Origin of the sequence: Galbibacter marinus (assembly GCF_000300875.1) — a bacterium.
Lineage (GTDB): Bacteria > Bacteroidota > Bacteroidia > Flavobacteriales > Flavobacteriaceae > Galbibacter > Galbibacter marinus.
On the sequence record NZ_AMSG01000004.1, the window covers coordinates 1 to 57,671 of the forward strand.

Here is a 57,671-nt window from a genome sequence, read left to right on the forward strand (position 1 = left end):
AGAAACAAAAAATTTAGAACCAAACTTGGACAATGGTCTTTTGGACAACTTCGCTCCTTTTTGGAGTACAAAGGATTGCTTATGGGCGTCCCTGTAGTAGTTGTTAATCCTCGATACACTAGTCAGATCTGTAATGTATGTAAATATATTGGTAAACGAACTAACAAGCACTTTAAGGGCCAAAACTGTGGAAGCCATATGGATGCTGATGTGAACGCATCTATCAATATAGCTACCCTTGGACGCGCCATAAACCGTGTCGGAAAATCGAATGATATGTGTTGCACTATTGCTCATGTTCATTCAGGTTTAAAACCCAATCCATCGCTATGCGTTGTTGGGTAGTTTATAGTTAAAGCTACCGTTTTAGGGTAAGAATGACAAAATATAACCGCTTGTGTTTTAAAGCATGAACCTGCTATTTATTTTTGCCAATTTGATTGCTGACCCAGCTTAGGAATTGGTTTTTAAAATCAGTTGTGCTCCATTGTTTATCATTGGCAACATCACTGGCTTGTTCTACTACAGCATTGGAAACCGTTTTTTGGTAATTTATACTGATCTTATTATTAGCATGGCTACTCCAATAGGTTTCTCTAAAAGCTATTCCTTTTCCATCTGCAAGCATATTAACAATGCGTACACTGTAATCGTCTGCCCCTATTTTAGCGGTGTAGATGGCTAGTTTATGATCCTTATCTAATAGGATATATGGCGCAAGGGAAGGCCCTGTGAGCGTATCATTTTTAAGATATGTTTTTAGTTGTGGGTCATAAATGTAGGCCGCATGAGTGGCATTTCTGTTAAGGTCATAACCATCCGGGAAACTCAAATCATTATAACCGTCAAAATTGATATCAAAATCCCTAGGATTAAATTCATGCTGAGATAACTGCGCTATGGCAGAAGGTTTTTTAATCGGGGCTAAAGGAGCTTCAAAGACAACACTACTATCGGCTAATCGTATAAGCTCTCTACTAGAGATAGATACTTCAATTGGATTTGGATTGGTGTTAGTCTTTCTGGTATAGCGCACCGAATAACGCCATAATAGCTTTTCATTATTCATCTCAAAGTCCTTACTATAGGTATAGAAGGTACTATCGATTAGATTTGGATAATACTGCGGGTAATTTTCATACCTCTGGAAGGAGTCAATGCTCTTTAGGGTGAATTCAAATTCTTTATTGTACTGGTAATTTTTTATAACAGAATCGATGGTGTAACTAACTAGGTGTTTTGAATCTTTCTGCAAACGTTCAGCTAGCTCGGTTTGTTGAAAACTTTGGTCATCTTTAAAAATACTGCTAATACTCACCTTTTCTTTAGGGTTGTTAATTTGGCCACTTAAGGTCATCTGATCACCAAGTCCTTTAGTGCTATGAACAATTAATTTTTCTAAAACACTATTTTCTAAAACATAATAATAGGTATCTATCTTAAGGTTTTGCCCAATTCGAAGTAATTCTTGATCCGTATATACGAGAGCTCCATAACTAATAGAATCCAATATGGGATTATCAGTGATTCGTTGATCTTTTTTGGAATTAAAATACTTTTGAATGTTATCAATATCAAACTTAAATTCTTTTTTAGGGAGTAGATCATAATAGAAATTACCAGTCTGAAGACTACGTTTTATGCTGACTGGTTCTTTGTCAAAATCGATATCATAGGCTACAAATCTATCGAGGTCTGATTCATAGGTGTATATCTTATAAACCTCGTCTTTTAACTGATCAATTCTAAAGACACTTCCTTGGATGTCAGAAGTGACTGTTTGTTGGTTCTTTAGGATCGCGGTTTGTTTAAATTCCTTTAACTTGTTTTCCTGTTTTGTTTTTCCGTACAAGTTAAGGGCGGTAAAACTGGAGTCAGAAGGTCTTTTAATCACTCCTCTATAATACACGCTGTCTGATCCATTTAGCCCGCTGTTTTTTATTCGTAGTAATTTTGAGACTAGTTCATCATCACTAAGACGTATAGGCTCTTTTTGTTGTAATGCTAATGAATCCGTAGCGCTGTGACTATTGGCCTTTTTATGGTCATTATCACATGCAAGAATACTTAAGGCAATACTGATGATAAATACTATTTTTTTCAAAATGGTGTGTATATAGATTTGGGGATAAATTTAAAAAACTTTTGGAGATTTGACTTAATTGATTACTAATGCTTGCTCAACCAAGGAGATTCCGTCATCGATTAGGTGGCCCACTTCAGGTTGACGCTCTTTGATGCCTTCAAGATGCTGAACAATTTCTTGGGCGAATTGTTTGTCAGCGGAAGTTTTAGCGAGTTCATACAACTCTATCGTTAATAACCACTGATCAGGGAAACTGTTTTGAATTTGTTCAAATACCTTATGTCTGGAGATGGTTTTATTTTTGCCTTCTCTAAAATCACGAACTTGTTGGTACAAGGCCTCTAATTGTTTTTGATAGTCACTTTTAGGTTTTGCAACGGGATTAGGAGAACTTTGATGGGTGATTAAGTCAAAGCCCTTCACATCTGCGACACCATTATAAGCGGAGATGGCTTCTTTACCAATGGCCAATTGATATATTCCTTGGTTAGGAGAAAATAAAATCCGCCCCTTATGTTTAACGGTACAGTTTTCCAGGCTGATAAGAATAATTTTACCCATTAAGTTTCGGGTTCCTGTAATAATTTTACCACTTATATAAATATCCCCTTCAAATTCAAGCTGAACATTATGTCCTTCATAGATATTGTAAGCCTTTAAATCACGTGGACTCATATCTTCTATAGCAAGGTTGATTCCTTTGAGTTTACCAATGGTACTTCCAAAACCTTTTGGGTAGCGATCGGTGCCATGTCCTACGAGTTCCTTATCTCTATAGGCTAGAGCTGTTTTTCCTTTGGTTTGAAAATATATAGCCGACTTGTGATGTTCAATTACCTCAGAGAATACCCCTGAAATTTGAATTCCTGTACTGAGTTCAAGGGTTCCTAATGCATTGGAGGCAATGAGTTTTTTTATACCAGATAAACCACCACGCCTAATTGCCATGGTATTGGCAAATTCTTCTAATACTTGGCTCAGGTGTGCAAAATCTGGTGTGACGTATAATTGGGGTTGAGGTTTTGTGATATCAAAACCTTGTTCAGCCGCCTCTATGCTATAGGGTATCTTTTGAACTTTATCGGTCATACACCATTTACTTTCTCCGATTGAGGAAAGTAGACCTGCTCCATATATTTTGGGATCAGTAATATTACCTATAAGTCCGTATTCTACGGTCCACCAGTGTAAATTTCGAATGCGTGCCATCTCACTGAGCTGAGTAGTTGTTTCTTGCAGTTGATTTACTTTTGCTTCTGCCTCTTCAATTGCTTTAGAATCTGGGTTTTCCGCTTCTTTTAAAATGGACAGCGTGCGAACAGCATGGTATATTTGATGATCCTGCTCATTTGAAATGGCCTTGGCACCAATCTCTCCAAACCTCCTTAAATATTCTGCGTACTCTGGATTGGCTATAATAGGGGCGTGGCCAGCTCCCTCGTGAATAATATCTGGAGCAGGAGTGTATTGTATATGATCAAGTTGTCTTATTTCACTGGCAATAACTAGCACGTTATGTGCCTGGAATTCCATAAAGGCATTTGGGGGTATAAAACCATCGACAGCTACTGCTGCCCATCCTATATCCTTTAGAATACGATTCATACCATACATACTTGGAATATGGTCAATGTCAATTCCTGTTTTCTTTAGACCATCGGTATATGAATGATGAGCTACTTTTTTTAAGTAATCCACATTTTTTCGCATCACATACCTCCAAGTGGCTTGGTTTATGGCAGAGTAATGCTCATAATTTTGTGGTTTGATGTACTGTTTAAGATGCGCTGGTAAGCGATCTATTAAAGGATTGCTTTGATAATTTGAGTCCATTTCCACTTTTTTGTCTTTCTAAAGTTACAAAAGCTTATCATAATCTGCTAAAATTCAATTCAAAAGCTTTTAAAGTCCCATTCTTCGATGGGTGCATAGTGAAATAGAGTATGTCGGTTATGTTATAGTGGTAGTATTTGATAGCCTAGGATGAGAAATCGAACTTGTATAAAATTATTCGTATGTATGATAAGATAGGGTCTTAATGTCTGAGAATTTTAAGTACTATTCCAAGTTAGCAGACAAAAAAACCACGCGAACAAGGCGTGGTTTGTACTTAGATATATTAACTTAACTATTACTCTGAAACCCCGGCTACTTGAGAGGTTGGTTGTACTGGTGGGAACTTCTCTAGAATTTCTTGAACAAATTCTCTTATACGCTGCTCCTTTTTGGCTAGATCACCATTTGTAATTAAAGAGCCTGTTCCTTTACCTTGCCATACGAGTTCCTTTCTATCAGCATCTATTAAATCGATGTATAAAGAACCTTCTGTATCTCTGGAAATTGTATTATAACCCATACCTGCATAGGGATAACCATACCAACCCCATCCCCAACCAACATTGTTGTAAACACTTACGCGATCTACTTCTTTGGTAAAGATACTCACCAAAATATCAGGGTTCTCCGAAAGCTGATACCCTCTAGATTGTAATTCATATTGGATGGATCTCAAAATTCGCTTAATATCTAAATCAGAAATTTCTGCTTTATCTATCCCAGGTTTGTAAAACGCAAAGGTCTTGTATTTATTAAAATCGACTTGTCTATCGTAGTCGGTGGCTACCTGAATGGTACTACAAGCTCCCATTAGGAGTGCAATAACTAGTATTCCAGAAAATAGTTTAATGGCTTTCATCGGTACTTATTTATTTATTGTTTTTATATTATTGTATCCAGTAAATCTTCATCTACGTGGTTTGGAAGATAAACCTTTAAATTGGGTTCTGCTTCCATAGCTCGTTTTATTGCAAATTCAGCCCCTTTATTTCGGGCCCAACTTCTTCTAGCAATGCCGTTGTTTACATCCCAGAATAACATGGATTGTAAGCGATTGCTAGACTCCTTAGTACCATCAAGAACCATGCCGAAGCCTCCATTTATCACCTCCCCCCAGCCAACGCCTCCACCATTGTGAATGCTTACCCAAGTGGCGCCCCTGAAGCTGTCTCCTATCACGTTTTGTATAGCCATATCTGCTGTAAAACGTGAACCATCATAAATGTTTGAGGTTTCTCGATAAGGAGAATCCGTTCCACTGACATCGTGATGATCTCTACCTAAAATTACAAAACCTATTTCATTTTTTGAAATAGCTTTGTTAAAAGCTTCAGCAATTTTTATTCTCCCAAGAGCATCTGCGTATAAAATTCTTGCTTGCGAGCCTACTACCAGCCGGTTTTCCTCTGCTGATTTGATCCAATGAATGTTGTCTTGTAGTTGTTGTTGAATTTCTTCTGGCGCATCTTTTTTAAGGTCTTCTAACACTTTGATGGCCAGATCGTCTGTTTTACGTAAATCTTCTTCCTTTCCACTGGCACATACCCAACGAAATGGACCAAAGCCAAAATCAAAGCACATAGGACCCATAATGTCTTGCACATAACTGGGGTATCGGAAGGTACTTCCATCTTCACTCATAATATCAGCGCCTGCTCTAGAGGCTTCTAGTAGAAAGGCGTTTCCATAATCGAAAAAGTAAGTGCCTTTAGCGGTGTGTTTGTTTATAGCATCAGCGTGTCTACGCAAACTTTGTTGTACCAAAACTTTAAACTGATCACTGTCTTTAGCCATGAGTTCTTGAGCTTTCTCAAAAGTTATCCCTACTGGGTAGTATCCACCTGCCCATGGGTTGTGAAGCGAGGTCTGATCCGATCCTAAATCAATTTTTATTTCTTGAGAATCAAATTTTTCCCATACCTCTACGATATTTCCTTGGTAAGCTATTGAAACCACTTCCTTGTTTTGAATTGCCTTTTTAACTCTATTGGCTAATTCATCTAAATCTTTAATTACAATATCTACCCACCCTTGGGAATGACGTGTTTCTATGGCTTTTGGATTAACCTCAGCGCATACGGTAATACATCCTGCGATGTTTCCAGCCTTTGGTTGAGCGCCGCTCATTCCTCCTAGGCCCGAAGTGACAAAGAGTCCTCCTTTTGGACTACGTCCTAGTTTTCTAAATCCATTTAAAACCGTTATGGTGGTTCCATGTACAATTCCCTGCGGCCCAATATACATATAACTTCCGGCGGTCATTTGACCGTATTGACTAACACCTAGAGCATTGAATTTTTCCCAATGATCCGCACTAGAATAATTTGGAATCATCATACCGTTAGTCACCACCACTCTTGGCGCATTTTTATGTGATGGAAACAGTCCCATAGGATGTCCACTATACATCACCAAGGTCTGCTCATCAGTCATCTCTGCTAAGAATTGCAATGTAAGACGGTATTGTGCCCAGTTTTGAAATACGGCCCCGTTGCCGCCATAGGTGATGAGCTCATCGGGATGTTGGGCTACGTTAGGATCTAAATTATTCATTATCATCAGCATAATAGCTGCTGCTTGTTTACTTTTCGCAGGATACTGATCAATTCCGCGAGCAAAGATCCGATAACTCGGTTTAAAACGATACATATAGATGCGACCAAAGCGCTCGAGTTCTTCCTTTAGCTCAGGGAGTAGTTGGGGGTGTACTTCTTTATCGAAATAACGCAGGGCGTTTTTCAGGGCTAGTTTCTTCTCCTGTGGGTTTAAAATATCTTTGCGCTTGGGGGCGTGATTGACTTTACTGTTATATGGTTTTGGCTCGGGAAGTTGTTTTGGTATGCCTTGAAGTATTTCTTCTTGAAATGTCATCGTTGTTTGATTTAATACATTATTAACTTACTTAGCCCAAGGTGGATCCCTTAATCCTTGTTTTTGTCGTATCCATAGGGGCAGTGTCTACAGCCACTTTTACAACAATACCCTCTTCTTAGGTGGTATTGTTCTGTGAAAACCCTATAACCCTCTGGAGATAGGTAAAAATCTCCCTCTTGGTCTGGAATAATTTTTTTCATAAAAAAGCTGTAAATTAGATTATGCTATCTTTACAAAGATAACTGAAATGGAAAAATACAAATAAGCGGTTACTTAAACCAAATTTTAATTTGATTCTAGTCTTTAAATACATATTGCCAAAACGTTATGATGGTCTTACATTATGGCCACTGATCATTCTTAAAGAAAACAAACTAAAGTTTGATGCTGTATTAATCAACCACGAGCGCATCCATCTTCGGCAGCAACTTGAGCTTTTGATTGTCTTGTTCTACCTTTGGTATTTAATGGAGTGGTTTATAGGTTTACTGCGCTATAGAAATTCTGTGAAAGCGTATAGAAACATTAGTTTTGAAAAGGAAGCATATGCTTATGAATCTGATCTCAATTACCTAGATAAACGTCCCTTTTTCAGTTTTTTAAAGTACCTTTTTTAGGACTTCTGTCATTTTTCTTTGGCTTGGGATTGTTGTATCTTTGCCAACTTAAAAAAGGAGCGTTTGTACAATCAGCATGTCAATTTACCGTTACTGAAAAACAATGCAATTGAGTTGTTTGTAAAAAGGGAAGACCAGATACATCCGTTTGTTTCAGGGAATAAATTTCGTAAACTGAAATATAATCTTTCTGTAGCTAAAACTAAATGCTATGATTCGCTGCTTACCTTTGGTGGCGCGTTTTCAAATCACATTGCTGCTACTGCATATGCTGGGTTTGAGCAAGGCTTTAGTACCATTGGTGTTATCCGAGGGGAAGAACTTCGCCTAAAAGAAAATAATTCAACTTTGGCTTTTGCAAAATCCCATGGAATGGAACTTGATTTTGTGGATAGAGAGAAATACCGTGAGAAGGATTCTGAAAGCTTTATTAAGGAGCTGCGAAAGAAATTTGGAAACTTCTATTTAATCCCAGAAGGAGGAACTAATGATTATGCAGTTCGAGGATGTGAGGAGATTTTACAGGATCAAGATGAGGATTTTGATTACATCTGTGTAGCGGTTGGCACTGGGGGAACGATCAGTGGTTTAATCAATAGTGTTCAAGCTAATCAACAAGTTTTGGGATTTCCAGCCTTAAGAGGAGATTTTTTACAAGCAGAAATCCGTAAGTTTGCTACCGGCAGTAAGTGGAAATTGATTCGTGATTATCATTTTGGGGGCTATGGGAAAATAAATCTTCAACTTGTCGAGTTTATCAATCAATTCAAACGCGACACTGGTATACCTCTTGATCCAGTTTATACAGGAAAAATGATGTATGGAATTTTGGATCTTGTGGAAAAAGGGTATTTTAAAAGTCCCTGTAAAATTTTAGCAATACACACTGGGGGACTACAGGGCATAGAAGGTATGAATCAAGTTTTAAAACGAAAAAAATTACCATTATTAGCATGATGATAAAAAAGATTTTTGTGGTTTTCGTGTTAGTTTTATTAGCCAGTTGCGGTAGTAAAAAGAAGGCTTCTCAGTCCAAAAGATATCCTGAAAAGGAAGTGGTTAAAGAGACAAGTGATCGAACAGGAGATAGAGAACGAGAAACTCAAACTTTGGAGTCAACCTCTAGAACAACGGTCTATACAGAAACTGTAGAAGATTATATCCGTGTCTATAGTCCAATTGCTGTGCGTCAGATGCGTGAATTTGGTGTTCCGGCAAGTATAACGCTCTCCCAAGGAATTTTAGAAAGTGGAGCAGGAAAAGGTGAACTAGTTCGTAAGGCCAACAATCACTTTGGGATTAAATGTCACACAGGATGGCAGGGTGATAGGGCTTATCACGATGATGACGCCAAGGGTGAATGTTTTCGAAAATACGATTATGCTGAATTATCTTTTGCAGACCATTCCAGGTTTTTAACCACCAGAAGTAGGTATGCTTTTTTGTTTGATTTAAAAGCAGACGATTATAAAGGCTGGGCGCGAGGACTTCGAAAGGCGGGCTATGCTACTGATAGACGTTATCCAGAAAAATTGATTTCACTTATTGAGCGCTACCGTCTTTATGAATATGATGACCAAGGCCTGGGTAAAAAATCTCGAAAGCGAACCAATACTTCGGGCAGACAACATGTTGTTTCAAAAGGGGATACGTTATATTCAATTTCTAGGCGACATAATATATCGGTAGATGAATTAAAAAGAAAAAACGACTTGAGAGATAATACCATTCATGTCGGACAAATATTATATTTAAATTAAAAAAAAGAGAACAATGCTTTATAAAAGAAGTAGTGCCCTTTTTGCTGAGGCCAAAAAATATATTCCAGGTGGCGTAAACTCACCAGTTAGAGCTTTTAATTCGGTTGGTGGTGAGCCTATATTTGTAAAACAAGCTAAAGGTGCGTATATCTATGATGAAGATGATCGTACTTATATTGATTATATAGCCTCATGGGGTCCTATGATTCTAGGACATGCTTTCGAGCCTGTTGTCAACAGCGTAATTGAAAAGGCGGCCCTGGGAACTTCTTTTGGAATTCCGACCAAGATAGAGACTGATATTGCCAAATTAGCAATATCCATGGTGCCGAATATTGATAAAATAAGGTTTGTAAACAGTGGGACGGAAGCTTGTATGAGCGCTGTTCGTTTAGCAAGAGGTTTTACCTCAAAGGATAAAATTATAAAATTCGCAGGATGTTACCACGGTCATTCTGATTCCTTTTTAATACAAGCCGGTAGTGGAGCGGTTACCTTCGGTAGCCCAAATAGTCCTGGCGTTACTCAAGGAACAGCGAAGGATACTTTGCTAGCCAATTATAATGATTTGGAAAGTGTCAAGCAACTCATAGATGCTAATGCAGGTGAGATAGCAGCAATAATATTAGAACCTGTAGCTGGGAATATGGGATGTGTTATTCCACAAGAAGGCTTTTTAAAAGGCTTACGGGGGCTATGTGATCAGCATGAAATTCTACTGATTTTCGATGAGGTCATGACAGGCTTTAGGCTAGCTAAGGGTGGTGCTCAGGAATTTTTAGGAATCGACGCTGATATTGTAACTTTTGGAAAAGTGATCGGAGGAGGGCTTCCAGTGGGTGCCTTTGCGGCAAGAGATGAAATTATGAGCTTTCTAGCTCCATTAGGTCCAGTTTATCAAGCTGGTACCCTTAGCGGGAATCCATTAGCGATGGCTGCTGGTTTTGCGATGTTAAATCATTTGTCACAGAATCCGGAAGTATTTCAAAGCCTTACTGATAAAACCGCCTACCTACACAAAGGATTACAACAGGCATTGTCTAAGACCCAAGTACCGAACACTATCAATACCATAGGTTCCATGATATCGGTTCATTTTACAGAGGAGGTTGTTGATTTTAAGACAGCTGCCAATGGTAATAATGAGTATTTTAAGAAGTTTTTCCACGGTATGCTTCGAGAAGGGATTTATCTTCCACCGAGTGCATTTGAAAGCTGGTTCCTTAATGATGCACTAAGTTACCAGGATTTAGATCGCACCATTGAAGCTGCCTCTAAAGTGGTTAATAGCTTTTAAGAGTAGGTCTTTTTATTTGATTCAAAGCGCTAATAAGGTAATTCTATTCCAAAGGGATGTATAACAATTTTGTTTATACTTTTCTTTGGATAGAAACTGTGGTGTTTTGTTCCAACTAATTTAAGTTTAGAAACCCACTGATATTATTTATCATCAAAAGTAAATCCCTCTTTTAGTTTATAAGCGTATAAAAGTTGTGGATACAAAACCAAATTTATTTTTAAATGAAATAAAAATTAAGATTGATAGTAACTAATTAATACTGCCAATCTTAGGTGTTCTATAAAAGCCGAAGTTTTCAAAGTGGGATACCGTAGTTTGACGTCTTTTCTTTTTGGAAAATAAAGATGGATATGCCGTTTTTTCTTCAATTGGTTTAAAATGTGCTTTTTGACAAGGTTTTTTTCCGTTGAACGATTGTGTCATAGGAAAAACACCCTTTTAAAACCAAGCTTTTACCTCTGTTTTCCCCTATAGTGATTCTATAGATTTGTTGTATAACAAACCAACTTAATACTTAGAATCATGACTGCATTAAATTTCAAAATCGAACGGACTAACATTGACACCGAACCAAAAGATATTCTTTGGAATGGAAATAAGATTCCGATTAAAGGAACGATGATTAGTAGTGGAATGTCGTATCGTTTTATGGTTTATTTTGTGGATCGTCAATACTGTAATATTCCCTCTACTTATATGGAACATCAGCGACTTGTAGTGAAATTTGTTCCCGTAGATGAAATCTTTAACTATTATACTGTTGCAGAATGCAGAAATAAAGCAGTCTATGGATATTTCAACGTGGAATGTCCTGAACTGAATTGTATATCAGTAAATCAGCCAGTTCGCGAATTGTGCTACTAATTTACTGCTGAACTAGTACTTTGTTTATTGCTAGCCTCTGGCTAGAGTTTTGAGATGTTATTTGGCGATCCTGTTTAATTTGTTTTAAATAGCAGGGTCGTCAGATATTTTTATGCTTTTTACTTTTTAAGGTAGACCTCTCTAACTTTTTTAAATAAATCAGAAGAGTATACAAAGTCTGTAACTGTTTTGTTGTCTGTCCTGAATATTTCTTCATTAGTGCCTTCCCAGGCCTTTAAACCATCTTTTAGAAATAGGATTTTTTCGCCTATTTCCATTACAGAGTTCATATCGTGTGTATTGATCACTGTTGTGATGTCGTATTCTTTAGTGATTTCCTGGATGAGGTTGTCGATTACAATAGCTGTTTTTGGATCTAGTCCTGAATTGGGTTCATCACAGAATAGATACTTTGGTTGGTTGACAATGGCGCGAGCGATGGCTACCCGCTTTTGCATTCCACCCGATATTTCAGAGGGTAATTTATTGTCTGCATCAACTAAATTCACGCGTTGTAGAACCATCGCAGCGCGATCCTTCATTTCTTCTCTTGTAAGGTTGGTAAACATTCGAAGCGGGAACATGACATTCTCTATAACGGTCATAGAATCAAAAAGAGCACTACCTTGGAATACCATACCCATTTCTTGTCGAAGTTGTGTCTGCTGATCCTCGTCCATCTCAGAATAATCCTGATTGTTGTATATGATCCTGCCTTGATCTGGCTGGAAAAGACCTAATAGGCACTTTAAAAATACCGTTTTTCCCGATCCACTTTGGCCTATGATAAGATTGGTTTTACCCTTGTCAAAACAACTAGAAATCCCATTAAGTACCTGGGTGCTTCCAAATGATTTATGTATGTTTTCAACTTTGATCATTATCCTAAGAGTAATTGGGTGAGTAAATAGTTGGCTATAATAATAGCAACACTAGTCCAGACAAAGGAGGAAGTACTTGCTTTTCCTACCTCTAGAGCGCCACCTTTCATATAATACCCATAAAAGGAAGGTATTGTAGCAAGTAAAAATGCAAAAACTATTGTTTTTAAAAAAGCGTATATGACATGGAAGGTGTTAAAATCAATTTGTAAACCTTGTATGAACTGAGCGCTAGTGCTATATCCGCCAAATACAGCAGCCATCCAGCCTCCTAAAATTCCCATGTACATGGCAATCGCGATAACAAATGGGTAAAGCATAAGAGCAACAATTTTTGGTAATACCAGATAATTTAAGGAGTTAATTCCCATAACTTCTAAGGCGTCAATTTGCTCTGTTACCCGCATTGTTCCGATACTGGAGGTAATATAAGATCCCACCTTACCTGCCATGATAATAGAGGTGAAGGTAGGAGCAAATTCTAAAATCACAGATTGTCTTGTGGTAAATCCAACAAGATATTTTGGGATTAGTGGGTTGTTGATATTCAGGGCTGTCTGAATGGATACAACACCACCTATAAAAAAAGAAATAAATATAATGATGCCCAAAGAGCCGTAAATGAGATCATCGATATCCTTTAAAATAAGATTTTTTAGCATTGGCCATTTGGTAGCTCTACTAAATACTTCTCTTAGCATTATAAAATACCGACCAATATTTTCCAAATATACCATAAAACAAAAATAGGATAGTTAATGCGAATATTATACTATTAAGTAGGCTTTTAATCTGAATTTTAACTTTGCTGCTGTTTTTAAAATAGTAGCTTTGTAATATTCAACATTAAAAAACATGAAAAAATATTTATTGCTCAGCCTGTTTGTCGCTGGGTTTATTGGCGCTAGTGCGCAAAGTAAAGATGAAGTAAAACCTTTTAGTAAACCTAAACTTGTAGTGGGAATCGTAGTGGATCAAATGCGCTATGATTATTTAGTTCGTTTTTGGGATCGTTATAACGACGGTGGCTTTAAACGAATGGTAAACGAAGGCTTTAACTGTAAAAACAATCATTTTAATTACATTCCTACCTATACCGCCGTGGGTCATAGTTCTGTTTACACAGGGACAACTGCAAAGGTCCATGGAATCATCGGGAATAGTTGGTATGATAAAACAGAGGACAGAATGGTCTACTGTACAGAGGATGAAAATGCAAACTCTGTAGGTACAAAATCTGATGCCGGAAAAATGTCTCCATGGAGGCTCGAGTCATCTACTGTGACAGATCAATTAAAATTGGCCACAGTTTCTAAAGGCAAGGTAATTGGTGTGTCTTTAAAAGATAGAGGTTCTATATTACCAGCTGGACATGCTGGCGACGCTGCTTATTGGTTTCACGGTAGTGATGAAGGCGTGTGGATTACCAGTGATTACTATATGAAAGAACTCCCAAAATGGGTGAAGAAATTTAATAAATCAGACCAGGCAGAAAGGTATAAAAAAGTTTGGAACACCCTATATGATATTGGTACCTACACCGCGAGTCTTGCAGATGAAAATCCGTATGAGGGTTCTTTTAAAACACAAAAAACAGCGGCGTTCCCTTATGATCTCCCTGCTTTATGGGAAGAAAATGGAAAGTTTGATTTGATTAAAGGAGTACCTTATGGAAATTCTTTAACTGCTGATTTTGCGATGGCTGCCATAGAAGGTGAGGAGTTAGGACAGGATGAGATTACGGATTTTATTGCTGTTAGTTTTTCCTCTGCAGATTATGTCGGACACCGCTTTGGAGTGAGTGCTGTTGAGACTGAGGACATGTATCTTCGATTGGATCTTGATCTTGGGCGATTATTTGACTTTTTAGATGATAAGGTTGGCCAGGGTGAGTACACTGTGTTTTTAACCTCTGATCATGCTGCTGTAGAAGTTCCTGCTTATTTGGAAGATATGAAAATCTCTGGCGGATATGCAGATAGTAAAGGGTTCCGCACTAATTTAAATGAATTTTTGAAAGAGACTTTTGATAGTGATGATCTGGTAAAGAACATCTCCAACGGGCAAATATTTTTAGATCAACAAGAGATCAAGGAATTAGGAATTAACTCTAGAGAAATAGAGGATGCCATTGTAAATGAAATTAAAAATTACAAACATGTAGCAGAGGCTTATACAGGCTATGCTATGCGGAATCAAGAATTTACTAGAGGGATAGCATCCAAATTACAATTGGGATATAACTTTAACCGCTCTGGTGACGTTCTATTTGTATGGGAGCCTGGTTATCTAGACTCGAGCTCACGAACTGGTACCTCACATGGATCAGGGTATGCCTATGATACACATGCCCCACTTTTATTCTTTGGTAAAGGAATTAAACATGGAGAGACCGTGAAAAGAACTGAGATTCCAGACATCGCCAATACGATCTCTGCGCTTTTAGGAATAACCTTTCCAAGTGGAAGTAATGGAGAGCCTATTAGTGAAGTCCTTCAATAACACTAGAATACTATTAAAAATAACGCATCTCTTGGTTGGCCAGGAGGTGCTTTTTTTTTGCCGATAATGAGCTGGGTTTAAAATATTAGTTTAATCCGATTTTAGATTTTATCTTCCTCCATCGATAGGTGCGAATAAACGTGGCTTCCTGATTACTAACAATCAAAGGGGTTTGAGTATTCTTTGCTTTAAAAAATCCTTGGAGGTTGTCTATGAAAACCCTTGGTTTTTTATTCATAAGTGCCATTTTTAAAGAGGCAATCATTGTTAAACTGAGCCCATAGCCCATGGTATACATGGCTTTTCCTTGTAGTAGGCGTGCCTTTTTATTATAAGATCCTCCAGTGGGTCGAAGGTGTTTTACTTTTAAGGATTCAATACTTTGGACTCGGTATCCATGGTATCTGACTAATAATTCATCTAAGGTATCCCAACCCATGGCGCAGCGCAATCCATTAATAGCACTAAAAGCTTCTTTCCTATAGGCTTTAAAAGCTCCTCTAATGTGATCTTTTCCCATGGGGTGATTGAGTAACCAACGCCCGTTTTGATCTTGTTCATAGGCAAAACCGCCAGTTATGCCAATCTGCGGATCTTCTGTAAATACCGCAGCTATCTTCTCAAAATATGTTTTGGGAAGAATAATGTCAGCATCCAATTTGACGATAAAATCATAATTTTGATCCAAAAGCGCTAGACCCTTATTAAAGGCGTTAACCACTTTGCTTCCTGGCATATGATCCTCAGATGATTGGGTGTTTAATTTGGTGAAAAAGGCATGTTTTTCAATATACTGATCGATAAGTTGTTCTGTAGTATCAGTGGAATGGTCATTCACCACGATCACCTTTACAGGGAGTAAACTTTGATCCACCAGGCTCTGAAGTGTTTTTTCAATAAAACCAGCCTCATTATGTGCTGGAATAACCACGTAATATCTCATAGGCTTCGAATGGAATTATTGATTGTTAACACGCTCAGCATAGATCAAATAATATCGTGGTGTGAAATTTCGCAATAAAGGCCGGAAACCGAGTTTCTTCACTGGGTTTGTAAATTTTTCTGATTTTTTAATTTGCCATCCAGTTTTCTCCAAGAGCCAATCGAATTGCCAATCTTCAAATTCGTGGTAATGCCTATCCCATGGATCGGTTTTACTTCTATAGGCTTCTGAAAACCATAATCGTAGTGGGACAGAGGCTACTAGCTTTTCAGCTTTAATGGCCTTTAATAAATTATAAGGAGCGAGTAAGTGTTCGAATATTTCAAAGGCGGTTACTGCCTCTACCTGTGGGTTTTCTACTGCTTTGAAGTCTAAATCGAGGTCTTCTCCAGTAGTGTTAATCACCTGATACCCTCTTTGTCGCATAAGCTGACTAAAAGGGTTTTCCACTCCTAAATCTAGTATTTTAGAAGGCGATGGAAGTGAATCTTCTAGAAATTCAATGGTTTTTTTATAACGTTTGCTCGGAAAGCTATTTTCGTACATATCAATATTTATAAACCAGCGCATTAATGTTCATTCCTGCGCCTACGCTTGCAAATATAATAACATCTCCTTTATGTAATTCTTGATGAGCCATGTTTCCTTTACGTACCATATCAAAAAGCGTGGGTATGGTTGCTACCGAGCTATTTCCTAAAGTATGAATGTTCATAGGCATGATGTGCTCTGGTACCGAAGAATTGTATTGGCGATAGAATCGCTTCAAAATGGCATTGTCCATTTTTTCATTTGCCTGATGCAAAAATATTTTTTTTACTTCATCTATTGGCACCCCACTTTTATCTAGACATTCTTTCATTGCTTTGGGGACATGAGTAACGGCAAATTCATAGATTTTGCGCCCGAACATTTTTATGTACTTTCTATTTTCTTGTAACTCTTTATTATAGGACTCTCCAAAGAAAAGATAATATGCTTCTTCTGAGGTGTATGTTGCTGAGAGTTGTGAAAGGATGCCTTCTTCTGTGGAAGCAGTAAGAACAGCAGCCCCAGCGCCATCTGCGTAAATCATCGAATCCCTGTCGTGTTTGTCGACGATTCTAGAAAGGGTTTCGGCGCCGATTACAAGGCAGTTTTTAGCCATATTGGCTTTGATAAATGCTGTGGCGTGATTGCAACCTTCGATCCATCCTGGGCACCCGAAGAGTAGATCATAGGCAACACATTTAGGGTTGTTAATACCAAGAGAATGTTTCACTCGAGTGGCAATACTAGGAACAGTATCACCCTGTACACTTCCACTTGCAACATCCCCGAAATTATGAGCTACAATAATGTAGTCTAAAGTTTCTTTGTCGATTTTTGCATCCTCAATAGCTTTCTCAGCGGCTAAAAAAGCAATATCTGAACTATTTTGGTCTTCTCTGACGTAACGTCTTTGTTGGATCCCAGTAATAGACTCAAATTTCTCAATGATTTCTTCAGTCTCACTACCAAAGGTGCTACCATCTATATTGAGAAAATTGTGATTGATAAAATCTTCATTTTTTGTAATCACTGATGGAATGTAAGATCCAGTTCCAATAATCCGTGTATGCATAGAGTCTATATTTTCTTAAAGATAAGTTATGTTTTGGAGAAATTAATACCAATAATGATCTAATTACGATGTCCAACGCCAAATTTGTGAATAAAAAAAATAGCCCTCTGAATATCAGAAGGCTATAAAAGATATAATTTGTATGGAATGTTAAGCTTCCATATAAGCTTCTATCGGAGGACAGGTACACATTAAATTACGATCTCCATATGCCTCATCTACACGACGTACAGTAGGCCAAAATTTGTTTTCTGCCACATAGGGTAGAGGATATGCAGCCTCTGTTCTACTGTATGGGAACTCCCATGTATCAGAGGTGACCATTCTTAATGTATGCGGTGCATTTTTTAATATATTTTCTGCATTGATATCAGTGATTTGATCAATTTCATTTTTAATAGAAATTAATGCTTCACAGAAACGATCTAATTCATCCACACTTTCACTCTCAGTAGGCTCGATCATGATAGTTCCAGCTACTGGGAAGGAAACAGTAGGTGCGTGGAATCCATAATCAATAAGGCGTTTAGCGATATCTGTAACTTCGATTCCTTTAGCTTTAAAGGGTCTACAATCAATGATCATCTCATGAGCTGCTCTTCCTTTTTCACCTGTGTATAATACCTCAAAAGTTCCAGTGAGTTTAGCCTTGATATAATTGGCATTTAAAATAGCTGCATGAGTAGCTGTTTTAAGTCCTTTACGTCCTAACATTTTGATATAACCATAGGAGATTAAACAAACGAGTGAGCTTCCAAAAGGTGCAGATGAGATGGCTTCTATAGCGTTATCTCCACCAGTTGTAATAATTGGATTTGAAGGTAAGAACTCTACCAAATGTGGTGCCACACAAATTGGACCTACACCTGGGCCACCACCACCGTGTGGTATGGCGAATGTTTTGTGTAAATTCAAGTGACATACATCAGCTCCAATAGTTGCCGGGTTGGTAAGGCCTACTTGTGCGTTCATATTTGCGCCATCCATATAGACCTGTCCACCGTTTCGGTGTATGATTTCTGTGATTTCTTTGATAGATGATTCAAATACCCCGTGGGTAGAAGGATAGGTAACCATTAAAGCGGCTAATTCATCCTTGTATTTTTCTGCCTTCTCACCTAAATCTTGAACATCGATGTTCCCTTTTTCATCTGTTTTGGTAACCACGACTTTAAAGCCTGCTAATGCAGCCGATGCTGGATTGGTTCCGTGCGCAGAGGCCGGTATAAGACAAATATTTCTATGCCCTTGTCCGTTGGCTTCATGATATGCTCTAATGACCATGAGTCCGCTAAATTCTCCTTGAGCACCTGAGTTAGGCTGAAGTGAAGTTCCAGCGAATCCAGTGATGACATTGAGCTGATGCTCTAGTTCATTTAATACTTCCAAATATCCTTCCGCTTGGTTTAAAGGAACAAATGGGTGAATGTTACCCCACTCATCCCAGCTAATAGGAAGCATTTCAGAGGCCGCATTTAATTTCATAGTACAGGAGCCAAGAGAAATCATCGAATGGTTAAGCGCTAAGTCTTTTCGTTCTAACTTTTTGATATAACGCATAAGTTCTGTCTCGGAGTGGTAATTGTTAAATACCTCGTTCTCCATAAATGGACTTTGTCTTTGATTTTCTTCTAAAATGGTGGTTTTCTGGGTGATTTCTGATATGTCGTTCGCTGTTTTTCCAGCAGCTTCAGCAAATATCCTAACAATGGCATTTAGATCGTTAAGACTTACTGTTTCATTCAAAGAAATAGCAACCTTATCTTCCTTAGGATATAAAAAGTTGATTTGTTGTGCTTCCGCTAATGGTCTTATTTTTGAAGCATCTGCTTCGATTAAAAGGGTGTCAAAATAAGATGCGTTATTTTGTTGATATCCTAAAGATTTTAATGCATCACTAAGGCTTACAGCGGAATGATGTACCTTGTCTGCAATATATTTTAATCCTTTGGGACCGTGGTAAACAGCATACATTCCAGCCATTACTGCTAGAAGTACCTGAGCGGTACAAATATTTGAGGTTGCTTTGTCTCTTTTAATATGCTGTTCACGAGTTTGTAAAGCCATACGGAGTCCTATACGTCCATCCATATCTCTTGTAACCCCAATGATTCTTCCTGGGATATTTCTTTTATAGGCTTCTTTGGTCGCGAAATAAGCAGCGTGTGGTCCACCATATCCTAATGGAATACCAAAGCGCTGTGTTGTTCCCACTACTACCTCAGCTCCAAATTCACCAGGAGGTGTTAAACTCACCAAACTTAATATGTCTGCAGCAACGGCTACTTTAATTTCGTTTTCGTTGGCTTTAGCTACAAATTCATGGTAGTTGTAGACCGCTCCAAATTTCCCAGGATATTGAAGCAGGGCTCCAAAATAATCACTTGAGAAATCAAAATTTTCGTATGTATCTATTTGCAGTTCGATATCAAGTGGAGCTGCATGCGATTTAAGGATCGAAATGGTCTGTGGTAAAACCTGATCTGAAACAAAGAATTTGTTAGCTCCGTTTTTCTTTTGATCACGGCTTCGAACACTAAAAAGCATAGACATTGCCTCTGCAGCAGCGGTACCTTCATCTAGCAAGGATGCATTTGCAATTTCCATTCCAGTTAGGTCACAGACCATTGTTTGGAAATTTAATAGGGCTTCTAATCGACCCTGGGCGATCTCTGCTTGGTAAGGAGTGTATGCGGTATACCATCCTGGGTTTTCAAGGATATTTCTCTTAATCACCGAAGGAGTAATGGATTCGTGATATCCTAGTCCAATAAATGTTCTGAAAACTTTATTCTTTTTTGCTAGGTTTTTTAAATGACCTAGGTACTCATATTCCGACATTGCCGGAGGTAAGTCTAATTCGTCCTTGAGTCTAATCCCTGCAGGGACAGTTTGTGCTATAAGTTCGTCAATAGTATCAACGCCTATGACGTTAAGCATACTATTTAAATCATCTTCTTGAGGTCCAACATGACGAGTAACGAAAGAATCTGTTTTCATACTAATCGACTAATTATGTTATATTTTGCGCAAAAGTACATATTATATTTCTTTAAAAAAGTACTTTTGAAATGCCTTTAATTAAAGTTTTAAACAACTTGTTAGAAGTTATAAACTTGATGGGACTTATCGAATATGGAATGGTTAAAAAAGATGTTCAACTTTTATCTGGATGCTAATATACATGTGGCCTTGGGCGTGTATGCACTAGTTCAGGTGACCTTGTTGGAGTACGACCTTCCTTATGATGAACCTATATCCTTAGCCTTGTTTTTTGGAACCATAGTAGAATATGGCTTTATCAAATACGCCTCTTTGGCGAAGCATTATCTTTTTGTAAGACAGAAATATCTGAAATTAATACAGTTTTTTAGTTTTTCATGTGCTCTTATTGCCATATATTATGTGAGTCAGTTGAATTTAAGAACGATTTTGGTGACAGCGGCCTTGGTTCTTGTCGCTTTTTTATATGTGGTGCCTTCCATGACAACTAAAAAAAATCTTAGAAGTTTAAAAGGTATTAAGGCCTTTGTGGTTAGTTTAACCTGGTCAGCCTCCACGCTGTTGTTGCCACTTTTAAATAATGATGTGCCGATAACCTCAGATGTACTAATCGATTTGGTGCAGCGCTTTTTGTTTATTCTTGCCCTGATGGTTCCTTTTGAAATAAGAGATCTTAAGTATGATGAACCCAATTTAATAACCATACCTCAAGTTTTTGGTGTTAGTGGTTCGCGCTTATTTGGTATGGTGTTGTTGGTATTTTTTGTTGTATTTGGGTTGTTGAAATCCGATTTAAATACAAATAGTCTGTATGTGGAGTGGGCCGTTGCCTTAATGCTACTTTTAGCCTTGGCCTTTACTAGAGAAAATCAATCTAGATATTTTGCTAGTTTTTTTGTTGAGGGAATCTCGATTCTTTGGTGGTTGGGGTTATTATTGTTTTAGGAGAAACCATCAATTTTTCGCTTCATCTCAACTTTCTTTTCTTTGTCTAGGGTCTTGATTTTTGCTTCTTTGCAAAGTTGAGTTAAATCAGAGTTCTTTTTAGAGTAGGACTTGGTGGCTTTACACCACATGATTCGAAACCTTAGTTTTAATCGTTCGAGAAGAGTCGCTTCTCCATACTGCATCTTGTCACAAATATGTTTTGCCTGCTCACAGGAGACCAAAAGCGTGTTCTTTTTTTTACTCATTTTTATACCAATTATTTTCCAAGCACTCCATTAAGGTGGTTCTTGCTCTATGGATGATTACCCATAGGTTAGACGCTGTGATATTCAATTCTTTACAAATATCTTCCGTCTCCATGCCCTGAATGGTTTTCTTGATAAAGACTTCCGCTTGTTTTTTTGGAAGTTTTGTTAAACAATCTTGAATGGCTAATCCTAGTTCTTTATTTTGTATTGCGTCCTCTGCGTTTAGGTCATAGGTATCAGCTACTTTTTGTTCGAGCCAAGAACCTTCCTGCTCACCATCAAAGTTTAAATCCATCTTGACCTCTGCCTTTCCTTTGTTGGAATTGATTTTTCGGTAGTGGTCGATAATTTTTCTTTTTAAAATGGAAATAAGCCAAGTTCGTTCTGCTGCTTCCCCTTTGAAATTTTCTGCGGATTTTAAGCCGGCCAAAAAAGTATCTTGTACCAAATCTTCAGCGATGATGGTATCATTTACTCTGGAAATTGTGTAATTGAATAGGTAGTCTGCATAGAGATCAACCCATTTAGAAGGATTTAACTTGTGTTTTGGCACGGTTGTGAAAGTTTCCATCAAATGTAAAATAAAAAGTTTAAATACTACCTTTGTAAAGAATTAAATTAGATAACAATGAGAAATCTAGTCTTATTGACATTTTTACTTACAAGTGCTTTGATGAGTGCGCAGTTTAAATCTGCTCCTATTTCTACCTGGGAGGGAAATCAAAGCGAGCATGCTATTTTGATCGATGTAAGAACAGCCGAGGAGTTTGACCAGGGTCATCTTTGTGATGCTTTAAATATCGATTATAAGGCTGAGGATTTTAAAGAACATATTGAAAAACTACCCAAATCAACTCCAGTGTATCTGTATTGTAGAACTGGCAAGCGAAGTGAAAGTGCAGCAACTCTGCTTCAGGAGTTAGGTTTTGAAAATATCACTAACCTTGAAGGTGGGTATGTGGCCTACTCTGAGGACGGTGGGACGCCATGTCTTGAGTAAAGATGTCACTTAAGCTGGTGAATCATCTAGTTCACTTTGATTTCCTAATGGCAGCATTTCTTTGCTTAAAAATGAGCATACTCCAATTAGTATAATTGTTGTTCCTAAGATGATGAAAGTGACGTTAATTCCAATGGTGTCTGCTAGAAAACCTGTACCTAACAACCCTATTAATGAAGGAAGTAAAGAGATACTAAAAAACATAGCGAAAACTCTTCCTAAAAGTAAAGGGTCGATATTCTGTTGTATAATGGTTGTAAAGCACGCATTGTAAAGCGATCCCGCGATACCAGATAGAGTAGTTAACAATACAAAGATCCAAAAAGCCCAAGCTGGTAACAATCCTGATATAGCAAAAGCTAGTCCCATCAGAAGATAGGTGTAATTTATTAATGTAACTTTGTTTGTCTTTAATTTTAATACACCTAGAACACCGCCTCCAATTAGCATGCCTACACCCCAGCTTGCCTCAACTATACTCATGTGGAATGCCTCACCGTTATAATGTTCTAAAGTCATCAGAGGAAACAATACAGCTATAGGCATAATACAAATGGTGGCCAGGACGGAAAACAAAAACAAGAGTGAAATTCCTTTATTTGAGGTGATCGCTTTTAACCCTAATTGCATATCCGCAAAGAGTTGTCTACTTCCAGTGGAGGTTTGCTTTTCTTGTTTAGGGTGTGGTATTTTAACTAGTAATAAGGAGGCTATTGCAAATACTGCTCCTATAATATCAATATACATCACATACGCGATATCCATAAATCCTATAGCCAAGGCTCCAAGTGCTGGTCCTGCTATATTGGAAACCGATTGGATAATTTGATTGATGCCAGCAACTCTCAGTAATTCAGATTTGGGAGCTAGCATTGGAACTGCGGCCTGCATTGCAGGCATGTGGAAAGCTGATCCCGCGGATCTAAATGCTAATAGGGTGTAGATTAGCCACAAGGAAGCGTTCCCGTAATGGAATAATAGTGCTATGATTAAGGTGCAACATGCTATAAAGCCATCGGAGAAAATCATTGTTTTTCTACGGTCCCAACGATCGACGAAAACACCCGAAAATAACCCTATAATGGACTGTGGTAGCAAGGCAGCGATAGCTGCATAGGCTAACACCTCCGCAGATCCAGTCTCAAGGCTTAGCCAGATAATGATCGCAAAGTTTACAAGGGAACTACTGATTAGGGACATGAACTGCCCTGCCCATATGATCCCGAAGTTGCGCTTCCAATTAAGTTTGATGTCCGACATAACTTTTTTAACAATAAGCTATTAAAGATGGATTTGCTTGTAAATGGTTGCTTAAAATTAATAGAAAAATGATTTGTTTGGATGTATCATTTTTTGACTACAATAATAGGTTAACGCGGAGGGTCAAATTGGTAGCATGAAGGTCCAAAGTAAACATGGTAATTTTACAAACGTTATAGTTTTAGAGGTTATATAGTAGGTTCCATTTTTCCTTGGTAATTTCATATTTGTAGGTGCCATAAAATGTATTGACTAAGCAGCTTTTGTGCAGAACAGCTACTTTAAGAACATTTGCTCAAGCTAAATAAGGCGATTTTTCAATGTATCGAAACACCATCATTAGGATATAAATTACTTCAAGCGATGCAGATACATTTGAATGACATTTTCCAATCCGAGATATAAGGATTCTGCGATAAGTGCATGACCTATTGAGACCTCTAATAGGTTAGGGATGTTTTGTTTAAAGAAAGCAGTGTTTTCCAAGTTCAAATCGTGACCTGCGTTTAAACCTAACCCGACTTCTGCTGCTATATTAGCAGCATCAATATAAGGCTTGATGGCAGTTTTATCTCCTTTTTCAAAGGCAGCTGCATAACCTTCTGTATAGAGTTCAATGCGATCAGTCCCTGTTTGTGCTGCTCCTTGAACCATGGTAACATCAGGATCTACAAAAATAGATGTTCGAATGTTGTTTTGTTTAAACTCCTTAATGATTTCAGTTAAATAATCTTTGTGCTTTACGGTGTCCCAACCTGCATTTGATGTAATGGCATCTTCTGCATCTGGAACCAAAGTGACCTGTGCAGGCTTTACTTCCAAAACTAATTTGATAAAACTATCAATAGGGTTTCCTTCGATATTAAATTCTGTGGTTATTACCCCAGGAAGGTCTCTTGTATCTTGATATCGGATATGACGTTCATCTGGTCTTGGGTGGACCGTAATTCCTTGTGCTCCAAAAGACTCAATGTCGCGGGCTACTTTTAAAAGGTCAGGTACATTTCCTCCTCTTGAATTACGAAGGGTTGCTATTTTGTTGATGTTAACGCTTAACTTAGTCATAAGGATATTCTTCTATGTAAAGTACTCTAGTTAAAAGGTGTTTTAGACATTAAAATATGGAATGCGAAGATACTTAAAAATATGATTTGATGTCGTATTTATCATGTGCTTTGAAGGTGACTTCGATTGATAGAGTTGGAATGTGTCGAGCTATATTGCCCTTAATTTGTATTTATGCTTTCAAATATTGAAGTTTTAAGGTTCTAAATTTAGTTACTTGTCTATTTTAGAAGCTGCGATTTATTTGGTGACTCTGGCCTAATAGAATAATTAAATAGCCTGTAATTGCCCTAGAGGCTAATCTTCTTAAAATCTTTAAAAAGGCTCGTAAGGACATTTGTTTGAAAACTTTAAAATACAAACTAAAGCCTGCTATATTTAAACAGAAAATCATTAATTTGCATTTCAATACTATTGCGATGAATTTACATTCCTATATAAATAACGACGTGTTGCCATTGTTGCCGAATTATCCGGTGAAAATGGTGCTTGGAATGTTCTCTGTCTGTACTAATACGCATATTCCACTAGTAGAGGATCACAAATTACTCGGTCTTATTTCGGAGGATGATGTGCAAGGTTTTGATCCAGATAAGCGGATGAGTGATTATTTATACGCCTTAGATCTGTTTTTTGTGCGCAAAACCACCAATTGGATTGATGTCTTAGAAGCTTTTGCTAAGTTCAACGCTAATGTGATGCCAGTACTTGACGAGCACAACAACTATATTGGTTATTATGAACTGATCGATATTATGAGTTTATTTAAAGAAACACCTTTTTTAAATGAACCAGGTGGGGTGTTAATTGTAGAGAAAGGGCATAAGGATTATTCCTTTAGTGAAGTTTCTCAAATTGTCGAAAGTAACAATGCAAAACTATTGGGGGCATTTATTTCAGATGATAAGGATGATATCACTCAAATCACCATGAAAGTAGGGGGCAGTGGTCTTTCTGAAATTATCCAAACCTTTAGAAGGTATAGTTATAAAATCGTAGTAGGTATTGAGGAGGATTCCTATGTTGAAGGACTTAAGGAGCGATCGGATTATTTGAATAAATTTCTTGAAATATAATTATAATAACGCTTGTGTTAAACAACATCGACTAAATGAAAATAGGTATTTACGGGCAATATTATAAGGAGGATTCCAAAGACTGTGTCACCAACCTGCTTAACATTCTTCGAAAAAATAATATAGAGGTTCATATTGAGGCCAATTATTTGAAGCAACTCGGAAAGTTTCTTAAAGTGGAACAGACTTATGAGACTTTTTCTGGTTTTGAGGACCTCGATGATACATTTGATGTCTTTCTAAGTGTTGGAGGGGACGGAACTATGCTAAGTACTGTGCTTTATGTCAGAGATCTTAATATACCGATCCTAGGGATTAATACAGGTCGACTTGGCTTCTTAGCGACAGTTCAAAAGGATGACGTAGAGAAAGCCATGGAAGAATTACTTGAGCGCAAGTACGAGGTGGAACAGCGTGCCTTATTACAGGTAAGTACCAGTAATGGCAGTATTGAGGATCAAACAGTAGTGAATTTTGCACTCAACGAGGTTACGGTAGTTCGTAAAAACACAACTTCCATGATCACGATCGAGACTTGGCTTGATGATGAATATTTGACTTCATACTGGGCGGATGGACTTATTCTTGCCACTCCTACAGGTTCAACAGGGTATTCGCTGAGTTGTAATGGACCTGTGATTGCTCCAAGTACGGATGCTTTCGTATTAACGCCTATCGCACCACATAACTTAAATGCACGTCCTCTGGTAATTCCAGATAAAACAAAAGTGAAATTAAGAGTCTCTGGAAGAGTAGATCAATATTTGATATCTTTGGATTCACGCATTGCGACTTTAAGGAATGATACCGAAGTTTTTATAGAGCAGGCACCCTTTAATATTAAATTGATACAGTTAAAAGATGAGAGTTTCTTGAAGACCCTTAGACAGAAACTGCTCTGGGGAGAAGATAGACGTAATTAATAGCCCTTGATTAACATTATTAACCAAACCATGATATTTTTATAGCATATAAATAGCGACTTACTGCTTATAAAATATCAGAATGTATATATTTGCAAACTTTGAAAGGTATGAACTTTAGAAACTTAGCCATACTATTTATGCTGACCACAAGCTTGTCAAGCGCTCAGATGTTTGAGATTGGCGGATTTGTTGGAGGGAGTAATTATATCGGTGATGTCGGATCTTCATGGTATATAAACCCCAATAGTTTAGCCGTTGGAGGTGTTTTTAAATGGAATGTCAGTGAGCGATATGCCTATAGGGCATCCGTTACTGCTTCACAATTACGTGCCTCGGATAAAGATGCTGATACATACGGACGATTTAAACGAGGATTAAATTTTTCGAATAATGTAATTGAAGGTGCTTTGGGAATGGAGTTTAATTTTTGGGAGTTTGATCTAGGTCCATTTTCAAGATCCGTGACACCTTATATTTATGGTGGTGGAGCAGTATTGTGGTATGAAAATTTGTACTACGACGAGTTGAACTTCCAAAATGGAAATAATGGTGATAAAAGTGCTCTAGTAGACAAAAATAAAATTACTTTTGCCATCCCGATGGCCTTGGGGGTGAAAGCAAAGATTAATACACGATTTGTATTAGGAGCCGAAGTAGGGGTGCGTTATACCTTTACCGATAATTTGGACGGGAGTTACCCAAGCGATGACACTAAGGTGAGGTTTGGTAACGTTTTAAGTGATGACTGGTATGTTTTCTCTGGGATTACCTTAACCTATACATTCGGAAAGGAATCGTGTTATAGCTGTTTTTGATTGATCAATAATGAATGAAGATATAATTAATAAAGATAATTTACCAAAGCATATTGCTATAATTATGGATGGCAATGGGCGTTGGGCCAAACAAAAAGGGAAGCTTAGGGTTTTTGGCCATGAGCATGGGGCTAAAACGGTAAAGAAAATAGTTGAAGCCTGCGGATCCTTGGGCATCGAAAATTTAACCTTATACACCTTTTCTACCGAGAATTGGAGTAGGCCAAAGCTAGAGGTCGAAACTCTGATGCGCCTTTTGGTGTCTTCTTTAAAGAAAGAGTTAAATACCCTGATTAAAAATAATATTAAACTTAGGGCCATTGGAAGCCTTGAAAGTCTACCATCTTTAGCCCAAAAGGAATTGTTGGAAGTGATAGGAAAAACCAAGGACAATTCAAAAATGACACTCACCTTGGCGCTTAGTTACGGGTCTAGAGAAGAACTAAAAAATGCCATAGTACAGATAAGTACTAAAGTTAAAAATAATATAATTTCTCCCGATTCTATTGATGAATCGATTATTAATAATCATCTTTACACGCATGATTTGCCAGATGTGGACTTGTTGATCAGAACAAGTGGAGAGTGCAGGATAAGTAATTTTTTACTTTGGCAGATAGCTTATGCGGAATTGTACTTCACCGATACACTTTGGCCAGACTTTACCAGAGAACACTTGTGTGAGGCAATTGTAAATTATCAAAACAGAGAACGTAGATTTGGAAAAACAAGCGAACAACTTAACTAAGAATATCATGTTGAAGCGATATTTGGGTATCCTTTTATTACTACTAATTTTTACGAAATACGCAAGTGCACAGGATACTACCTTTGATAAGGGAGAGGAATACATTCTCGGAGGTATTGATGTTACTGGAGTAGAGACTTATAACGACCAGAGTGTTATTAGTTACACAGGATGGAGAATTGGACAAAAGATTACTGTTCCGGGAGAGCAAATCAGCGATGTGATTAGTAAGCTTTGGGGACTTAATTTATTTAGTGACATCAACATCTACAAAACTAAGATTGAAGGCGATAAGATATTTCTTGAAATAAGTGTTGTTGAGCTTCCCGTTCTAGCTGATGTAAAGGTAACTGGTATTAAAGAAAGAAAGATTGATGACCTTATTGAAGAGGCAGATCTTAAAAAAGGTAAAAAAGTAACTGAAGGTTTTCTTGCCAATACCAAAAGCTACCTTACTAATAAATATAAAAAGGAAGGTTTCTTAAATACTAAGGTGAATATCAACACCATTAAATCCGATACTGTTGAAACCAGTAATGAGGTAAAAATGGTCGTAGCAATTGATAGGGGTGAAAAAGTAAAAGTTGGTAATATTGAGTTTCACGGTAATGAAATGCTAAGTGATAGGAAGCTCAGAAAGTCCATGAAAAATACCAAGCAGAAGGTGTTCGGTCGTTTTTGGAAAAAATCGAAATTTATTCCAGAAGATTTTGAAGCTGATTTAACCTCTGTGATTGACACATATAAAGAAAACGGTTACCGTGATGCGCGTATTATAACTGATACAGTTGTTCGTCAAAATGAAAAAACTATTGACATAGACATTACCCTACAGGAAGGTGATAAATATTACTTCGGAGAAATCGACTTTGTAGGTAATACAGCTTATTCAGACCAGCAATTAGGAAGAATCCTAGGGCTTAAAAAAGGAGATGTATACAATGGTGTTTTATTCGACAAACGAATTGAGGATAACACCAAGCCTGATGGTAACACTATTGCAAACTTATACCAAAATAATGGGTATTTGTTCTCACAAATTAACCCAGTAGAGGTTTCTGCAAAAAATGATACGATCGATTTTGAAGTGCGTATTGTTGAAGGTAAATTGGCTTATTTCCAAGAAGTGAGTGTTTCTGGAAATGAGAGAACCAATGACCATGTAATTTATAGAGAACTTAGAACACGTCCTGGACAGTTGTATTCCAAAGAGAATGTTGTTCGAACCATCCGAGAATTAGGACAGTTAGGATTCTTTGATCCTGAAACAATTAATCCTGAGATCAAAGATGCCAATCCAGAGGCTGGTACTGTAGGAATTAACTATGCCTTGACGGAAAAAGGATCCAGCCAGATCGAACTTCAGGGTGGTTACGGTGGTGGTGGATTCATCGGAACTGTAGGACTTTCTTTTAATAACTTTTCTATTAAAAATATCTTTAACGGAGAAGAATACAAACCTGTTCCAATGGGTGATGGTCAAAGATTGTCACTTCGTTTACAAGCAAGTAGATTCTTCCAAACCTATAGTTTCTCTTTTGTAGAGCCTTGGTTAGGAGGGAAGAAGCCAGTTCAGTTTTCTACTTCTATATCAAGAACATTACAATTTAGATATAACCCAAGAACGGGAGATGCTGATAAGGATCAACGTTTTGTAATCACGGGTGCTACAGTTGGTCTTGCCAAAAGATTGCGTTGGCCTGATGATCACTTCCAGTTATCTCATGCCTTGAGCTACCAGCACTATGATCTTCAAAATTACAACACTTCGTTGTTTACTTTTGGAAATGGGTATTCTCACAACTTTGCATACACAATTCAGCTAAGTCGAAATAACACTTATGTGAATCCAATTTTCCCGATGGGAGGATCAGAGTGGAATATTAGCTTAAAGCTCAGTCCACCATATTCGTTGTTTAATAATATTGATTATGGGAATTTAGAGAATGATCCTGAGTTCCAAATGATCAATTCTCAGAATCAGGTGGTGCCAGATCAACCTAAAATTGATCAGGAAAAGTATAAATTGCAAGAATTCTATAAAGTTAAGTTTTCTGGAAACTGGTATACCAATATTGTAGCTAAATTGGTTTTGAAAACAGGAATCGAATTTGGGTTCTTAGGTGCCTATAATGATGAGAGAGGTGTGATACCCTTTGAGCGTTTCTTCTTAGGAGGAGATGGTTTAGGGAATTATACACTAGATGGAAGGGATAATATTTCTTTAAGAGGATATCCGAATCAATCCTTATCAGGTATTGATGGTTCTACAGTGTATAATAAGTTCTCTTTGGAACTTAGATACCCGATTACTTTAAAACCAACAGCATCTATTTATGGATTGACATTTGTCGAAGGAGGTTCAGCCTATGACACCTTTAATCAATACAATCCGTTTAATTTAAAAAGATCTGCAGGCCTTGGGGTGCGTATTTTTATGCCAGCCTTTGGACTATTGGGAATCGACTTTGGATATGGATTTGATCCAATTCCAGGAGAGGTTGAGCCAAGTGGATGGCAAACGCACTTTATAATTGGGCAGCAGTTTTAAATTTTGGCACGATATTTTCTATATATAAGTAGTTGTTGTTTTTTGGGGGAAGTAGTACAATGGATACTTGATATATAAATTTTTTTTAGTTTCTTCGTATTCTGTATGTAATTAAACCTAAAACCATGAAACCAACTACCGTTCTTTTAGTATTGTTATTATCTATTGGGAGCTTTTGTGTAAATGCTCAAAGAGGTGTTCGTATTGGATATGTGGATATGGATTATATCCTTGAGAGTGTTCAAGAATACCAAACGGCTAACGAACAATTAGCCAAGAGAGTTCAAAAGTGGAAGGTTGAGGTAGAGGAGCAAAAGGCAAGTATCGCGCAAATGAGAAGTGATCTTGCGGCAGAGAAGGTGCTACTTACTAAGGAGCTCATACAGGAGCGCGAGGATGAAATTAATGCCTTGGAACTTCAAATGAAGGACTATCAGCAAGATAGGTTTGGACCCCAGGGTGATTTAGTGCGTCAGCGTAGTCAATTGGTCAAGCCAATACAGGATCAAGTTTTCAATGCGGTTCAGGAAATTGCAGCCAATAAAAAATTTGATTTTGTTTTTGATAAGTCTGCTGATGTTGTTATGTTGTACTCCGATAGACGTTTTGATATAAGCGATCAGGTATTGCGTAGTATCAATGCTACTAGAAAAAGAGGCGGTGTAAATGAAAATAGTGCTTTGGAAAAGTACGAAGAAGTAGAGCCAGATCCTGAGCTTTTAGAGCGTCAACAAGCCTATGAACAAAAGAAAGAGGATAGGGCAGCGGAGATTGAGCAAAGACGTGCTGATAAATTAAAAGAAATTGAGGCGCGTAAAAAAGCCTATGAAGAGCGAAGAAAGAAGATGTTAGAGGAAAGAGAAGCTAAAAGACAAGAAAAATTAGAAGAAAGAGCAAAGCTCATAGAAGAGAGAAAGAATTCAAACTAAAAGGGAAACGACTAGGGCGTTGACAGTTAATTAATAAGTAAAACAATTTAGAAATTTTTAAAAACCATGAAACAGTTTAAAACATTAGTAATTGCAGTTGTATTGGCCATAGGTTCAGTAGGTTTTGCTAGCGCACAGAGTAAAGTAGCTCATATTGATGTACAGCAATTGGTACAGGATATGCCGGAGATGAAGGCTGCACAAGCAGAATTACAAAAACTACAAGGAACATATAAGACTGATATTGATGCAAGCTATCAAGCGCTTCAAAGTAAAATGAAGACATATCAGTCTGAAGCTGCTACACAATCTCAAGAAGAGAACCAAAAACGTGCTCAGGAGGTTGAGGGAATGCAACAAAACATCATGCAAGCGCAACAACAAGCACAACAAGAGCTTAGTCAAAAAGAAATGGAGCTATTAAAACCAATTCTAGAAAAGGCGAATGCTGCTATCTTAAAAGTTGGTAAAGCACAAGGTTTTGATTATGTTCTAGATGCCTCTAGTGGTTCTGGAGTAATCTTAGCTGATGGTAAAGATCTTTTAGCTGAGGTTAAAAAAGAACTAGGATTTTAAGATTTAAATTTTAGTATAATATGCACTGAACTGTCTATATTTACATAGGCAGTTTTTTTATTTTATAAACAGGTGAACGCAAACCCTATTGGTATATTCGATTCTGGACTTGGTGGACTTTCCGTTTGGGAAGCCCTTTATGATTTGATGCCTGAAGAGTCCATGTTGTATTTGGCTGATAGTAAATACGCACCTTACGGTCATCGTCCTCAAAGTGAAATTATCCAGCTCAGTATCAAGAATATGGATTACTTGCTTGAAAAGGGGTGTAAAATAGTTGTAGTGGCTTGTAATACTGCAACCACCAATGCTATAGAGATTTTACGCCAATCCTATAGTGTTCCAATCATCGGTATAGAACCAGCTATAAAACCAGCTGCACTGAATTCTAAAACTGGTGTGGTAGGAGTGCTAGCAACAAGAGGAACCTTAGCGAGTAGTTTGTTTACAAAAACGGCTGCTTTGTATGCTAAGGATCGTAAAGTGATAGAGCAGTACGGTGATGGACTAGTAACCTTGATTGAAGCTGGAGAAATGCAGTCCGATCAGATGCATCAATTACTTTTGGAGTACCTAAACCCCATGATTAGTGCAGGGATCGATTATCTGGTACTCGGATGTACACATTACTCCTTTTTACGCCCTCAACTTGAAGAAATCCTCCCTAAGCAGGTCAAGATCATCGATGCGGCTAATGCAGTGGCTAAACAAACTAGAAGTATTTTAGAGAAGCAGAACTTACTAAATCAGGGAGCTCAAAGGCCAACCCTTAGGTTTTATACCAATAAGGACATCAGCGTCATGCAGCGCTTTTTACAGGCGCATCCAGCAGATAAAATTATTCAACAAGTCGATTTCTAAATAAATCTATTTTTTCCTTATGTAAGTAAGGTAGCTAAAGGAGTATTTATGCCTATCATCTTTTAGGTGGTGTTCCTGCGCGGTTAGTTCCCACTCCTGAGGATCGATTTCAGGAAAAAAGGTATCTGCTTCAACAGTTGCGTGAACGCGGGTGAGTTCTATTTTATCGGCAATATCCATAGCTTGCTTGTAGATTTCTCCACCACCGATAATAAAGGGTTGTGGATCGCTCACAGATGCTTTTAAGGCAGTTTCTAGACTGTGAGCCACAATACAGTTCCCCACTGCTTTGTAGTCTTCTTTTCGCGTAATAATAATATGGGTTCGGTTTGGAAGTGCTTTGGGTAAACTTTCAAAGGTTTTGCGTCCCATGATAATATGGTGACCACTGGTAAGCTCCTTAAACCTCTTAAAATCATCAGGTAGGTGCCAAACCAGATCGTTGTCTTTTCCAAGAGCGTTATTTTCTGCTGCAGCTGCTATAATAGTGATCATTAAGGTAATGGGTTTTGCGGGTTTGTACTAGCTTTTTTAGCGGCTTCTCTTTCCATTTCTTCTTGGATTTTTGCTAGTTTATTTTTCTGTAGATTAACTAATTTTTCACGCTGTTCGCGTTCCCATTTTTTACCCAAAAATCTATTGGTGACAAAGACATTGATCAAATGCAATAGAAATATGAAAGTCCAAATACAAATCCCCCAAACAAACCAGTTGTATTGCACATAATAGTTTAGAAACTTATTGGCTACAATCATAAATATACTTCCTAAAAGAAAGATTACAAAATGATAATATAATCGCTTTTTTTGTCGAATCCTGCTTTGTGCTGTCTCAATGAGTTCGTGTTGGTCGATGTCGATCTCTAGAAGCTTCTTCGGGTCTTTTTTAGAAAACATAGTTCTGATATTTTTACTAAAGTTACAAAATACAAGTCATTACCGGTAAAAATAATTCCAGGTCACCTAATAATAATTAAAGAATTCTTCTAGCATGATCAAAAGCGTAATTCCAATAACCTTCACTTAGAAATGAAACAAGAACGCCTCTTGATGTGGTGGAATGAATGAATTCAATATCACCTGCTCGGGTACTCACCACTAGTCCCACATGGTTGATTCTTTTTCTGTTTTTACTAGTGGTAAAGAATAAAAGGTCGCCTTTTTCAACTTCTTTTAGCTTAATTTTTTTGCCCTGTTTTGCCATTTGGGCAGATACTCTTTGCAGTGGTATGCCATGCTCTTTAAAAGATACATAGATAAGTCCTGAACAATCCATTCCCTTTTTTGTGGTTCCTCCATATCGGTATGGAGTTCCATTATAGTTCATGGCTGTTTTTATAATGGCATTTGATTTTTTAGATTCTTTCCCAGACTTCTCTCTGCGATCTTCTTGATCAGATGTAGGTTGGGTGTTTTCACTCTTAGGTGTATCTGCTGAAACCGATACAGTCCGTTGGTTGGATTTACATCCGATAAGGCTAATAAGAAGTATTGCGATAAATAAATTTCTCATGTTGTTATTTTGGGCTTGGAGGGCAAATTAAGAAATTTTATCATAAATCAGTTGGGCCGTCTTTAAACTTGCGCCATTTCCACCTAACTTTTGTTCAAGTTCAAAATAATCTAGGAACATCTTCTTTCGAACTTCTTCACTGAGGATTTTTTCAAGTTCTAATTTGAGGTTTTTTGAATTAAATTCCGATTGTATAAGTTCCTTGACCACTTCCTTGTCCATTATTAAATTGACTAGAGAAATGTATTTCAAGGTAATAATACGTTTTGCAATTTGATAACTGATCCAGTTTCCTTTATAACACACGACCTCTGGTACTTTGAATAGGGCAGTTTCTAAGGTCGCTGTTCCACTTGTAACAAGCGCTGCCTTTGAAACACTCAGTAATTCATAGGTTTTGCCACTGACAAATTGAACATTACTTTTTTTGATAAATTGTGCATAGAACTGGTAGTCTTGACTTGGGGCTCCTGCGATTACAAATTGATACTGCTTAAAATCATCTACAATGCTTAGCATCACGCTTAACATATTGGAAATTTCTTGTTTTCTACTACCAGGAAGTAGGGCGATGATTTCACGTTGATCCAAGTTGTTTTCCAATCTAAACTGATCGGGAGTAATTTGCGGGGCGTAATGAATGGCATCCAATAGGGGGTGACCTACAAAGTGGACTGGAAACTTATGTTTTTCTTCGTAAAACTCCTTTTCAAAGGGAAGAATGACAAACATCTCATCGATGTCTCTTTTGATGGCTTCTATCCTTGATTCTCTTGAGGCCCATATTTGAGGGGATACATAATAAAAGGTTTTGTATCCTAAAGGCTTTGCCCATTTGGCAATGCGTAAATTAAAACCGGAATAATCGATAAAGATCAGTACATCGGGTTGAAATTTTTCAATATCCTGCTTGCAATATTTTATGTTTGAAAAGATCTTTCTCAAATTCAGGAGCACCTCGAAAAACCCCATAAAGGCTTGTTGTTTGTAATGGCGAACAAGTTCTACCCCTTGGTCCTTCATCAGATCTCCTCCCCATCCCCTAAAGTCAGCATTATCATCAACTGTTTTAAGTGCCTTAACTAAATTGGAGGCATGCAAGTCGCCTGATGCTTCTCCTGCAATGATATAGTACTTCACGATCTTTTAATTTAAATTCAAAATAACTTTAACAGCAAAATTATTATTGCCGTTAGAAATGTAGCAATTAACACCCCTTTTGCTCTATGGTCACGTTTTAACTTAATGAAACCAAAAAATGCAGCTAGATTTAAAAGCGCACCTAAGGCTAAGATACTTCCTATGTGACCTTGTTCTCTAGCGATTTGTAGGCTGGTAGCAATAGAAAGGTCTGAAAAAATTAAGATATAACCTAGTGTTCCAATGACGTTGGCTATAATTCCTACGATAAAGCCAATGGTGATTTCTTTTCTAATGATCAAATTCCCAGGTGTTTAAATCTTGAATTGTGTGATGTGCTGTCAGGTCAAATTGCACTGGAACAACAGAGACATAGCCGTTTTCTAAAGCCCATTCATCGGTGTCTTCACCTTTGTCTTGGTTGACAAATTTTCCAGATAGCCAGTAATAATCTCTACCCATGGGGTTGGTTCTTTTGTCGACAGACTCTATCCAACGGGCTTTGGCTTGACGACAAATCTTGATGCCTTTAATTTCGTTTTTCTTTAGTTTGGGAAAGTTAACATTTAATACCACTCCTTTTGGGATGCCGTTTTTAAGGGCATTTTCAGTAATGGTTTTAACGTAATCCTTCACCGCGTCAAAGTCAGCCTCCCAAGAATAGTCACATAGTGAAAACCCTATACCTGGGATCCCTTCAATTCCTGCTTCAACAGCAGCACTCATGGTTCCAGAGTAGATAACGTTAATCGAGGAGTTGGACCCGTGATTAATACCACTGACGCAAATATCTGGTTTACGGTTGAGTATTTCATTGACTGCGAGTTTTACACAATCCACTGGCGTACCGCTACAACTGTATTCTAAATGAATGTCTTTTTCGTCTATGGTGATGGGACTGCAGTATAATGTTGAATTTAAAGTAATAGCATGTCCCATAGCACTTTGTGGGCTATCTGGTGCTACTACAATTACATCTCCAAGTTGATTCATTACCTCTATGAGCGCTCGCAAACCAGGAGCGGTAATACCATCGTCATTGGTGACAAGGATTAAGGGTTTTTTTTCCATTTTTATACAAAATTGATATCGCTAAAATAATGAAATTAAAGTACAATGGAGGTACTTAGATGTTTAACAAAATATTAGTTGATATTTAGGTATTTGGCATAATATTTTCTTTAATTTAGTCGTCCTTTTGCCATGATATCGCAAAAAAGGTAAATCATATGAAGGTAAGAATTACTTTAACACAAAAGTTTTTTCTTATATTGGAGGCATCACAGGGATAATGGTTTAGAGTGTGCCATTGAAAAAATGATGAGATAAGAATCTCTGTAAAAAAAAATTAATAAATGAAAAGGAATTTAGTGTATGTATTGGCCGTATTGCTTATATCGGCCGCATCGTGTAGTTTTACCAATAAGTCGTTTGACAATCCAGATAAGGACAAACTTCTCATAGATCTTATTACCTATGTATTAGAAAACGGTCATTTTGATCCAAAGAATTTTAACGACGAATTTTCCCAACAGGTCTACGATAATTATATTGAGAGCCTAGATCCGTTGAAGCGTTACTTTCTACAATCCGATATTGATGAATTCAGTGCCTATCGCGAGGCTATTGACGATCAGATTAAAACCTCAGATATCAGCTTTTTTACCTTGACCTATGAGCGGTTAATGCAGCGCATGGATGAGGCTTCGGTGATGTATAAAGATGTTTTGGAGACTCCATTTGATTATTCAAAGGATGATAGCATTGATGTAAATTATGACAAGCTGGGTTATGCTAAAAACAAAGAAGAGTTGTGGGAGCGTTGGAGAAAACAACTAAAATTCTCCACTCTTGAACGATACGCCTCTGCACTGGAGAGTGCAGAAGACTCTATTGATAGTGATTTAGACCAAGAAGATAAGGCTGCTTTAAATGAAGAGGTTGAATTCCAAGAGGCAATCGATACTACTTATTTGCCAACTGATGATCCTGTGGCACTGGAGAAAAAAACCAGAGAGGCAACACTTAAAACTCTTGGAGAGTATTTTGAATTTATGGAAGACCTAGACCGTGAAGATTGGTTTTCAGCGTATCTGAATGCTATTGTAGGTGGTTTTGATCCTCATACGGTGTATTTTGCACCAGAGGAAAAGGAGCGTTTTGATACCAGTATGTCTGGGAAGTTTGAAGGAATTGGGGCAAGGCTTCAGAAAAAAAGTGACCATATTAAAATTGTTGAAATTATCTCAGGAGGACCTGCTTGGCGCGGTGATGACCTAGAGGTAGGGGATGAGATTGTTAAAGTTGGTCAGGAAGGTGAAATCCCAGTGAGTATTGTTGGAATGCGATTGGAGGATGCGGTAAAACTCATTAAAGGTCCAAAAGGAACCAAAGTACTACTTACCGTAAAACGCGTTGACGGATCCATTGAAGAGATTCCAATTGTACGTGATGTGGTTGAATTGGAAGAGTCTTATGCGAAGTCTTCTATTGTTAAAAAGAATGATCGCATCTTTGGAGTTATTAATTTGCCTAAGTTCTATATTGACTTTGAAGATTATAACGGAAGGAATGCATATTCTGATGTAGCTAAAGAGGTAGAGAGAATGAAGGAAGCTGGTGTAGAAGGTCTAGTGTTGGATTTAAGAAACAACGGCGGTGGATCACTAAAAACAGTGGTTGATATGGCAGGACTTTTTATTAAAGAAGGGCCTATAGTACAAGTCAAATCTACTGGAAAGAAAAAGGAAATATTATCCGATAAGGATGATCGTATACAATGGGAAGGTCCACTAGTGATTCTGGTGAACGAATTATCAGCATCTGCCTCTGAGATTTTAGCAGCTGCAATGCAAGACTATAAAAGAGCGATTGTCCTTGGGAGTAAGCAAACCTATGGTAAGGGTACTGTTCAAAATATCATTAATCTAAATCAGTTCTTAAGAGGAAGTAATGAGTTTGGTGATGTTGGAGCGCTGAAAGTAACCACTCAGAAGTTCTATCGTATTAGTGGAGAATCAACACAATTAGAAGGCGTGAAGAGTGATGTGATTGTTCCAGATAAGTATAGTTATACTGATATAGGTGAAAAAGATCAAGATAATCCACTACCCTGGGATAAGATTGAGGCTGCGCCTCATAAGCCATGGAGCGGTTATATTGACTATGATCTTACCATTGAGAGAAGTAAAGAGCGCATGGCTCAAAATCCACAGCTTCAGTTGATCGATCAAAATGCACGATGGATCAAAGAGCAGCAGCAGGAAAAAGTATATTCGCTGAATCTAAATGATTATAAGCTGGAAGCTGAGCAAGATAAAGAAGTCATGAAACGCTTTAGAGATATTTCTGAGTATGAAACTAATCTGAGCTTTACCTCGCTTGGTTACGAGAAGGAATTAATGGCCAGTGACACCATTTTAAAGGCAAAAAGAGAGCGTTGGCATGCTAATTTATCCAAAGATGTATATATTGAAGAAGCGATTCATGTGTTAGAGGATTTAAAGGTAAGTACTATGAAAAGTGGAAAGGTCGCTCGAATAAGAGATTAACAATTTTTAAAATATACAAAAGAGAAGGGCCGTTTAGTTTTAACAATTAAGCGGTCTTTTTTGTTTTAATTATAATTCCAAGCTGTTAGATAGCCTATAAAACTTTAAAGGACTAAGGAATGTTTCGCAATTATCTTTTTGCGTTATAAGATTGTTTATACATTATGGATTACTGTCTTGTAATGTGACTGAAAATAATCGCTCTTATTTCCCTTTAGTTTTTGGGTCTTACCATTCGTTGATACGGTTGGCATCGAGTTTTAAAAATATAAACAAGAGCATGGTAAATCCTAGAAGACCAGAGCCTCCATAACTAAAGAAAGGCAATGGTATTCCAATTGTGGGTAACAGCCCAATTACCATTCCTATATTGATTGCAAAATGAAAGAATAGAATCGATGCAACGGAGTAGCCATAAATCCTGCTAAAGGATGATTTCTGTCGCTCTGCAAGAAAGATTACTCGAAGTACCAAAGCTGCGAATAGAAGCACAACAAGACCACTGCCCATAAACCCCCATTCTTCTCCCACGGTACTAAATATATAATCGGTGTGTTGTTCTGGCACAAAATTTCCTTTGGTACGGGTCCCCTCTAAAAAACCTTTTCCACTAAATCCTCCAGAGCCTATAGCTGATTCTGACTGATAGGTGTTATAACCTATTGTCTTTCGAATATGATCCAACTCTGCTGGGTTGTGTTCTAAGCGTAGCCATAAGCTGAAACGATCTCGGTGACGTTGTTCAAATACATGATCATAGATAAAGGATACCGAATAAGAAACCGCAATAGTGACTATAGTTATTGTGACAAGTCTAAAAACTGAAATTTTTCTTTTTCTTCGCTTTGTAATAAAATACCATAAGATAAGGATTACTATGGTTATTAAGCTCACCCATAGGGTTCCTATTAACAAGGTAGATATAAAGACAATGGCTCCAAATACTCCGACAAGCAAATAGTTGGCCGATAGTCCTTCTCTGTAGAGTACAAAGAAAAAAGCCAGGTATACAAGTGCACTACCTGGGTCAGGCTGAGGAATAATCAGTAGGGCAGGCAAGCATATAATTGCAAAAGCCTTTAAAAGGTCTTTAAAGTTGTTGAGGTCCGTTTGAATATCACTGACAAAATTAGCCAAGGCAAGAGCCGTAGCTGCTTTTGCAAATTCAGAAGGCTGTAAGGTCATACCTCCGATGGCATACCAGGAAGTGGCCCCGTTAATGTTCTTACCAAATAGAAAAAGGCCAGCTAGAGATAGTATGGTCGCTAGATAGATCACACTAGAGAAACGTTCATAAAATTTGGTTTCAATAGCCAGGGTAATAATAATGGTCAAGAAACTAACTATGATAAACATTAGTTGTTTACCGTGGAAGGTGTCAAGGTTCATGAGTCCTTGATGGTCGGAAGAATAGGTAGTTGAATAGATGTTTATCCAACCTATAAACACCAGACAAGCATATAGCAAAATGCTAAACCAGTCAATTGATTTAATAAAATTATTCATCGGTTGTTGGGGTGTTTATAGCCTTGCTTTGAGGTATTTCTTCTTCCTTTGGTTTAGGCCATTCGTTGTAGGTTTTACCATCGTTTATATAAAATGATTCTCCACCTAGTGGTTTTTCGTATTCGTCGATTAAACTACCCTGAAGTACATAGGCCTCTAAATCGGTACGACTAACAGTGCCGTTTATGTACTTATCTATCATTAAACCAGATATTCTACCAGCCCATCGGCTTCCCCAATAACCGTTTTCAACAAATACTGCAATGGCAATTTTTGGATTATCCACAGGGGCGAAGGCCACAAAAATTGAGTGGTCGGTCAATTGAACTCGTTTGCCTTCTATTCTAGTGAAGTTTTCAGCGGTACCCGTTTTTCCTGCTATTTCGATTCCTGGGATCTTTAAGAATCTCGCTGTTCCTTTTTCATAAACATCATGCATTCCTTGAACAACGGGTTCAAAATTCTCAGGGTCTATGGAAGTATGCTTTTCTATAATGAAATCGTGCGCAATGGTATCGTTTTCAATTTTCTTTATTATATGAGGCGTATAGTACGATCCTCTGTTTGCAATTATAGCTGTTAGATTGGCCAGCTGAATCGGTGTGGTGAGAATTTCTCCTTGGCCGATGGAGTTTGAAATGGTGTTGGTGGCAAACCATCTGTTTTCTCCGTAAATACTGTTGTAGGTAGTGGCGCTTGGAACGCGTCCCGCTTTCCCAATTGGCAGGTCATAGCCTAAGAAGTCGCCCAAACCAAAACTCTTTACGTGTTCATTCCACGCATTGAGTCCTTCTTCAGCACTTGGATACTTTTCAATTATTTTTCGATAAGTCGACGCAAAATACGTGTTACATGATCTGTATATCCCACGATTCATGTCGTTTATACTACCATAACTACAATGGCAACGCATAAATGCGCCACGTCCGTAGTGATAACCCCCATTACAAACCACCGTGGAATTTTCGTCGATTACCCCTTCCTGTAGACCGATTAGGGCATTGACAGCCTTAAAAGGAGAGCCTGGAGGGTACATTGCAATAAGACCTCTGTCGTATAAAGGTTTTGCAATGGAGTCGTAATAAAGTTGTGTATAGTTCTTTGATCGCTCACGTCCTACAAGCAGAGCTGGGTCATAGGAGGGTGCCGTGACTAGAGTTAGAATCTGACCCGTAGAGGGTTCAATTGCTACGATACCACCTCGCTTATTTTGCATTAATTTCTCCCCGTAGGCTTGAAGGTCAATATCAAGTGTTAGCTGGATGTCTTTTCCTGGTACTGGTAGGGTATCGTAAATGCCACCTTTATAGGAGCCGATTACCCTATTAAAACGGTCTTTCTGAATAAACTTTACGCCCTTTCGACCTCTTAGTGTTTCTTCATATTGTTTTTCAACACCTTGTCGACCGATAAGTTCTCCTGATTGGTAATAGGTGTTGTTTTTAAGATCCCGCTCGTTCACCTCACTAATATACCCTAGAACATTTGCCCCGACATGGGTGATATAATGTCTAAGGGACCGCTTTTGAATATAAAAACCTTCGTACTTTCTCATTTTCTCCTGAAGTACGGCATATTCCTTTTTGGATAATTGTTGTACAAAAACCGAAGGGAGTCGGGGAGAGTAGTTATTAGCTTTTCTGAATTTTTTATCGAAATCCTCTGTAGTAATATTTAATAAGGTGCAGAATTCTAAGGTATCTAATGGCTTTACTTCCCTTGGAATGACCATTACATCATAAGAGGGCTGATTGTCTACTAGTAATTTGCCATTTCTATCGTAGATATGGCCTCGTTCAGGATAATCGTAAACAGCCTTAATAGCAGTATCATCCAATGGGTTTTGACTACTATTATCTATTAATTGCAGATAGGTTAACCTGCCCAAATAAACAAATGTAGTTAGGATAATAATAAATGCTAAAAGTAATTTTCTCATGAACTCCTCCTGCTAAATAATGAGATGAAAATTAAACACAAAAGTAGGGTGAATATTGCAGAAAACACCGTTTTTTTCAAGATCAATACAATATGTGCAAAACTAAAAATCTCTAAAGAGAAAAGGATCAGATGATGTGTTAAAATTAGGATAAGAAGGAAGTTAATACGCTGCCCGAAATGCGTCTTTTCAATTTTGATGTTATAATAGTCATAACTCAGGCCAAAAACAAAGCGCATCATCATGGGTCTTAAGTACCCTATTACAAGACATGCTGCTGCGTGAACCCCTCCAGAATCGCTAAAGATATCAATACAAAACCCTAGAATGAAGCAGCATAAGATAAAAAAGATCCTGTTGTCCTTGTTATAAGGGAAAAAAACAATAAACAGAATGTAGATATATGGATTGATATATCCCAAAAAGTTAATGTGGTTAAATAGTACTACTTGGAAAAGCACCAAAACCAAAAAATTGACTGTATTTATAAAGACAGTTTTATTCATCGAGGCTGTTTTCCAATTCTAAAATTTCTTTTCTATTCAGGTTTTCTAATATATAGACTTGGTCTAAGGTGGTCATGTCATTAAATAAGTCCACATCGATAAGATAGTAATTCTCTGAGACATCTAATGAAAAGTCTTTTATGGTCCCAATGAGTATTCCTTTTGGAAATATACTGGACATCCCTCCAGTTATGATGGTGTCTCCTTTTTTAATCGGAGCCGAACGTAGTACATCGACTAGTTGAACCACATTGAAATCATCTCCATTCCATTTTAAGGATCCGAAATTATTGGTGTTTTTTATAGCAGCGTTTATTTCGGAGTACGTGTTGAGTACCGATTGAATGTTGGCATAGCCAGAAGAGGTGTTCTCGATAATACCAACGATTCCTTTACTGGTTATAACGCCCATATCCTGTGCGATACTATCCGAGCTTCCTTTATCAACTAAAAGATAATTGTTTAATTTGTTGTAGCTGTTCTTTATAATGGAGGCAGGACGAACTTTAAATTTTCTATCCAGAGAATCAGAATCCTTAAGACTATCCTTAATAGGAATGCCGCTATTTAAGAGCAATTTTCTTAAATAGCTGTTCTCCTGTATTAATTGTTGATTGTATTGTTTGAGATACAGGTAATCACCTATGTTGTTGGAAGTGTTATATATACCTCCTGAAACCCAATTCGCGGAATTTACAAACTTTGTATTGTGATAGGAGTGTGACTGAATTACAAGAAAAAGTGAGAAGCAAAAAAGCACAAAAAATGTAATAAAGGTTTTATGCCTTATTAAAAAATTGACTATTTGTTGCATTCACTTGTTTTATTTTATCAAGATAGGTTTGTACTTCTCTAAATTTTTTAATGCAATTCCTGTACCTCTTACTACTGCTCTGAGTGGATCTTCTGCAATGTAAACTGGAAGGTCTGTCTTTTGAGAGATTCGCTTGTCTAGTCCTCTTAGCATAGAGCCACCTCCAGCTAAGTAAATTCCAGTGTTGTAAATATCTGCAGCTAGCTCTGGTGGGGTTTGAGATAATGTTTCCATTACTGCATCCTCGATACGCAAGATAGACTTATCTAGGGCTTTTGCAATTTCTCTATAAGAAATCTGCACTTGTTTTGGCTTACCAGTAAGCAAATCACGACCCTGTACACTCATTTCTTCCGGCGGAATTTCTAAGTCCTCAGTGGCTGCTCCAATGGCGATCTTTATATTTTCTGCTGTAGTTTCTCCAACATATAGGTTGTGTTGGGTACGCATATAATAGATGATATCGTTGGTGAATACATCCCCAGCTATTTTTACTGATTTATCACAGACGATTCCTCCAAGAGCGATCACGGCGATCTCTGTTGTTCCACCTCCTATATCGACAATCATGTTTCCTTTGGGTTGCATGATATCAAGCCCAATACCGATGGCTGCTGCCATGGGCTCGTGGATTAGATATACCTCTTTTCCGTTGACACGTTCTGCGGATTCTTTAACTGCACGCATTTCAACCTCTGTGATTCCAGAAGGAATACAAATTACCATTTTTAGAGTTGGTTGGAAAAAGCGTTTTTTCAGCGCTGGAATACCCTTGATGAACATGTTGATCATCTTTTCAGAGGCATCAAAATCAGCAATTACTCCGTCTTTTAATGGGCGGATTGTTTTGATGTTTTCATGGGTTTTACCTTGCATCATACTAGCTTCTTTCCCAACTGCTATAATTTTCCCAGTCATTCGGTCTCTGGCAACAATTGAGGGACTGTCTACCACAACCTTATCATTGTGTATAATCAAGGTGTTCGCAGTTCCTAAGTCAATGGCTATTTCTTCGGTCAAGAAGTCAAAAAATCCCATGAATAATTATTGTGTTAATAGGTTATTTCTATTTTAAAGGGCTCTATAATATACCGTTTTATTTTTATTTAAACCCCACAGTTTTAGTTGCTGTGAGGTTCATGATTTTTATAAATCTCCCAAATGTAATAAAATTAATGTTTAAAATGACGCGTTCCCGTAAATACCATGGAAACATTGTTTTCATTACAGTAATCGATGCTTAATTGGTCTTTAATGGAGCCTCCTGGTTGGATGACGCTTTCAACACCAGCCTTGCTTGCGATTTCTACACAATCAGGGAATGGGAAAAATGCATCACTTGCCATGGCAGAACCTTTGAGATCGAATTCAAAAGACTGCGCTTTTTCAATGGCTTGTCTTAAAGCATCAACTCTACTTGTCTGGCCTGTTCCACTTGCACACAATTGTTTATTCTTAGCCAACACAATGGTATTGGATTTTGTGTGCTTGCAAATTTTAGAAGCAAAGATTAAGTCCTCTAACTCATTTTCTGAAGGTTTATTGCTCGTAACATACGTAAGATCTTCAACAGTGTCTGTTTTAAGGTCTTTTTCTTGTACTAATACACCGTTAAGACAGGTTCGAACACTTTGCTTAGAGAATTCAACTTCTTTTTGAATAAGGATAATTCTATTCTTTTTACCTTTAAGTGCCTCTAGAGCCTCAGGTGCGTAAGAAGGTGCAATGACTACTTCACAGAATAAATTGTGTATTTCCTCTGCTGTTTCTAAGTCGATTTCTTTGTTTGAAATTAATACGCCTCCAAATGCAGATACTGGGTCTCCAGCTAAGGCATCAACGTATGCTTGTTTGATAGTGCTTCTTGTAGCAAGTCCGCAAGCGTTGTTGTGTTTTAAAATCGCAAAAGTTGGATCATCGTTTTTAAATTCTCCCATCAAATTCACTGCTGCATCAACGTCCAATAGATTGTTGTACGAAAGTTCTTTTCCGTGTACTTTGTCAAAGAGTTCTTCTAAATCACCATAGAAGTACCCTTTTTGATGTGGATTCTCACCATATCGTAGGGTTGAACCATTGGTTTGACTTACTTTAAAAGCTTCTAAAGATTCCTTTTCATTAAAATAATTGAAAATGGCGGAATCGTAATGAGATGAGATGTTAAATGCTTTGGCAGCAAAACGTCTTCTGCTTTCAATTGATATGTTACCGTTGTCTTGAAGTAAGAGGTCTAAGAATTCTTTGTAGTCATCCATAGAGGCAACACAAAGAACGTCTTTATAATTCTTAGCTGCTGCTCTGATTAATGAGATACCACCTATGTCGATTTTCTCGATTATATCTTGTTCAGATGCGCCACTGGCAACTGTCTTTTCAAATGGATAAAGATCGACAATGACAATGTCTAGTTGAGGGATTTCAAATTTCTCCAGTTCTTGTTGATCTGTTTGGTTATCTTGTCGGTTTAAAATACCTCCAAAAACTTTTGGGTGAAGTGTTTTAACACGCCCGCCTAAGATAGAAGGGTAACTAGTTACATCCTCTACTGGAACAACTGGGATCCCCAAATCTTTGATGAACTTTTCTGTACCACCTGTTGAGTATATGGTTACACCTAGTTCATCTAATTTTTTTACAATTGGCTCAAGGCCGTCTTTACTAAAAACTGAAATTAAAGCCGATTTGGCTGATTTGAAATCGTTCATTGTCGTTGTGTTATGATGGAGTGCAAAAGTAGTTTTTTTGCATTAATTTGCGAATCTATACGTGCTAAAAATCTTTTTTCTTAATTATATGGGCAACACTTTGGTTAACAAAGGTCAAAAAGTCTTCATCCTCTTTAGAAAATGGATCTACAGTGTGTGAATCGATATCGATTTGACCGATGTTTTCACCCTCTACAAATAGTGGAATGACTACCTCGGCTTTTACATCAATACTGCAGGAAATATAATTGTCCTGAGCTTTAACATCAGGGACTACAAAGTTTTGGTTTGAAACTGCAACTTGACCACAAATTCCTTTTCCAAATGGAATGATCACGTGATCCGTCGGCTGACCAGCAAAGGCTTTTAGCTTTAATTCTTCTTTATCTCCATTTTTAAAATAGAAGCCCACCCAATTGTAGTAATCGATGGACTGTTTTAAAAGTTCGCAAACTGCTGTAAGTTTCTCGGTAAGGGTTTGCTCTTGTTTAGAAAGAAGCGCTACCACCTTTGGTTTTAAGCTCTCAAATGGCATATTATATTGTTTTTGCAAAGGTAACTTTCTTGTCCTTGGAATCCTCTTAAATTTTAAAAATTGTTTTACTTAAGGCATATCGATGTATGAATCGTCACCCTGAACTTTTAGGAAGTCTTTGTTCTTCCAATCCGCCTTTGCTTGTTCTATGGTTTGGGGACTTGAGGATACAAAGTTCCAAAATATGTGACGTTTGTCCTCAAATGCTTCTCCTCCAAAGAGTAATAGATGTGTTTGATTGGAAACTTCCACGCTGCAGGCATCCTCGGTTTTGGATACGATCATGTTACCTTCTTCAATCACTTCTCCACAGGCGGTAATACTTCCTTTAATAATGCAAATGCCAATTTCTCCTTTGACCTGGTCTTGTATCTCTAATACGGTTTCTTGTAAACTTTTAATCTCGAGCATAAATAACGAAGAGTAAACAGGTACTGGTGCTTTTTGGTGATACCCTTCTCCAGCAACTAATCGGAATTTCAAACCATTTTCTTCCCAATTTGGGAGTTGGTCTTTTTCAAAATGATGAAACTCAGGTTCCATTTGTTCAAGATCCTTTGGAAGGGCTACCCATATTTGGAATCCGTGTAGGGGATAGGTTTTGCCGTCTCTGATCTGCTGTGGGGTACGTTCGGTATGTGTCACTCCTTTGCCAGCTGTCATCCAATTAACAGACCCTGGGGTGATGATTTGATCACTCCCTATACTATCTTTGTGATGTATTTGACCTTCAAAAAGGTAGGTGAGTGTGGAAAGCCCTATATGAGGGTGTTGTCCTACATCTAAATAATTTCCCGGTCTTATGGAAGCCGGTCCCATGTGGTCGATAAATATAAAAGGTCCGACCATTCTTTTTTTGCGAAAAGGTAAATAGCGACCAACTAAAAAATCTCCTATATCCCTGCTTCGTTGTTCAATGATTAATCCTTTGTTTGACATCTGATCATGTTTTCTTTAAAGATACTATTATTTAGGATAGTACTGCTAATGGAAAAATAATATTAGCATTATAATTAGTTGCTCAATTATTAAAGTTCCCGTGTAATAATATATTTCATGTAAATTTACCGAATCAGTCCTGTTTCTGTAGAGCGATCAGGCAGTAGAAGGGCTTTTAGACGCAACACAATGGATGTGATCACAGGTATCTTTACGCAAAATTAAAAGAATAATTTATGGACGATTCTGGTTTATCGAAAAAATTAAAGATTTAAGAATTCAAAACGGAATTACTCAGGAAGCTTTGGCTGAAAAGTCTGGATTAAGTCTAAGGACTATTCAAAGAATAGAAAACGGTGAATCTATCCCAAGAGGAGATTCCTTAAAGCGATTGGCTATTGCTTTGAACACATCTCTTGATGACATTATTGATTGGAAAATCCAAGAGGATAGAGGCTATCTCACAGTGATGTGTTTGTCTGCTTTAGCATTTTTGTTTTTTCCAATTCTAGGTATTATTGTCCCGCTAGTATTCTGGGTTCTTAAAAAGGACAAAGTCAAAAATGTTGATAGGGTAGGTAAGTCTATTTTAAATTTTGAGATCACTTGGGTGATTTTCTTTTTTTCGCTAATTATCTTGTTATTTACAGGTGTGATTGGTAAACTGGTGCTCTTTATTAATCCTGAAGCAAGGTTTAGTCTTGGACTAGTATATGCAGCTGTCCTTATCATTTATGGTTATAATTTGATAGTAATCATTGTAAATACAGTTCGTGTAGCAAGCGGTAAGCCTACAAAATATATTCCGGCAATTAGAATATTTAGATAGTAAAACGAGAATCAAGTGATATTTCAAAAATTTGTGAATTGTATTGTATTTTCACAATGGAATTAATGATTCAGATACTACTAATAATAAACAAAAGAGCCGTACTTAATTAAAAGTACGGCCCTTTGTATTGTGATGGTATGGTTTTTACATCATACCTGGCATTCCTCCGCCGCCCATTGGAGGCATTGCAGGAGCGTCTTCTTTAATATCAGTTAAAGAACATTCAGTGGTTAGGATCATTCCCGCAACTGAAGCAGCGTTCTCTAATGCGATTCTAGTTACTTTAGTAGGATCGATAATACCAGCTTCTAACATGTTTACATAAGAGTCAGTTTTAGCGTTGTATCCGAAATCCTTTTTACCTTCGTATACTTTAGCAACTACAACTGATCCCTCTTTACCAGCATTCTCAACGATAGTTCTCATTGGTGCTTCAATAGCACGGCTAACGATTTGCTTACCAGTTTCTTCATCGTCGTTCTCAACTTTTACTTTATCTAGAACAGCTTTAGCTCTTAATAAGGCTACACCACCACCGGCAACGATACCTTCTTCAACAGCTGCTCTAGTGGCATGTAATGCATCATCAACACGGTCTTTCTTTTCTTTCATTTCAACCTCAGTAGCAGCACCAACATAAAGTACAGCAACACCTCCAGCTAATTTAGCTAAACGCTCTTGAAGTTTTTCTTTATCGTAATCTGAAGTAGTTGATTCGATTTGTGCTTTAATTTGACTAACACGACCTTGGATTTGATCACTAGAACCTGAACCATTTACAACTGTAGTGTTGTCTTTGTCTATGGTAACAGTCTCTGCAGTACCTAGCATTTCCAAAGAAGCGTTCTCAAGAGAGAAACCTCTTTCTTCAGAAATAACAGTTCCACCAGTTAGTATAGCGATGTCTTCTAACATTGCTTTTCTTCTGTCTCCAAATCCTGGGGCTTTTACAGCAGCGATTTTCAATCCACCACGTAGTTTATTCACCACAAGTGTAGCAAGAGCTTGTCCGTCTACATCCTCAGCAATAATTAAAAGCGGTCTTCCAGATTGTGCAACTGGCTCTAGAATAGGAAGAATTTCTTGAAGATTTGATATTTTTTTATCGAACAATAAGATATATGGATTGTCTAATTCAGCAACCATTTTGTCTGTGTCAGTTACAAAGTATGGAGAAAGGTAACCTCTGTCAAATTGCATTCCTTCCACTACGTCAACGTAAGTGTCAGTACCTTTAGCTTCTTCAACTGTGATAACACCTTCTTTACCTACTTTTTCGAAAGCTTTAGCGATAAGATCACCGATTGTATCGTCGTTGTTTGCAGAAATTGCAGCAACTTGTTTGATCATTTCAGATGAGTCACCTACAGTTTGAGCTTGTTTTTTAAGGTCAGCTACTAAAGCTTCTACAGCTTTGTCAATACCTCTTTTTAGATCCATTGGGTTTGCACCAGCAGTAACGTTTTTAAGACCTTCTTTAACGATAGCTTGTGCAAGAACAGTAGCAGTAGTAGTACCGTCTCCAGCGAAATCATTTGTTTTAGAAGCAACTTCTTTAACCATTTGAGCTCCCATGTTCTCAAGAGCATCTTCTAATTCGATTTCTTTTGCAACTGTTACACCATCTTTAGTTACCTGTGGTGCACCAAATGATTTACTAATAATTACGTTACGACCTTTAGGCCCTAATGTAACTTTAACTGCATTGGCTAATGCATCTACTCCGCGCTTAAGTCCGTCGCGAGACTGAATGTCAAATTTTATATCTTTTGCCATTTTTTTAGTTTTTTAATTCAAAAATAAATTTTTGAGTGTTTTGAAAATTAATTGGTTAAAAAAGTTTGGGCTTAAACGATCGCAAGAATATCGCTCTCTCTCATCATTAGGTAATCAGTTCCTTCTAATTTAAGTTCTGTACCTGCAAATTTCCCATACATTACGGTATCTCCAACTTTAACGGTGATGTTTTCATCTTTGGTGCCAGGACCTACTGCGACAACTGTACCTTTTTGAGGCTTTTCTTTTGCGTTGTCAGGAATAATAATACCAGAAGCTGTTTTGGTTTCAGCTGCAAGAGGTTCGATAAGAACTCTGTCTGCAAGCGGCTTGATGTTTAACTTGGACATATTTTTCAATATTTGATTAATTAATTTTTAATTTAACTCTTATTAGTAGGCAGAAATTGTGCCATCCCATAAAAAACTGACATCTGTAAAAAATAAATGCCAGCTTGTCATTAAGCTGGCATTTAAATCTATAGAATAATATATTTTACTGTCCTGATGTACTATCTCCTGCATTTGTGGCAGGGGCTGCTGGCTGAGGTAATTCTGCCGCAGGTACTTGGCGGTTTTCAATACCACTTCCTTCTAATAATTTAGAATCAACTGATGTGGTGTTTGAGATTAGTGTAATGTTAGATAGCAGTATTAAGGCCACCAGAATTGTCGCTAATGTCCAAGTACTTTTATCTAAAAAGTCCCCGGTTTTCTTTACACCTCCGACAATTTGACTTCCACCTCCACCGAATGAAGAAGACAATCCGCCTCCTTTAGGGTTTTGTACCATTATGACTAAAACCAACAGAAAGGATACGATGATAATAAGTATCAAGAAAATTGAAAATGTGCTCATTATAATATTAATTATTGTCTTTTAATTTCGTTACTGCTTTAATTTGGTCTGCAAAGAAACCACTTTTTTCTGGATATTTCAAACTTAAAATTTTATAAGCTTGTATTGCTTTTTTATATTTTTTTTGCTCTAAGTACACACGGGCTAGAGTTTCGGTCATCAGTTCATTTTTTTCTAGTACCACTGCCTTTGCCAAATTCCCTTTGTTTTGTGTTGTGTTTCCTGCTGGCGGAATCTTAGGATTGTTCTCGATAAAGCGATCGATTAATTTTAACTTTTGCTCGATTGCTGATAAGTGATTTTTTTTATCCGATGTTGGTTTTTCTACTTTTTCTCGGTTAATAGGCTTTGGAGTAGAAGACAATTGTAACCACTCCACGAAAGAATGGGATTCGGAGGTGTTAAAATCTAATGGCTTGCCAATTTCTAGGGTTTCACTTGGACTTTTAACTTCATCCGGCTTACCAATAGGCTTTATTTGTTTCTTTTTCTCTGCTGGTGTTTTAGGCTGAAATAATTCTGGGTCCATGACGGCCTCTGCATCCACTTGGTTAAAGTCAAAGGCTGTTTTATGGTCTCTTACGATGACCTCCTCGGCTATGACCTCGATAGGGTAGAGTTGTTCATTGGCAATATGACTAGCTATTTTTTTTGCTACCCCATGTTGTTTAAATTCCTCTGAGGTTATGAACTCAAAAAGTATAGAGCGATCTGTGGTATATGCAGCCGTTTGTTTTAATTCACCATTGTATTTATAACTACCTTGCTGCTTTAAAGCCTTAAGATAGACAGCGCGTGCTGATTGGAAATAGGGGAATGCGTCGATAACCTTTTCTAGGGCTTCGATATTCTCCTGGGATAAATTCTCAGGTTTGCTAAGTAAGTTTGAAAAATCTGAAATATTCATATCACTCTACCAATTGGCCAGCGTTTCATTAAAAATATCTTGAGTAATTCGTTCAAAAATAACATCCTGAGCTGCTTGACGCACCGTAACTAACTGCGCTGTAGCTGGGTAGTCGTAGAAAAACGAAAAACGTCGTTCGAAATCTTGCTCTGGGTCGTCTGCATTAAAGAAACGCACATTTACACTAACGGTTAATCTGTTTTGAGCAGCTCTTTGATCTGCCGTTGCAGACATTGGAGAAACACGATAATCTACAATCTCTCCTTCATAGATAAGATCTGCATTTCTGGTTACCAACTGCAAATTGGTTTGATTTACAATTAAGTCCTGAAGGGCATTGGTAAAATCGTAATCCATTCCAGGCTCTACAATAGGTGCTTCATTTCTGAAGAAATTTACTTGGAAACTTTCAGCTGTTGTGTTAACCCCTGTAAAGGAGTAGGGGCCGCAACCCCATAGTAACATACAACTGATTAAAAGAACTAAACTGTTTTTCATACCTCTGGAATGCTATAACGCTTTATAAATCAAATTGTTTTATTTTTCTGTAAAGGGTGCGCTCGGAAATTCCCAACTCACTAGCAGCTGCTTTTCTTTTTCCTTTATTGCGCTCTAAGGCCTTTTTTATTAACTCCAGCTCCTTGTCGTGTAAAGAGAGGGTCTCTTCTTCTTGGATGTCTTCAGCAAAGTGGTATTTATCCTCTAAGGCTGCAGGAATCGTTTTTAGAGATGAAGGGTCCTTTTGTTGTTCTATTTCTAGAATCTCCACTGGAGTATCGTCATTTTCTGCTGGTTCATAATCCACCTCACTCTCATCGCCATAAATTTTATTGATTAAGCTTTTGTTTTCCTGTTGAACTTTTTGACGATCACCCCCGTTTTTCATTAGTTCCATGGTTAGCTTTTTCAAGTCATTTAAATCCCCTTTCATGTCGAAGAGGAATTTATATAAAATTTCACGTTCGCTACCAAAATCACTATCAGAGCTTTGACTCTTCACAACCGCTGGGAGGTTGCTTCCTGTGTCTGGTAAGTATCCCCTTAAGGTGTCCAGAGTGATGGTTCTGTTTTGCTCTAGAACCGAAACTTGTTCAGCGACGTTTCTTAACTGACGTACATTTCCCGCCCATCTATACTTTTTTAAAAGATCAATTGCATCCTCCTCAAGGCGTATAGTTGGCATCTTGTACTTTTGAGCAAAATCAGAGGCGAATTTTCGAAACAATAAATGAATGTCTTCTTTTCGATTTCGTAAAGGGGGAAGAAATATCTCAACGGTGCTTAACCGATAATAAAGGTCCTCTCTGAATTTCTCCTTTTCTATAGCTTCGAACATATTAATATTCGTAGCTGCTACAATTCGAACATCGGTTTTTTGAACCTTGGAAGATCCAACTTTTAAAAACTCACCATTTTCCAACACACGAAGTAGTCTGACTTGGGTGGTTAGTGGAAGTTCACCAACTTCATCTAAAAAGATGGTTCCCCCATCAGCTTCTTCGAAATATCCACTACGGGTTTGTGTAGCTCCTGTAAAGGCTCCTTTTTCGTGTCCAAAAAGCTCGGAGTCTATAGTTCCTTCTGGAATAGCTCCACAGTTAACTGCGATAAACTTTCCGTGTTTACGGTGTGATAAACCGTGAATTATTTTAGGTAGTGCTTCCTTACCAACACCACTCTCACCTGTAACTAACACAGAAATATCGGTCGGTGCCACTTGAATAGCTTTTTCAATGGCACGGTTTAGTTTCACATCATTCCCGATGATACTAAATCGTTGTTTTATGGCCTGAACATTTTCCATGAGAATTGTTTTTGGTGAAATTAATTATTGTCTGAATATCCAACAGCTTCTCCGATTAGGGTCGCTGAGGTACAATCCTTAATCGTAACGTTTACAAATTCACCAACATTATAATTTTCTTTTGGGAAAACAACCACTGTATTTTGAGAATTTCTCCCCATCCAGTGCATGTCTGATTTTTTGGAAGTACCTTCAATTAATACCTCTTCAGTTTTTCCTAAGTGCTGTTGGGTTCTGTAATGGGAATGTTTTTGTTGAAGGTTTATGATCTCTGTAAGTCTTCGTTTCTTTACATCTTCCGGTACATCATCCTCCATTTTTCGTTCTGCTAAAGTCCCTGGACGTTCTGAGTATGCGAACATAAAGCCAAAATCATATTTTACATACTCCATTAAAGATAGTGTGTCTTGATGATCTTGTTCAGTTTCTGTAGGGAATCCGGTGATCATGTCTTGAGATATAGCACATTCTGGCAAAATTTTTCGAATATTATCAATTAATTCAAAATACTCAGCTCTGGTGTGTAGACGATTCATAGCTTTTAAAATTGCATCGCTTCCACTTTGAACTGGTAGGTGAATGTAGTTGCATATGTTTTTATGGGCTGCCATGGTGTGAATCACATCCAAGGTCATATCCTGTGGGTTGGAAGTGGAAAATCGAATGCGCATTTTGGGTTGTGCAAGCGCTACTAATTCTAGTAAATTAGCGAAGTTAACTGCAGTGGCTTTTTGAATGTCGGTGGCTTTGGCAAAATCTTTTTTAAGTCCTCCACCATACCATAAATAACTATCTACATTTTGACCTAAAAGGGTGATTTCTTTAAATCCACGATCCCATAGGTCTCTTACCTCGTCTAAAATAGATTGAGGATCTCGGCTTCGCTCTCGACCTCTTGTGAAAGGAACCACGCAGAATGTACACATATTATCACAACCTCTGGTGATGGATACAAATGCACTGACACCGTTGGAATTCAGTCGAACAGGGGAGATGTCTCCATAGGTTTCTTCTTTGGATAATATGACATTTACTGCATCACGTCCTTGATCAATTTCTTGTACTAGATTTGGAAGATCTTTATAGGCATCTGGACCAACAACTAAGTCCACAATTTTTTCCTCCTCTAAGAATTTGTCTTTTAAACGTTCAGCCATACAGCCTAATACCCCAACTTTCATTTTCGGATTAATCCTTTTTACTGCATTAAATTTTTCTAACCGTTTTCTAATGGTTTGCTCTGCCTTGTCCCTGATAGAACAAGTGTTCACAAGTACAAGGTCCGCATCCTCCATTTCCTGTGTGGTGTTAAACCCTTCTTTGGATAATATGGATGCAACAATTTCACTGTCAGAAAAATTCATCTGACAACCATAACTCTCGATATATAGTTTGCGGTTGTTGTTTTTGTTTTGTTGTAAAACTAAACTATTTCCTTGTTGATTTTCGTCAATTATCTTCTCCATTATTCAATGATAAAATTGTATTGCTGCGCAAAGATACAATTTATAATAAAGTAGTGACATATTGGCATATTAATTTTAAAAAGTTAGTCACACTCCTTTGATTATAGTTGTATTGCTATAAGTCAGATTTTTATGACTGTTTTTTAATGGAGGTGGATATACTTTTAACAATGTAATGATTCAAAAAAGTATTATAAAGCTTCCTGTTTTTGCCTTCAACTTTTAGAGTCGATTAATTCTAATTCTCTTTGAGATTGGTTAATCATATTTCGCTTAAAATTTCGGACTAATTTGGTTTAGTAAATTGAATTATAATCCGTTTTAATCATAATATTAAGGTATTGTAATACTTGTATTATTATCCTTTTGAAGTATTAAATCTTAATATGGATAATTACCTTAAGTTACTATACACTATTTTTTTTGATTCTTAATTTACCCCTTTGTTATTTATGGTTTTTTTGTAGGTTTGCTTTTACTAATCAATAATGAGAACCATGAATCTAACTGAACTATCTAACAAAATTACAAACGCCCCCGATTTAGATTTCGGCAATATCTTTGGAGAAGCCTTTGAATTGTTTAAAAAAACATGGGGGGAAGGAATCCTTATGCTATTGCTAAGCACAATTTTAGTAATACCAGCAGTTTTAATTCTTTACATTCCGATATTCGCCGCTGCGGCTAGTGGAATACCAGAATCAAGCATCGAGGCTGGTAATCTATCTCCTTGGTATATGATAACTTTCGGGTTGCTTTTTCTCCCAGTAATGGCTTTAGTTCAAACTATAGTATTAGGGCTTACAGCGGGGTATTATCGAGTTGTGAAAGAAAAGGACTTAGGGCTTGGAAGCGGTCAAGCAAATATGTTTATGTTTCTTAAAAAAGAATATTTGGGTAAGTTGTTTCTACTTTCCATAATGAGTCTAGGTATTGCTCTGCTTGCAGTAATCCTGTGTTATTTACCAGTTTTTTACGTTGCTGTACCTATAGGTCTTATTCCTATTATACTTGCTTTTAATCCAGAATTAACGGCTAAAGAGATTTTAAAGGCTTCATTTAAATTAGGTAATAAAAAATGGGTATTGTTATTCGGATTGATTATAGTTTCTTACTTGCTTTCTAGCATCGTTGGAATGTTATTATGTGGGATTGGTATATTATTTACCTCATCATTTGTGTATCTTCCTTATTATTTAGTATACAAACATTCAGTGGGATTTGAAGAGACGGATAAAATTTCTCAAATCGAGGCTACGGAAATTTAAAGGGTTGCATATTAAGGATATGTAATAATATTTTAGGGCTTAAAGCTGAGCTTTAGAAGAGTTTTAAGCCCTTTGATCATGCTCGAGTATGGCAAATTAAAAATTCTATATACTTTTGTAAACCTAAAATTTGGTGTATGGCAAAGAATTTGGTTATTGTAGAGTCACCTGCAAAAGCAAAAACAATTGAGAAATTTCTTGGTAAGGATTATAAGGTAGCGTCCAGTTTTGGACATATATCTGATCTTCCTGCTAGAGAGATGGGTGTGGACGTGGAAAAAGGTTTTAAACCCAAGTATATTGTATCCTCAGATAAAAAAGCGGTTGTTAAGAAACTTAAG

General features: G+C 37.5%; 57 protein-coding genes (1 of these 57 running past the window's edge). 21 read left to right on the forward strand and 36 right to left on the reverse strand.

Going from position 1 to position 57,671, the window contains the following annotated elements:
- Nucleotides 1-345: zinc ribbon domain-containing protein (locus tag I215_RS04640; RefSeq protein ID WP_008990801.1), on the forward strand; the 345-nt coding region annotated here is incomplete at its 5' end.
- A 73-nt stretch (nt 346-418) separates the two neighbouring features.
- Here I215_RS04640 and I215_RS04645 read toward each other — a convergent pair.
- The 5 genes from I215_RS04645 to I215_RS16285 all read right to left on the reverse strand — a co-directional run bounded on the left by I215_RS04645 (nt 419) and on the right by I215_RS16285 (nt 6,996).
- Entirely contained in the window at nt 419-2,104 is a 1,686-nt protein-coding gene (locus I215_RS04645) for a hypothetical protein (RefSeq protein WP_008990802.1), read from the reverse strand.
- 54 nt (nt 2,105-2,158) lie between these two features.
- On the reverse strand, nt 2,159-3,919 hold the full coding sequence (locus I215_RS04650; protein ID WP_008990803.1) for an aromatic amino acid hydroxylase: 1,761 nt from the start codon (nt 3,917-3,919) through the stop codon (nt 2,159-2,161).
- Nucleotides 3,920-4,217: 298 nt separating this feature from the next.
- Complete coding sequence (locus I215_RS04655) at nt 4,218-4,781, reverse strand: DUF4136 domain-containing protein (RefSeq protein ID WP_008990804.1); 564 nt, start codon at nt 4,779-4,781, stop codon at nt 4,218-4,220.
- Nucleotides 4,782-4,804: 23 nt separating this feature from the next.
- Nucleotides 4,805-6,793 (reverse strand): urocanate hydratase, encoded by a 1,989-nt coding sequence (locus I215_RS04660; protein WP_008990805.1) that lies wholly within the window; start codon nt 6,791-6,793, stop codon nt 4,805-4,807.
- Between the two features lie 50 nt (nt 6,794-6,843).
- Nucleotides 6,844-6,996 carry a DUF5522 domain-containing protein gene (locus I215_RS16285; RefSeq protein WP_162131554.1) on the reverse strand — a complete coding sequence of 51 codons (153 nt, stop codon included), beginning with the start codon at nt 6,994-6,996 and terminating at the stop codon, nt 6,844-6,846.
- Between the two features lie 90 nt (nt 6,997-7,086).
- Between I215_RS16285 and I215_RS04665 the strand changes: the two genes are divergently transcribed.
- From I215_RS04665 to I215_RS04685, 5 genes are all read left to right on the forward strand, one after another.
- Nucleotides 7,087-7,413, forward strand: a complete 327-nt coding sequence (locus I215_RS04665; protein ID WP_040459856.1) for a hypothetical protein — start codon at nt 7,087-7,089, stop codon at nt 7,411-7,413.
- A 63-nt stretch (nt 7,414-7,476) separates the two neighbouring features.
- Nucleotides 7,477-8,370, forward strand: a complete 894-nt coding sequence (locus I215_RS04670; RefSeq protein ID WP_040459871.1) for a 1-aminocyclopropane-1-carboxylate deaminase/D-cysteine desulfhydrase — start codon at nt 7,477-7,479, stop codon at nt 8,368-8,370.
- Complete coding sequence (locus tag I215_RS04675) at nt 8,370-9,173, forward strand: glucosaminidase domain-containing protein (protein ID WP_008990808.1); 804 nt, start codon at nt 8,370-8,372, stop codon at nt 9,171-9,173. The genes I215_RS04670 and I215_RS04675 overlap by 1 nt, the downstream gene beginning before the upstream one ends.
- Before the next feature lie 13 nt (nt 9,174-9,186).
- Nucleotides 9,187-10,470 (forward strand): glutamate-1-semialdehyde 2,1-aminomutase, encoded by a 1,284-nt coding sequence (hemL, locus tag I215_RS04680; RefSeq protein ID WP_008990809.1) that lies wholly within the window; start codon nt 9,187-9,189, stop codon nt 10,468-10,470.
- A 525-nt stretch (nt 10,471-10,995) separates the two neighbouring features.
- A complete protein-coding gene (locus I215_RS04685) occupies nt 10,996-11,337 on the forward strand; it encodes a hypothetical protein (RefSeq protein WP_008990810.1) in 342 nt (113 codons plus the stop codon).
- A gap of 119 nt (nt 11,338-11,456) precedes the next feature.
- On the opposite strand, the gene I215_RS04690 is transcribed toward I215_RS04685, so the two are convergent.
- Nucleotides 11,457-12,218: an ABC transporter ATP-binding protein gene (locus I215_RS04690; protein WP_008990811.1), complete on the reverse strand. Its 762-nt coding sequence runs from the start codon at nt 12,216-12,218 to the stop codon at nt 11,457-11,459.
- Nucleotides 12,218-12,955 carry an MlaE family ABC transporter permease gene (locus I215_RS04695; RefSeq protein ID WP_008990812.1) on the reverse strand — a complete coding sequence of 246 codons (738 nt, stop codon included), beginning with the start codon at nt 12,953-12,955 and terminating at the stop codon, nt 12,218-12,220. Before I215_RS04695 ends, I215_RS04690 begins: the two co-directional genes overlap by 1 nt.
- A 118-nt stretch (nt 12,956-13,073) precedes the next feature.
- Here I215_RS04695 and pafA point away from each other — a divergent pair, with 118 nt between their 5' ends.
- Complete coding sequence (gene pafA / locus I215_RS04700; RefSeq protein WP_008990813.1) at nt 13,074-14,720, forward strand: alkaline phosphatase PafA; 1,647 nt, start codon at nt 13,074-13,076, stop codon at nt 14,718-14,720.
- A gap of 85 nt (nt 14,721-14,805) precedes the next feature.
- On the opposite strand, the gene I215_RS04705 is transcribed toward pafA, so the two are convergent.
- From I215_RS04705 to gcvP, 4 genes are all read right to left on the reverse strand, one after another.
- Complete coding sequence (locus I215_RS04705; RefSeq protein WP_008990814.1) at nt 14,806-15,663, reverse strand: glycosyltransferase family 2 protein; 858 nt, start codon at nt 15,661-15,663, stop codon at nt 14,806-14,808.
- A 15-nt stretch (nt 15,664-15,678) separates the two neighbouring features.
- Complete coding sequence (locus I215_RS04710; protein WP_008990815.1) at nt 15,679-16,209, reverse strand: class I SAM-dependent methyltransferase; 531 nt, start codon at nt 16,207-16,209, stop codon at nt 15,679-15,681.
- A gap of 1 nt (nt 16,210) precedes the next feature.
- A complete protein-coding gene (locus I215_RS04715) occupies nt 16,211-17,266 on the reverse strand; it encodes a 3-oxoacyl-ACP synthase III family protein (RefSeq protein WP_008990816.1) in 1,056 nt (351 codons plus the stop codon).
- Nucleotides 17,267-17,416: 150 nt separating this feature from the next.
- Nucleotides 17,417-20,266 carry an aminomethyl-transferring glycine dehydrogenase gene (gene gcvP / locus I215_RS04720; RefSeq protein WP_008990817.1) on the reverse strand — a complete coding sequence of 950 codons (2,850 nt, stop codon included), beginning with the start codon at nt 20,264-20,266 and terminating at the stop codon, nt 17,417-17,419.
- Between the two features lie 153 nt (nt 20,267-20,419).
- On the opposite strand from gcvP, the gene I215_RS04725 reads away from it, so the two are divergent.
- Nucleotides 20,420-21,214: a UbiA prenyltransferase family protein gene (locus I215_RS04725; protein ID WP_237738926.1), complete on the forward strand. Its 795-nt coding sequence runs from the start codon at nt 20,420-20,422 to the stop codon at nt 21,212-21,214.
- Here I215_RS04725 and I215_RS04730 read toward each other — a convergent pair.
- Together I215_RS04730 and I215_RS04735 are read right to left on the reverse strand one after the other, a co-directional pair.
- A complete protein-coding gene (locus I215_RS04730) occupies nt 21,211-21,462 on the reverse strand; it encodes a hypothetical protein (protein WP_008990819.1) in 252 nt (83 codons plus the stop codon). The two genes, I215_RS04725 and I215_RS04730, sit on opposite strands and share 4 nt — an antisense overlap.
- A complete protein-coding gene (locus I215_RS04735; protein WP_008990820.1) occupies nt 21,455-22,018 on the reverse strand; it encodes a sigma-70 family RNA polymerase sigma factor in 564 nt (187 codons plus the stop codon). The genes I215_RS04730 and I215_RS04735 overlap by 8 nt, the downstream gene beginning before the upstream one ends.
- Before the next feature lie 75 nt (nt 22,019-22,093).
- On the opposite strand from I215_RS04735, the gene I215_RS04740 reads away from it, so the two are divergent.
- The gene (locus I215_RS04740; RefSeq protein ID WP_040459861.1) at nt 22,094-22,465 is read left to right on the forward strand and encodes a rhodanese-like domain-containing protein; all 372 of its coding nucleotides are present in this window, start codon (nt 22,094-22,096) and stop codon (nt 22,463-22,465) included.
- A gap of 9 nt (nt 22,466-22,474) precedes the next feature.
- Here the strand turns inward: I215_RS04740 and I215_RS04745 are convergent, their stop codons facing one another.
- Together I215_RS04745 and I215_RS04750 are read right to left on the reverse strand one after the other, a co-directional pair.
- A complete protein-coding gene (locus I215_RS04745; protein ID WP_008990822.1) occupies nt 22,475-23,725 on the reverse strand; it encodes an MFS transporter in 1,251 nt (416 codons plus the stop codon).
- Between the two features lie 351 nt (nt 23,726-24,076).
- Entirely contained in the window at nt 24,077-24,790 is a 714-nt protein-coding gene (locus tag I215_RS04750) for a pyridoxine 5'-phosphate synthase (RefSeq protein ID WP_008990823.1), read from the reverse strand.
- Nucleotides 24,791-25,209: 419 nt separating this feature from the next.
- Here I215_RS04750 and I215_RS04755 point away from each other — a divergent pair, with 419 nt between their 5' ends.
- The 8 genes from I215_RS04755 to murI all read left to right on the forward strand — a co-directional run bounded on the left by I215_RS04755 (nt 25,210) and on the right by murI (nt 33,272).
- Entirely contained in the window at nt 25,210-25,866 is a 657-nt protein-coding gene (locus I215_RS04755) for a CBS domain-containing protein (RefSeq protein WP_040459872.1), read from the forward strand.
- Between the two features lie 35 nt (nt 25,867-25,901).
- Nucleotides 25,902-26,789, forward strand: coding sequence for an NAD kinase (locus I215_RS04760; RefSeq protein WP_008990825.1), 888 nt, complete (start codon nt 25,902-25,904; stop codon nt 26,787-26,789).
- 110 nt (nt 26,790-26,899) lie between these two features.
- A complete protein-coding gene (gene porG, locus I215_RS04765) occupies nt 26,900-27,607 on the forward strand; it encodes a type IX secretion system protein PorG (protein WP_008990826.1) in 708 nt (235 codons plus the stop codon).
- A 10-nt stretch (nt 27,608-27,617) separates the two neighbouring features.
- Nucleotides 27,618-28,355, forward strand: coding sequence for an isoprenyl transferase (locus I215_RS04770; RefSeq protein ID WP_008990827.1), 738 nt, complete (start codon nt 27,618-27,620; stop codon nt 28,353-28,355).
- Between the two features lie 7 nt (nt 28,356-28,362).
- Nucleotides 28,363-30,906, forward strand: a complete 2,544-nt coding sequence (locus tag I215_RS04775; RefSeq protein ID WP_051009166.1) for a BamA/OMP85 family outer membrane protein — start codon at nt 28,363-28,365, stop codon at nt 30,904-30,906.
- A gap of 125 nt (nt 30,907-31,031) precedes the next feature.
- Entirely contained in the window at nt 31,032-31,835 is an 804-nt protein-coding gene (locus I215_RS04780) for an OmpH family outer membrane protein (RefSeq protein ID WP_008990829.1), read from the forward strand.
- Nucleotides 31,836-31,901: 66 nt separating this feature from the next.
- A complete protein-coding gene (locus tag I215_RS04785) occupies nt 31,902-32,411 on the forward strand; it encodes an OmpH family outer membrane protein (protein WP_008990830.1) in 510 nt (169 codons plus the stop codon).
- 72 nt (nt 32,412-32,483) lie between these two features.
- On the forward strand, nt 32,484-33,272 hold the full coding sequence (gene murI, locus I215_RS04790; RefSeq protein ID WP_008990831.1) for a glutamate racemase: 789 nt from the start codon (nt 32,484-32,486) through the stop codon (nt 33,270-33,272).
- Between the two features lie 6 nt (nt 33,273-33,278).
- On the opposite strand, the gene I215_RS04795 is transcribed toward murI, so the two are convergent.
- From I215_RS04795 to surE, 6 genes are all read right to left on the reverse strand, one after another.
- Entirely contained in the window at nt 33,279-33,767 is a 489-nt protein-coding gene (locus tag I215_RS04795; protein WP_008990832.1) for a dihydrofolate reductase, read from the reverse strand.
- Nucleotides 33,767-34,168, reverse strand: coding sequence for a 2TM domain-containing protein (locus I215_RS04800; RefSeq protein WP_008990833.1), 402 nt, complete (start codon nt 34,166-34,168; stop codon nt 33,767-33,769). Before I215_RS04800 ends, I215_RS04795 begins: the two co-directional genes overlap by 1 nt.
- 76 nt (nt 34,169-34,244) lie before the next feature.
- On the reverse strand, nt 34,245-34,784 hold the full coding sequence (locus tag I215_RS04805; protein WP_008990834.1) for a C40 family peptidase: 540 nt from the start codon (nt 34,782-34,784) through the stop codon (nt 34,245-34,247).
- Nucleotides 34,785-34,811: 27 nt separating this feature from the next.
- The gene (gene lpxB, locus I215_RS04810) at nt 34,812-35,924 is read right to left on the reverse strand and encodes a lipid-A-disaccharide synthase (protein ID WP_008990835.1); all 1,113 of its coding nucleotides are present in this window, start codon (nt 35,922-35,924) and stop codon (nt 34,812-34,814) included.
- Between the two features lie 17 nt (nt 35,925-35,941).
- Nucleotides 35,942-36,223 (reverse strand): hypothetical protein, encoded by a 282-nt coding sequence (locus I215_RS04815; protein ID WP_040459874.1) that lies wholly within the window; start codon nt 36,221-36,223, stop codon nt 35,942-35,944.
- On the reverse strand, nt 36,216-36,995 hold the full coding sequence (gene surE / locus I215_RS04820; RefSeq protein WP_008990837.1) for a 5'/3'-nucleotidase SurE: 780 nt from the start codon (nt 36,993-36,995) through the stop codon (nt 36,216-36,218). Before surE ends, I215_RS04815 begins: the two co-directional genes overlap by 8 nt.
- Nucleotides 36,996-37,279: 284 nt before the next feature.
- Between surE and I215_RS04825 the strand changes: the two genes are divergently transcribed.
- Nucleotides 37,280-39,475 (forward strand): carboxy terminal-processing peptidase, encoded by a 2,196-nt coding sequence (locus I215_RS04825; protein ID WP_008990838.1) that lies wholly within the window; start codon nt 37,280-37,282, stop codon nt 39,473-39,475.
- Nucleotides 39,476-39,703: 228 nt separating this feature from the next.
- Here the strand turns inward: I215_RS04825 and rodA are convergent, their stop codons facing one another.
- The 8 genes from rodA to I215_RS04865 all read right to left on the reverse strand — a co-directional run bounded on the left by rodA (nt 39,704) and on the right by I215_RS04865 (nt 48,419).
- Nucleotides 39,704-40,981, reverse strand: a complete 1,278-nt coding sequence (gene rodA / locus I215_RS04830; RefSeq protein WP_008990839.1) for a rod shape-determining protein RodA — start codon at nt 40,979-40,981, stop codon at nt 39,704-39,706.
- Nucleotides 40,974-42,920, reverse strand: coding sequence for a penicillin-binding protein 2 (gene mrdA / locus I215_RS04835; RefSeq protein WP_008990840.1), 1,947 nt, complete (start codon nt 42,918-42,920; stop codon nt 40,974-40,976). The genes rodA and mrdA overlap by 8 nt, the downstream gene beginning before the upstream one ends.
- Nucleotides 42,917-43,426: a rod shape-determining protein MreD gene (gene mreD, locus I215_RS04840; RefSeq protein ID WP_008990841.1), complete on the reverse strand. Its 510-nt coding sequence runs from the start codon at nt 43,424-43,426 to the stop codon at nt 42,917-42,919. Before mreD ends, mrdA begins: the two co-directional genes overlap by 4 nt.
- Nucleotides 43,419-44,240 carry a rod shape-determining protein MreC gene (gene mreC, locus I215_RS04845; RefSeq protein WP_008990842.1) on the reverse strand — a complete coding sequence of 274 codons (822 nt, stop codon included), beginning with the start codon at nt 44,238-44,240 and terminating at the stop codon, nt 43,419-43,421. Before mreC ends, mreD begins: the two co-directional genes overlap by 8 nt.
- Nucleotides 44,241-44,249: 9 nt before the next feature.
- The gene (locus I215_RS04850; RefSeq protein WP_008612051.1) at nt 44,250-45,278 is read right to left on the reverse strand and encodes a rod shape-determining protein; all 1,029 of its coding nucleotides are present in this window, start codon (nt 45,276-45,278) and stop codon (nt 44,250-44,252) included.
- Nucleotides 45,279-45,412: 134 nt separating this feature from the next.
- Nucleotides 45,413-46,945: a bifunctional phosphoribosylaminoimidazolecarboxamide formyltransferase/IMP cyclohydrolase gene (gene purH / locus I215_RS04855; RefSeq protein WP_008990843.1), complete on the reverse strand. Its 1,533-nt coding sequence runs from the start codon at nt 46,943-46,945 to the stop codon at nt 45,413-45,415.
- A 64-nt stretch (nt 46,946-47,009) separates the two neighbouring features.
- Nucleotides 47,010-47,480: a GAF domain-containing protein gene (locus I215_RS04860; RefSeq protein ID WP_008990844.1), complete on the reverse strand. Its 471-nt coding sequence runs from the start codon at nt 47,478-47,480 to the stop codon at nt 47,010-47,012.
- Nucleotides 47,481-47,549: 69 nt separating this feature from the next.
- Nucleotides 47,550-48,419, reverse strand: a complete 870-nt coding sequence (locus tag I215_RS04865; protein WP_008990845.1) for a pirin family protein — start codon at nt 48,417-48,419, stop codon at nt 47,550-47,552.
- A 304-nt stretch (nt 48,420-48,723) separates the two neighbouring features.
- Between I215_RS04865 and I215_RS04870 the strand changes: the two genes are divergently transcribed.
- Nucleotides 48,724-49,248: a DUF4870 domain-containing protein gene (locus I215_RS04870; protein WP_008990846.1), complete on the forward strand. Its 525-nt coding sequence runs from the start codon at nt 48,724-48,726 to the stop codon at nt 49,246-49,248.
- 147 nt (nt 49,249-49,395) lie between these two features.
- Here the strand turns inward: I215_RS04870 and groL are convergent, their stop codons facing one another.
- From groL to miaB, 7 genes are all read right to left on the reverse strand, one after another.
- A complete protein-coding gene (groL, locus tag I215_RS04875; RefSeq protein WP_008990847.1) occupies nt 49,396-51,027 on the reverse strand; it encodes a chaperonin GroEL in 1,632 nt (543 codons plus the stop codon).
- Nucleotides 51,028-51,098: 71 nt separating this feature from the next.
- Nucleotides 51,099-51,377 (reverse strand): co-chaperone GroES, encoded by a 279-nt coding sequence (locus I215_RS04880; RefSeq protein WP_008990848.1) that lies wholly within the window; start codon nt 51,375-51,377, stop codon nt 51,099-51,101.
- 145 nt (nt 51,378-51,522) lie between these two features.
- Nucleotides 51,523-51,885, reverse strand: a complete 363-nt coding sequence (secG, locus tag I215_RS04885; RefSeq protein ID WP_008990849.1) for a preprotein translocase subunit SecG — start codon at nt 51,883-51,885, stop codon at nt 51,523-51,525.
- Between the two features lie 7 nt (nt 51,886-51,892).
- Nucleotides 51,893-52,792: a hypothetical protein gene (locus tag I215_RS04890; RefSeq protein WP_008990850.1), complete on the reverse strand. Its 900-nt coding sequence runs from the start codon at nt 52,790-52,792 to the stop codon at nt 51,893-51,895.
- Nucleotides 52,793-52,798: 6 nt separating this feature from the next.
- On the reverse strand, nt 52,799-53,290 hold the full coding sequence (locus I215_RS04895; protein WP_040459867.1) for an LptE family protein: 492 nt from the start codon (nt 53,288-53,290) through the stop codon (nt 52,799-52,801).
- 22 nt (nt 53,291-53,312) lie between these two features.
- A complete protein-coding gene (locus tag I215_RS04900; protein WP_008990852.1) occupies nt 53,313-54,596 on the reverse strand; it encodes a sigma-54 interaction domain-containing protein in 1,284 nt (427 codons plus the stop codon).
- A gap of 20 nt (nt 54,597-54,616) precedes the next feature.
- Complete coding sequence (gene miaB, locus I215_RS04905) at nt 54,617-56,062, reverse strand: tRNA (N6-isopentenyl adenosine(37)-C2)-methylthiotransferase MiaB (RefSeq protein ID WP_008990853.1); 1,446 nt, start codon at nt 56,060-56,062, stop codon at nt 54,617-54,619.
- Between the two features lie 488 nt (nt 56,063-56,550).
- On the opposite strand from miaB, the gene I215_RS04910 reads away from it, so the two are divergent.
- Both I215_RS04910 and topA read left to right on the forward strand, forming a co-directional pair.
- On the forward strand, nt 56,551-57,330 hold the full coding sequence (locus tag I215_RS04910) for a hypothetical protein (RefSeq protein ID WP_237738927.1): 780 nt from the start codon (nt 56,551-56,553) through the stop codon (nt 57,328-57,330).
- A gap of 137 nt (nt 57,331-57,467) precedes the next feature.
- On the forward strand, nt 57,468-57,671 hold the 5' portion of the coding sequence (topA, locus tag I215_RS04915) for a type I DNA topoisomerase (RefSeq protein ID WP_008990855.1). 2,325 nt of this gene lie beyond the right edge of the window; only the first 204 of its 2,529 coding nucleotides appear in the window; its start codon is at nt 57,468-57,470; the stop codon falls past the right edge of the window.

What these genes read in the sequence shown, in the direction of transcription:
- I215_RS04650 (WP_008990803.1), bottom strand. Translation starts at nt 3,919, where the DNA reads ATGGACTCAAATTATCAAAGCAATCCTTTAATAGATCGCTTACCAGCG.
- I215_RS04655 (WP_008990804.1), bottom strand. Translation starts at nt 4,781, where the DNA reads ATGAAAGCCATTAAACTATTTTCTGGAATACTAGTTATTGCACTCCTA.
- I215_RS04660 (WP_008990805.1), bottom strand. Translation starts at nt 6,793, where the DNA reads ATGACATTTCAAGAAGAAATACTTCAAGGCATACCAAAACAACTTCCC.
- I215_RS16285 (WP_162131554.1), bottom strand. Translation starts at nt 6,996, where the DNA reads ATGAAAAAAATTATTCCAGACCAAGAGGGAGATTTTTACCTATCTCCA.
- I215_RS04675 (WP_008990808.1), top strand. Translation starts at nt 8,370, where the DNA reads ATGATAAAAAAGATTTTTGTGGTTTTCGTGTTAGTTTTATTAGCCAGT.
- hemL (WP_008990809.1), top strand. Translation starts at nt 9,187, where the DNA reads ATGCTTTATAAAAGAAGTAGTGCCCTTTTTGCTGAGGCCAAAAAATAT.
- I215_RS04685 (WP_008990810.1), top strand. Translation starts at nt 10,996, where the DNA reads ATGACTGCATTAAATTTCAAAATCGAACGGACTAACATTGACACCGAA.
- I215_RS04690 (WP_008990811.1), bottom strand. Translation starts at nt 12,218, where the DNA reads ATGATCAAAGTTGAAAACATACATAAATCATTTGGAAGCACCCAGGTA.
- I215_RS04695 (WP_008990812.1), bottom strand. Translation starts at nt 12,955, where the DNA reads ATGGTATATTTGGAAAATATTGGTCGGTATTTTATAATGCTAAGAGAA.
- pafA (WP_008990813.1), top strand. Translation starts at nt 13,074, where the DNA reads ATGAAAAAATATTTATTGCTCAGCCTGTTTGTCGCTGGGTTTATTGGC.
- I215_RS04705 (WP_008990814.1), bottom strand. Translation starts at nt 15,663, where the DNA reads ATGAGATATTACGTGGTTATTCCAGCACATAATGAGGCTGGTTTTATT.
- I215_RS04710 (WP_008990815.1), bottom strand. Translation starts at nt 16,209, where the DNA reads ATGTACGAAAATAGCTTTCCGAGCAAACGTTATAAAAAAACCATTGAA.
- I215_RS04715 (WP_008990816.1), bottom strand. Translation starts at nt 17,266, where the DNA reads ATGCATACACGGATTATTGGAACTGGATCTTACATTCCATCAGTGATT.
- gcvP (WP_008990817.1), bottom strand. Translation starts at nt 20,266, where the DNA reads ATGAAAACAGATTCTTTCGTTACTCGTCATGTTGGACCTCAAGAAGAT.
- I215_RS04725 (WP_237738926.1), top strand. Translation starts at nt 20,420, where the DNA reads ATGTTCAACTTTTATCTGGATGCTAATATACATGTGGCCTTGGGCGTG.
- I215_RS04730 (WP_008990819.1), bottom strand. Translation starts at nt 21,462, where the DNA reads ATGAGTAAAAAAAAGAACACGCTTTTGGTCTCCTGTGAGCAGGCAAAA.
- I215_RS04740 (WP_040459861.1), top strand. Translation starts at nt 22,094, where the DNA reads ATGAGAAATCTAGTCTTATTGACATTTTTACTTACAAGTGCTTTGATG.
- I215_RS04745 (WP_008990822.1), bottom strand. Translation starts at nt 23,725, where the DNA reads ATGTCGGACATCAAACTTAATTGGAAGCGCAACTTCGGGATCATATGG.
- I215_RS04750 (WP_008990823.1), bottom strand. Translation starts at nt 24,790, where the DNA reads ATGACTAAGTTAAGCGTTAACATCAACAAAATAGCAACCCTTCGTAAT.
- I215_RS04755 (WP_040459872.1), top strand. Translation starts at nt 25,210, where the DNA reads ATGAATTTACATTCCTATATAAATAACGACGTGTTGCCATTGTTGCCG.
- I215_RS04760 (WP_008990825.1), top strand. Translation starts at nt 25,902, where the DNA reads ATGAAAATAGGTATTTACGGGCAATATTATAAGGAGGATTCCAAAGAC.
- porG (WP_008990826.1), top strand. Translation starts at nt 26,900, where the DNA reads ATGAACTTTAGAAACTTAGCCATACTATTTATGCTGACCACAAGCTTG.
- I215_RS04770 (WP_008990827.1), top strand. Translation starts at nt 27,618, where the DNA reads ATGAATGAAGATATAATTAATAAAGATAATTTACCAAAGCATATTGCT.
- I215_RS04775 (WP_051009166.1), top strand. Translation starts at nt 28,363, where the DNA reads ATGTTGAAGCGATATTTGGGTATCCTTTTATTACTACTAATTTTTACG.
- I215_RS04780 (WP_008990829.1), top strand. Translation starts at nt 31,032, where the DNA reads ATGAAACCAACTACCGTTCTTTTAGTATTGTTATTATCTATTGGGAGC.
- I215_RS04785 (WP_008990830.1), top strand. Translation starts at nt 31,902, where the DNA reads ATGAAACAGTTTAAAACATTAGTAATTGCAGTTGTATTGGCCATAGGT.
- I215_RS04795 (WP_008990832.1), bottom strand. Translation starts at nt 33,767, where the DNA reads ATGATCACTATTATAGCAGCTGCAGCAGAAAATAACGCTCTTGGAAAA.
- I215_RS04800 (WP_008990833.1), bottom strand. Translation starts at nt 34,168, where the DNA reads ATGTTTTCTAAAAAAGACCCGAAGAAGCTTCTAGAGATCGACATCGAC.
- I215_RS04805 (WP_008990834.1), bottom strand. Translation starts at nt 34,784, where the DNA reads ATGAGAAATTTATTTATCGCAATACTTCTTATTAGCCTTATCGGATGT.
- surE (WP_008990837.1), bottom strand. Translation starts at nt 36,995, where the DNA reads ATGGAAAAAAAACCCTTAATCCTTGTCACCAATGACGATGGTATTACC.
- I215_RS04825 (WP_008990838.1), top strand. Translation starts at nt 37,280, where the DNA reads ATGAAAAGGAATTTAGTGTATGTATTGGCCGTATTGCTTATATCGGCC.
- rodA (WP_008990839.1), bottom strand. Translation starts at nt 40,981, where the DNA reads ATGAATAATTTTATTAAATCAATTGACTGGTTTAGCATTTTGCTATAT.
- mrdA (WP_008990840.1), bottom strand. Translation starts at nt 42,920, where the DNA reads ATGAGAAAATTACTTTTAGCATTTATTATTATCCTAACTACATTTGTT.
- mreD (WP_008990841.1), bottom strand. Translation starts at nt 43,426, where the DNA reads ATGAATAAAACTGTCTTTATAAATACAGTCAATTTTTTGGTTTTGGTG.
- mreC (WP_008990842.1), bottom strand. Translation starts at nt 44,240, where the DNA reads ATGCAACAAATAGTCAATTTTTTAATAAGGCATAAAACCTTTATTACA.
- I215_RS04850 (WP_008612051.1), bottom strand. Translation starts at nt 45,278, where the DNA reads ATGGGATTTTTTGACTTCTTGACCGAAGAAATAGCCATTGACTTAGGA.
- purH (WP_008990843.1), bottom strand. Translation starts at nt 46,945, where the DNA reads ATGAACGATTTCAAATCAGCCAAATCGGCTTTAATTTCAGTTTTTAGT.
- I215_RS04860 (WP_008990844.1), bottom strand. Translation starts at nt 47,480, where the DNA reads ATGCCATTTGAGAGCTTAAAACCAAAGGTGGTAGCGCTTCTTTCTAAA.
- I215_RS04865 (WP_008990845.1), bottom strand. Translation starts at nt 48,419, where the DNA reads ATGTCAAACAAAGGATTAATCATTGAACAACGAAGCAGGGATATAGGA.
- groL (WP_008990847.1), bottom strand. Translation starts at nt 51,027, where the DNA reads ATGGCAAAAGATATAAAATTTGACATTCAGTCTCGCGACGGACTTAAG.
- I215_RS04880 (WP_008990848.1), bottom strand. Translation starts at nt 51,377, where the DNA reads ATGTCCAAGTTAAACATCAAGCCGCTTGCAGACAGAGTTCTTATCGAA.
- secG (WP_008990849.1), bottom strand. Translation starts at nt 51,885, where the DNA reads ATGAGCACATTTTCAATTTTCTTGATACTTATTATCATCGTATCCTTT.
- I215_RS04890 (WP_008990850.1), bottom strand. Translation starts at nt 52,792, where the DNA reads ATGAATATTTCAGATTTTTCAAACTTACTTAGCAAACCTGAGAATTTA.
- I215_RS04895 (WP_040459867.1), bottom strand. Translation starts at nt 53,290, where the DNA reads ATGAAAAACAGTTTAGTTCTTTTAATCAGTTGTATGTTACTATGGGGT.
- I215_RS04900 (WP_008990852.1), bottom strand. Translation starts at nt 54,596, where the DNA reads ATGGAAAATGTTCAGGCCATAAAACAACGATTTAGTATCATCGGGAAT.
- miaB (WP_008990853.1), bottom strand. Translation starts at nt 56,062, where the DNA reads ATGGAGAAGATAATTGACGAAAATCAACAAGGAAATAGTTTAGTTTTA.
- I215_RS04910 (WP_237738927.1), top strand. Translation starts at nt 56,551, where the DNA reads ATGAGAACCATGAATCTAACTGAACTATCTAACAAAATTACAAACGCC.